We start from the raw sequence: 47190 nt of genomic DNA on the forward strand, positions 1-47190 counted from the left end.
CCGAATCGGACTACATCAACTACTCGAAAGTCAACTACACAGACTGGGCAAACTACTCGAACTGGGACAAACACAACTACTAAGCGAACCCCTGGTATTCAATACACCTCAGAAGGATTGCCAATTTTGCGTATAGGATTACGTGGTTCTGAAGTTGTTAAGTTGCAGCAACAACTGAAAAAGCTTGGTTTATTAAAAGGCGATGCCGATGGAGACTTTGGCGAGACAACCGAAGCAGCTGTAAAAACTGCACAAACGCGCTATGGTTTAGAAGCTGATGGTGTAGTTGGTGGCTCTACCTGGGAGGTTCTTTTGCGGCGTCAGCCCCAACAGCGTTAGGCTGATACTATTGCCATCCACTATAGTGCAAATTTGGCAGTTACCTTAATGATGGAACTTGCTAGTGTAGGACTTACGCACAGGTAACGGAAAATCGAACCTTATTAGGCACAGAGAACACGGAGAAATAAGAGTTTGAGAGGTATTTTGCGTAAGTCCTGTAGTGCTAAATATCCTCTTTTAGGTACAGGGGTTTCTCGACGGAGGAAACCTCTGTAAGAGTTTTGCTGCTCATTTCATTTTTGATGAATTTAATTCATGGTACATCCTGCAATACGATAAAGATATACCGATTAAAAGTACCTCTCTATGCCAGCACTGAAAGATTACATTGCTTTTAGGCTGACAAAAGATGATGGCAACTTTAGGAGTCAAGCACAAAAACACCTGATAGTGTTACAGATCACAACTGTACAATAGTGAAATTAATTAAACTTACTGCTAATTCCTCTAAAAAAACTTATGCAACACTTTTTATTAACTTGGCTCGGTACTGCGGTGGCGTTATTTTTGACTGCTAATATCGTTCCGGGATTCTTTATCAAGAATTTTTTGACTGCCTTGATAGCTGCCCTTGTTATTGGTTTGGTTAATGCATTTGTTAGACCAATTTTACAAATTTTGACCTTTCCAATTACTTTGCTCACCTTTGGTTTATTTACATTGGTAATCAACGCGTTAACCCTTTGGTTGGCAAGTGCCTTAACTCCTGGTTCTGGTTTTGAGATTCATGGCTTTTTACCTGCTTTGTTAGGTTCAATTGTGCTAGCTATTGTATCTAGCATAATTAACTATTTTTTGAGAGTTGTTGACTAGAAAAATTAGTTAAGTTTTATAATACTAATAATATTTGAAGCTTGGGCAACAGTTCAGGGCTATTTCGTTCTAGACAGAAACCGCCCAGAGCTAAAGTCCGTTTTAACGGACTAAGTAAGTGGGTCAAATTAAATATAAAACCTCACCCTGCCTCCGGCTTCCCTCTCCTTACTAAGGAGAGGGATTGAGGGTGAGGTTTTTTCTTAGCTGCCTTTAGACGACTTTCGCTATAAGAGAGGTGAATTCATTCTGAGGCTAGATGAGAATGAAATAGCCCTTGGCAACAGCTAATGTTACCGCTCCTGGTTGCCCTTGTCGCTGGAAAATTTGTTTAGGAACTAACAACTTCACCCGCAATTCTTCTATGTTTGTAAAGGGGAAAATAGTCAATAACGGGGTTTGAGTAGCTGCAAGAATAGCAGCGGCCTCTGCAACGCTAGGTGTACCTACTTCGTGGTCGGTAATTGTGGTAGGGTTGGGGACACAGACACAGCGAAGGATTTGGGCAGAAAAGGTTTTTAGGGGGAAATTGCGTAGGTTACAAAGTTCTACTAAACCAACTTCTGAGGCTTTAGTGTCAATAGTAGCAATCCCTGCGATCGCACTTTGAAAAAGTTGATTTTCTCGAAATATTTGCTCAATTGCCCCATCAATCAATTGCCATGAGGTTCCCCGTTTACAACCGATTCCTACCCATAAAACCTGTTGCACTTGCTATATTTCCTTATTCAATTCGTCAGGATTTGATTTACTCCAATAGCCAACCAAATAAATCTCCGACTGTCAGGCTCAACTCACTTGCAAAATCTGGCACAGGAAGTAAAGCTTCTAATTCATCCAACATGACTGGCTGTTGATTGCGGATGTAGACAAACACCGTTTGTTCTTCTGGATCGATCAGCCAACCCATTTGTGTTTCATAATTCAGGCAATGCAGAATATTTTTTGTAACTTTCGTTTGTCTTTGGTCAGGTGATAGAATCTCAATAGTCCAATCGGGAGATGCTGAAAATAAATTTGCAACCCTGCCATTTTCTTTGCGAGGTATTCTCTCCCAAGTAAATACCGCTACATCCGGGATAATTGATCTGCCACCAAAAGTACACCGCAGTTCTGGATATGCTCGTGCAACTCTTTGAGGTTTCAAGACACCATTAACAGTAATAATCAGTTCGCCTTGAATAGTGCTATGTTCACCCTGTGCCATTGGTTTTTGAATAATTTGACCATCGATATATTCACTAGCGGGCTTTGTTTCTGGTAACATGAGAAACTCTGCCAAAGTTATATTTTTTGATTCTGTCCGTACCATTTGCGATCGCCTCCAACAAAACGCTCTCTTCCAACTCTACCAATTACGAATTACGAATTACGAATTAGTCTTACATCCTTTCCAATACCTGAATTCCCAATAAAGACAATCCCAACTTCACAGTTCTAGCAGTCAAATCACATAAAACCAAGCGGGATGTCCTCTGCGGTTCCTCGGCTTGTAATATGGGACAGCGATCGTAAAATTGGTTAAACTTCTGGCTTAGTTCAAACAAATACTCACATAAACGATTAGGCAGCAAATCTTGCTCTACATTACTAATAACTTCATCCAGTTGAAGTAAATATTTTGCTAGCGCTAATTCTGTTTCATGCTGCAACAAAACGGCATTATTTCCCAACTCCTTAAAGTTAATATCACCCTTGCGGCTAATCCCCTGAATCCGCGCATAAACATACAACATATAGGGCGCAGTATTCCCTTTGAGATCCAGCATTTTGTCGTAGCTGAAAATGTAGTTACTGGTGCGGTTTTGGCTTAAGTCTGCATACTTAACTGCGCTGATTCCAACTACCCTAGCAACTTCATTAATAAATTCTTCAGTTTCTTGACGTTCTTCTTTTTGTAATCTGGTTTTTAGGTCAGTATAGGCACGAGAAACAGCTTCATCTAATAAATCCCGCAACCGCACAGTATCCCCAGAACGAGTTTTGAATTTCTTACCATCTTCTCCTAACACTAACCCAAAAGGCACATGCACTAATTCCACATCATCGGGAATCCATCCGGCTTTGCGTGCAACTTGGAAAAATTGGGCAAAGTGGTTTCCTTGTCCAGCATCTGTTACATAAATTATTCGCTTTGCTTCATCCTGCTGAATCCGATAGCGCAGGGATGCTAAATCAGTTGTGGCGTAGTTATAACCGCCATCTGATTTCTGCACAATTAGGGGTAAAGGTTCACCTTCTCTATTTGTAAATCCTTCCAGAAAAACGCATTTTGCGCCCTGGTTTTCTACCAGTAAGCCAGATTTTTCTAAATCTTCCACAACTTTTGATAGTAAGGCGTTGTAGAAAGATTCGCCCCGTTCAGTTAACTTGATATCCAACAACTCATATATTATTTGAAACTCCCGCCGCGATTGTTCGCACAGTAGTTTCCAAGCATGAAGTGTATCTTCTGCACCTGCTTGTAATCTGACAACTTCTTGACGTGCTGTTTCTTGAAAAGCTGCATCTGTATCAAACCGCAGTTTGGCTTTGCGATAAAAAGAGACTAAATCACCAATATCTAAAGCATTAGCTCTTGTTAGCGCGTCTGGGTAAACTTCCCGCAGATAGGCGATTAACATCCCAAACTGCGTACCCCAATCACCCACATGATTTAACCGCAGTACATCGTGTCCTTGGAATTCTAAAATTCTGGCGATCGCATCACCAATAATTGTAGAACGCAAGTGTCCAACGTGCATTTCTTTAGCAATATTCGGACTGGAAAAATCTACAATTTCCCGCTTCGGCGTTTTCGCGGCCCGAACTCCTAGTCTAGAATCAGCTTGAATCGCGTTCAGTTGTGCTTCTAAGTATGCCGTTTTCAGTTTCAGATTGATAAATCCTGGCCCAGCGATTTCTGGCGGTTCGCAGATTTCGGATACATCTAGTTTATCAACGATCGCACCTGCGATCGCTCTTGGTTGCAATCCTTTCTTTTTACTCAAGGATAAAGCCACATTCGCCTGATAATCACCAAATTTAGGATTGCTAGCAGAAACCAAAATTGGATCTACTCCAGCAAAATCAGCGCCAAAAGCCGCAACTATTGCCTGTTCAAGCTGAACTTTTAGTTTTTCTTGTGTAGCGTTCATATATAAATTTTATCTGGGGGAGAGAGAATGTAGCTCTGGAAAAGCTTGATTATTAACTTTAGCATTTCATTTTGAGCCACTTGATTCCTGAAGCGATTTTGACTATATTGAGTGATTGCTTTAATAATTGTCAATAAGACACTGTATCTGTAATATAAATTTCACCTATACAGATAAGCGCTAGCATGAAAGTACGCGAAGTTATCAAACGACTAGAAGCTGATGGTTGGTATCTTGCTAGAACTAAAGGTAGTCATCGACAGTTCAAACATCCAGAGAAATCCAGTACTGTAACAGTATCTGGTAAACCAAATGTGGATGTGCCAATTGGTACTCTTAAAAATATCTGGAGACAAGCTCAATTGGAGGAAGACTAATGCATTATACAGTTGTGATTGAAAAGGGAGAAACTAGTTACGGCGCTTATGTCCCTGATTTACCCGGTTGTATAGCTGTGGGTGAAACTTTAGAAGAAGTCAAGCAGATGATTGCAGAAGCTATTGAATTTCATCTAGAAGGAATGCTAGAAGATGGTTTACCTATTCCTAAACCTACAAGCATCGCTCATGAGGTTGAAGTTGCAAACTACAGTAAAACATAATTATAGGAAATCTTCTGTCTAATTTATTACTAGCCCTGGCGACTAGAAGTCGCGGCTACACAAACAAAACCCACCTCCGTGGGTTAAAAACCTTTAATTTTTATGATTTCCACGGAAGTGGACTAAGCTTTGTGTAGTAACGAATTCTATTCACCCAATATTTTTAAAATATCCTCTAAGGCAGAGGAGATGAAAGAATCGAGTTATATTGAAGCTTCTCTGCTTTTGCCCAATCAAGGCACAATTGACGGAAACGATCGCCCCGCACTTCAAAATTCGGGTATTGGTCAAAACTCGCGCAAGCCGGAGATAGCAATACCACAGATGCTTGATATTCTTTAGCTAATTGGGCCGATTTGGGGACTGCTCTTTCCATAGTTTCCACAATATTGTATGTGTGATATCCTACCTCTTGCAGACGTTTAGCAAATGCGGGTGCCGCAGAGCCAATCAATAACACAGCAGCAGCTTTGTTTTGAATTTGTCCTAGCCAGCCAGTATCATCACCTGCTTTAGCTTCTCCACCAGCAATTAAAATCGCTGGACTTTTCACAGATGCTAAACCAACTTCGGCAGCATCGTAGTTAGTGGCTTTGCTATCGTTAATAAAATCAATACCTTCCCAAGTGCAGATATGCTCCAAACGATGAGCAACACCGGGGAATTCAACAATAGCACGGGCGATCGCATCACGATTAATTCCCGCTAATCGTGCCGTTGCTACTGCCATCAAGAGATTTTGTTGGTTATGTTCTCCCACCATCCGCAAAGTAGATACTTTCACAATCTTTTCTGGTGCAGAGGTTGCAGTCAATTTTTCCACAACCCAGTCATCCTCAATGTAAAAGCCTTTTTCGCTAATCAGGAAATCTTTTCCTTTAACACTTGTCCAATAAGCATCAGGCCAAGCGCTTAAACCTAACTTGCTCAAGTAGGCATCATCGCCATTAAATACTTGCAACTTGGACTGACGTAATAACTTAGCTTTGATGTTGTAATAGTTCTCTAAAGTCTTATGGCGACTCAGATGATCTGGTGTGAAAGTCGTCCAAACACCGATACGTGGCGCAAGAGAACTCGAAGACTCTACTTGATAGCTGCTAATTTCCGCAATCACCCAGTCGAGGGAGGAGTTAGGAGTTTGGAGTGAGGAGTTAGGAGTTTGGAGTGAGGAGTTAGGAGTGAGGAGTGAGGAGTTAGGAGTTTGGAGTGAGGAGTTAGGAGTTAGGAGTGAGGAATTATCAAATGCTTCCCCTGCTCCCCCTGCTTCCCCTGCTTCCCCTGCTTCCCCTGCTCCCCCTGCTCCCTGCTCCCTGCTCCCTGCTCCTTTCCCCTGCCAAGATAGGGCAACTTCACAGGCGGCGTAGCCAATGTTACCGCAGGCGGGGGCATTTAAGCCTGCTGCTTGGAAAATGGCAGCAATTAAGGCTGTGGTAGTAGTTTTGCCGTTAGTGCCTGTAATTCCTACCCAAGGTAGCGATTGCAAATTTCGCCAAGCGAGTTCTATTTCCCCAATGGTTTCAATACCTAATTGGCGTGCCTTAATTAATACGGGAATATCCCAAGGTACGCCAGGGCTAACAACTATTAATTGGGGTAAATTAGCACCATTCAATTCTAGGGATTGGCCTAGTTTTACGGTTATTTGCTCGGCAGCGAGTTCTTGTTGTTGTTGTCGGAGGGTTTCGGAGGTGTTGCTATCACTTAGCTCTACCTCCCAACCTTCCCGTTTCAACAATCTCGCCGCAGCAACACCGGACTTTCCTAATCCAATTACAGTAGCTCTGGACATAGATTGCAGCAGAGTGTCCCTGGTTAAGCACTCCCTATATTAGCGTCTATTGGCAAAAATTACACAACTTTTTGTTGACCTACGCTACAGATTTTTGACGATCGCCCCAAAGTCAGCTAAAACACGGGCATGATTGCGAACTAATCCAAGTAAGTGTAATCGATTACGTTTAATTTCTGGATCGGAGTCCATAACTAATACGCTATCTGTCCCATCAAAGAAGTTACTAACTGTCGGAGCAATTTTTGCTAGTGCTGCTACTAACAGTTGATAATTTCGTGTCTGCTGTGCTGCTGAAGAAAGTGGGACTGATTCGATTAGGGCATTATACAAAGCGACTTCAGAGGGCTTTTGGAATAATTCTTGACGCACTACGGTTGTCGGTTCTAGCTGTTTTGTATCCAAATCACCTTGGGCGGCTAATCGTGTGGAACGGTTAACGGTTTCGTAGATGTTATCTAAGGTACTATCGTTACGGATTTGTTGTAAGTATAGGGCGCGATCGCGGACATCCAATAAATCTTTTAACGCCCGTTCTGTATATTCTGGATCATTTTCTCCCAAAACTGCATTTACTAAGTCATAATCAATCTGCTTTTCTTCTTGTAGTAAAGTGCGGATGCGTTGCAAGAAAAACTCTTGTAACGCTGCGGTTAATGATGCCTGTTCTTTGTGATATTTTGCTGCAAAGTCTGTGGCTATTTGCGCTAATAAATCATCTAAATTTATCGGCAAACTATAAAACCAAGTAATTTTAACTACAGCATTAGCCGCACGGCGCAAGGCGAAGGGATCAGAAGAACCGGAGGGAATTAAACCTAAACCAAAGATACTCACTAAGGTATCTAATCTATCTGCCAAAGCGACAATTTGTCCCGTGAGCGTTTCGGGGAAATTATCACTGGCTCCTGTGGGTAAATAATGTTGATAAATTGCCTTTGCGACTTCGGCATCTTCACCACTAGCTAAGGCATATTTTTCTCCCATAATGCCTTGTAATTCGGGGAATTCATACACCATTTGAGTAACCAAGTCTGCTTTACATAATAAAGCAGCCCGTTGGATTCTTTGGCTTTGATTTTGGGCTAATTCTAATTGGGTACTGATTCGCTCGGCAATCTTAACTACTCTATCTACCTTGGTACGCACCGAACCCAATTCTTCTTGGAACGTGACTTTTTCTAACTGCGGTAAAAAGCTTTCTAAGGGCTTAGTTAAATCAGCTTCGTAGAAAAATCTCCCATCAGCTAATCTGGCACGAATTACTCTTTCGTTCCCCACAGCAACGATATCTGATTTATTGGGATCAGCGTTAGAAATGGTGATAAAATTGGGTAATAATTCTTGCTCAGAACTATCTAGTTTGAAGACAGGGAAATAACGTTGATGAGTAACCATAACTTCAGTAATTACCTCAGTTGGTAATTTCAAGAATTCTGGTTCAAATTTACCGACAACTGTAGAAGGATATTCTACAAGGTTGGTTACTTCCTCTAACAAATCGGGGTAAATTACTGTATATCCGCCTAAATTTTCTGCTACTGCCTTTACTTGCCCTTTGATAATATTTGCCCGTTCTTCTGGGTCAACGGTGACATAAGCAGACTTGAGGGCGGTAACATAATCAGTAGCTTGGGCAATTGTCACAGGATCAGGATGTAAAACCCGATGACCTTGAGAAATGCGATCGCTCTGAATCGTTTTAGAACCATTCACTAATTCTAGAGGTAGCACCGTCTCATCTAACAAAGCTACCAGCCAACGAATTGGTCGGGAAAACCTCGCATCTCCATTTCCCCAACGCATTAACCGCTTACCTTCTAAACCCCAAATCCACTCTTGAACAAGTTCTGTCAAAATTTCCGCCACAGCACGGCCAGGAATTCTTTTTTGCACAAAGACAAATTCCCCTTTGTCTGTGGGGCGAAGAAACAGCGTATCCAGTTCCACGCCTTGCTTTTTGGCAAAGCCGATAGCAGCAGCAGTAGGCTGACCATCTTTAAAGGCGGCTTGGGCGGGGGGGCCTTTAATTTCTTCTTCTCGGTCTGGTTGCTGGGATGGTAGACCTTTAATCACTACCGCCAGCCGTCGGGGAGTACCGTACACTTGCACACTTTCGCCCTTGAGGCCGTTTGATTCCAAGCTTTGGGGAATGCGCTCCTGCCATTGCACTAAGGCATCACTGAGAAAGCTTGCAGGTAATTCTTCTGTACCAACTTCTAATAGAAACGCAGGCATATAACACTGTTTTCAACTTTGCGTAGCTCAACTTTATCAGTTATTCTCAAGCGATCGCTCGTGATTTTTAGGTAACTAGTACCACAAGGCAAAAGTCAAAAGTCATTTGTCAACTTAACTTAAAAGTCATGTCCTGCAAGGAACTAAAGTTCCAGGCGGGTGAGTCAAGCCAAAAGTTTTCCTATTTCTAGGCTTTTATTGGCATCAATGAGCAATGCCGATTTGGCTTTTCTTGTGAATGCGTAAGTCCTAACTTAGATAGACTTAGCATTTTCTGCATAACTTCACAAAAAAGTGTTTTTCTTCATTGATTCATTACATTTACTACTGTACTTTTATGCGGTATTTACGGATATAAATTTATATCGTAATGTTTAGTGATGTCTAATTCATTGATATATGCATTATTTAAATCAACTTTGGAATTATGTCTCCCCTCTCCCAGATGACGGGAGAGGGGCTGGGGGTGAGGGAAAAGATTTAAGCCAAAATTGGGATGCTCCCTTCAAGAGGGGTATCGCGGATAGGCGGCCGCCGATGTAGTAATTAGTCATTAGTGCCAATGACTAATTACTAATGACTTCGATTTCCCCACGGCTTAAAGTTGTGCGATAAGTTAACACTATGTGCCAGTTTAAAGGGCGGAATGCGGGTTATATGCACGACCTTGAATATGATGGTAGAATCCCCCAAGTTGTAAATTTAGGCATTAATTCAGAAACAAGCAGGACAAATATTGTCATAAATAGCCAGAAACTAAAAACTCTGTCTAAAAGAGGATGTTTTAAAAGGATATTTTACTCTTTTAGTGAACACAGCGAAGCATTTTAGTAAATAACTGAAAGCTAATCTTTTCGTTGTAGTTCATCCAAGTCAGAACCAGAAAACTATACCTTCTGGAACTTTTAAAACGACCTCTAAAAGCCCCAGGTATTTATACAAGGTGATATCTTAATTTTTAAGTGCTTTATGCAGTCTAAAAATTATTTGTTAAAAACCACTAAAAAATTCATCAACAATGTTAAACACACTGTTAATGAAGCAAATTTAAAAATTATTATAAGTAATAAAAGTAGCAGCACATACTGACTATTAAGGAATAAATACGATTATCTCCGACTGTCTTCACAAAATTAACAAATAGCTCATGCACATTCTGATTTATTCCTATAACTATCATCCAGAGCCGATTGGAATTGCTCCGTTAATGACTGAATTAGCAGAAGGACTAGTAAAGCGAGGTCACCAAGTGCGGGTGATTACGGGGATGCCCAACTATCCTCAGCGCGAAATTTATGATGAGTATCGGGGTAAATGGTACGTTACTGAACAAACAAATGGCGTCACCATTCAACGAAGTTATCTGCGAATTAAGTCTAAACCTAACCTTATAGATCGGCTATTATTAGAGTTGAGCTTTATTTTCACGAGCTTACCCCAAGCCTTTAAAGGTGAACACCCCGATGTGATTATCTTAACAGTTCCGCCTCTTTTCGGTACTTTACCAGTAACACTATTTGGTTGGTTATACAACTGCCCAGTAGTTCTGAATGTGCAAGATATTCTACCAGAAGCTGCGGTACGGATCGGGCTATTGAAGAATAAGTGGATGATCCGAACTCTTGCAGCCTTAGAGAAATTTGCATATCGGTCTGCACACACTATTAGTGTTATTGCCGATGGGTTTCGTGAGAATTTAGTGAATAAGGGAGTACCTGTTAATAAAATCGTTTGTATTCCCAATTGGGTGAATGTAAATTTCATCTGCCCCTTACCAAAACAAAATAACTCCTGGATATCTAGCCATCAACTTGAAGGGAAATTTGTAGTCCTTTATTCGGGCAACATTGCTCTAACACAAGGTTTAGAAACAGTAATAGAAGCAGCAATTTGCTTGCGTCATATCAAGGAAATTGTCTTTGTTATCGTTGGCGAATCAATAGCATTACAAAGGTTGCAGAAATATTGTCTTTTAAATGGAGCAGATAATGTTTTGCTGCTACCGTTGCAGCCGCGAGAAAAACTACCCGAAATGCTAGCAGCTTCTGATGTAGGGTTGATTGTGCAAAAACGCAATGTGATTTCGTTTAATATGCCTTCAAAAATACCCCTACTGTTGGCGAGTGGTCGCCCGATTGTGGGTTCAGTTCCCGCTACTGGTACTGCTGCAAAAGCAATCAAATTAAGTGGTGGTGGGATAATTGTTGAGCCAGAATCACCCGATGCAATGGCTGCTGCGGTGCATGATTTATATACTAATCCTACTCTAGGGACGAGTTTAGGTAAGGCAGGAAGACAGTTTGCTGAAGAAAACTATTCCTTGGAGCAAGCACTTAATCGATATGAAGGGCTGCTTTCTCATATTGTTGCTAACCGAAAATCAACTATAGGTATCTTGCTGAAATTAAATTCCAAAAAATCAGTTGTGGATGGTTGATATGGCTGGATACTGGAGATTTTTTCTAAAAATGGGATGCTTTGTTAATTAGCGAACATTAAGCGACTGGGAAGGCAAAACCGTAATTAGGAAAAATTAAATCACCCATTCGGGTGAGTTGAAAATCAACCGATCGGGTGACCTAAGTGTAGGAAGTTAAGACTGCTAAAAAATAGGAATCTAGAGAATACTGATTGATTGCGCGTCGTTCTTGGTGAGGATAACTCGATGAAACTTGCAACCTTGGTTAATAAAGCTGAGTTAACAGTGTAGGGGTACTACTAGTAATCCACCAGACCAACTTTGATGGATGAATAAGTTTGTAGTGAGTTAGTCGGTCAGAGGGGTTTCCCCCATGAGCGACTAACCAAAGCGTTGGGTAAGGACTTTAGTCCTTAATTTGAGCGTTTTAGCGCTCACTACAAACCTATCAAATTTGACTTGAGAGACTGCTAGATTTAAACAAGCTAGCAAGAGCGTGTCGCAGACAAGCCTCTCCATCAGCTGGCATCCCTTCATACTTTTCTCTTCCCTAAGATCAGTATTCACTACTACTTAAGAGCGATAAACTCATCTGTAACTTATACTAGTGTCGTGTTTTATGTAATTATAATGCAAGCAAGCACTTGCAAACGCTTATGGAAAACTTAGCATCTTAGTTTAATAACCAAACTATTAAATATCTGTACAAGCGTTATGTTGTGTAGTTTGGATAGTTACTGGACTCTAACATTGTCAAAGCTAAAATTACCCGAAAGGAGGCACTTAAATGTCCAAAATTATATTAATCGATACTAACAAAAAACCGCTAAACCCAATTCACCCAGCGCAAGCAAGGCAGTTATTAGGGAATAAGATTAGCACTTTGCCATTGCAGGAGGTAGGAGGTTCAGTTGATTAGTCTGCAACAAGATAAACCCTGTTTTTTCTTTCAGCTAAGGCACTGAGTTTATACTACCTAAAAAAAGTTTTATAAATTACACTTTAAAAATGATAGAACCTAAGTAATGTACAAAATAACCATAATGTGGTAAAGGAGATTTATTTTAGGTGATAGACAACGTGAGCGATCGCCCAAATACCCAAATATCGCAAATATATATTTGTCACCAACATCACAACAATGCTTTTTTAGCGAAAAGTAGATTGCCCAAGTCTAAATCCACAAGACGAGAAACCGAATATGTCGCATTCTGAGTTCCCTGATTCTACGCTGCCTGTTGAAAAAGAACAGCCTGCTAATGATTCTAGTCAAGAGTCGCAACCATTGCCAGAGCGATCGCCTAAGTCACCTCAAAAGCGGCGTTGGCCTCTGCTGTTGGGAATCGTCCTATTAATTGCAGGTGTTGGTATTGGTTGGCGCTGGTGGCACACTAGTAATACTAGCAATGCACCACCGGGCGGGCCTGGGGAAGGTCAACCTATGGCAATTCCTGTCAAGCTAGCAACTGTGCAAAGTGAAACTGTGCAGGAAAGCTCAGAGTTTATTGGCTCCTTAGAGGCTCCACTATCTGTACCAATTAAGCCACAGGTTGAAGGACGAATAACCCAGATTTTCATCAAAGAGGGCAACCGTGTTCAAAAAGGGCAAGTGATTATTAGCCTGCAAAGTGATGATGCCGAAGCCCAGTTACGACAAAAACAAGCAGCACTAGAACAAGCACAAGCAAGTCTTGCCGAACTCAAAGCAGGGACTCGAAGAGAAATAGTTTTCCAAGCCAAAGCCCAGCTAGATCAAGCCCAAGCAAAATATCAAGATGCTGTATCTGGATCGCTACCACAGCAAATTCAGCAGGCTGAAGCTCAAGTTAATTCCGCCAAATCCGATTTAGTACTAGCACAAGCACGAGCAACGCGATACGAACAATTAACAAAAGAAGGGGCAACTTCTCAAGATACCTTAGATGAATACCAGAAAAACAAAGCTAGTGCTGAAGCGGCGGTGGTTGCAGCTGAGAAAAACTTAGAGCAACTCCGCAAAAGCAGAACTGCTAATATCCAACAACTGGCTGCTGCCTTAGAACAGCAGAAACAGTACTATAGGCAGCAGGTAAACGGCAACCGCCCAGAAGATATTGCCCAGGGGCGATCGCAAGTAAGTCAAGCAGCGGCCCAAGTCCAAGCTGCCCAAGTCCAAGTACAATATACAAAAGTCCTTGCACCTTTCACTGGCATAGTTGGTAATATTCCAGCAAAGATAGGAGATTATGTACAAAAAGCAGATCAACTCACTACACTAACTAGAAACGACTCTTTAGAACTGAATTTTTCCGTTCCACAAGAAGATGCCAAAAAACTGCGTTTGGGATTAACAGTGCAAATGCTGAACGCCCAAGGCAAACCCATAGCAAGGGGTAAGGTAAGTTTCATCTCTCCAGATGTCAGTTCAGCGCTGGCAGTTTTAGTTAAAGCCAACTTTGGTAATTCTAGAAGTCAACTGATCAATGGCCAGTCAGTGCAAACCAAAGTGATTTGGAACCAACGTCTAGGAATTTTAATTCCAGTTACAGCAGTATCTCGCCTGGGTGGAGAGACTTTTGTGTTTGTAGCTCAAGCGCCAGCCCAAAACCCGAAACCTGGGGCACCTAACTTAGTAGCTCAACAAAAGCTCGTGAAATTGGGAGTTATTGAGGGGAATAATTATCAAGTTATCCAAGGACTAAAAGCTGGGGACAAAATTGTTGTTTCTGGCATTCTCAACCTAAGCAATGGCGTTCCCATCACTCCTGCACCGGAAGAAGTAGGTAGTCGGAATCCTTAGTTGAAGACGGGAGATGAGGGAGATGAGGGGGCAGGGGAGGCAGGGGAAGAAGAACTATTTATTGATCTATTGCCCAATGCCCCATGCCCAATTTTTTAATTCTTTATTAAGCGGCCAAGGTTTGCGTCAGTCTGTGCGTAAGTCATCCTTTTGAGATAGGACTTACGCACGAGTTACGGAATAACGAACCGCAGAGGCGCAGAGGACACAGAGAAAAGAGTGCTTTATTTCAGCAATCTTAGTCCACTGAGGGTAACTAAGACTGTAGAACCTTCATGTCCAATCACGCCGATGGGTAGGTTAATATTGCCTAGAAAGTTGCCGACCAAAAGCAACATAATAAAACCCAACCCTACGACTATATTCTGTTTTACTATGGCTTGCGATCGCCTGCCCAAATGCATCGCCACCGCAATTTTTTCTAACCTGTCTGCCATCAGTACTATATCTGCGGTTTCTAAAGCGACATCGCTACCAGATACTCCCATCGCTATACCTACAGATGCTTGCGCTAGGGCTGGTGCATCATTAATTCCATCGCCTACCATTGCAACTGTTTGATATTGTTGCTGTAGACGGCGAATAACATCAAGCTTATCTTCTGGTAGAAGTTGAGCATACACCCGATCAATTCCTACTGCTTTGGCGACACTGTGAGCAGTTTCTGCGTTATCACCGGTTAACATGACAATTTGTTCAACTCCCAATTTCTTTAATCGGGTAATGGTTGCGGCTGCTTGCGATCTTACTTCATCTGCGATCGCAATTATACCCATCACCTCTGCTTGTGGGGAGGGGGTGGGGTTCTTCGCTACCCAAACCACAGTTTTACCTTCTTGCTCTAAAGATTGAGCCATTGTTCGCAATTCTTCAGGTAAATTTGCCACATACTGCTGCACAAAAACGGCATTCCCTACAATTACCTGTTTTTCTTGGGCGATTCCCACAATTCCCTGTCCCGGTATGGCTTGTACTTGAACTGCACTAATCCAATCCAAATCACTAGCCGCCTGTACAATTGCCTTACCGATGGGATGTTCGGAAGATGATTCTACACTAGCAGCAGTTTTTAATACATCTTTTTGGGTGTATTTACTAAGTGAAATTACCTGGAATACTTGCACCTGTCCTGTTGTTAGAGTACCGGTTTTATCAAATGCGATCGCTCGGACTTTGCCAATTTTCTCTAACTGCGCCCCATTTTTAAACAAAATCCCCTGTCTTGCACCATTGGCGATTCCCGAAAGCAGGGTGGGCATAATTGCAGCCATCAACGCACAGGGAGAAGCCACTACCAGGAAAGTAAGGGCGCGATAAATCGTCGTTTCCCAATCCCAACCCCAGAGAAATGGCGGTAAAGTTGCTAGCAATATCCCGGCTACTACAATGACTTTTGCATATCCTTTCTCAAAGCGATCGATAAACTCTTGCGAAGGAGGTGCTTCTGTTTGCGCTTGTTCTACCAAACGAATCACACGCATAATCAAACTACTTTGGGCTGGTTTGTGTACCTTAATCTGCAATGCACCATAGCCGTTGAGTGTGCCGGCAAATACTTCTGCGCCCACGGTTTTCTCTACTGGTAAAGACTCGCCTGTAATTGCAGCTTGATTGAGGGTGCTGTAACCAGATAAAATTATCCCATCAGTAGGAATTAGCTCTCCGGGTTTGACGACAATCTCATCACCGACTTTTAGCTGACTAATAGGAATTTCTTCTTCCTTACCCTGAAGCAAAACCCTTGCTGTATCGGGTGTCAGGCTCATCAAACTCTTGATACTCCGCTCAGTTCGCGCCATTGCGTAGCCTTCTAGTGCGCCACTGATGGCAAAGATGAGTATCAAAATTGCCCCATCAATAATTAGATGATATTCTCTTCGCCATAAGCCAAGGCTAGCAGCACCAATCGCCGCCACAATCATCAGCAAATCTACATCGAGTTCTTTTTCTTTGAAAAGAGTAGTCAATCCTTCCCGCGCACTTTCGTAACCACCAATTACATAAGCAGCAGGTAGCAGCAGCAATGCTAATCCCAACCAACCGAGATGTAAGGCGAACCATCCGAGAAATAACAGTAAGCCACACACAAGGGCTGCTACAGTATCTGCGTGTTCTTTGGTGAATTGGCTAAAACGTTGGGGGTAGAGCATGAGATGTGAATTAACAGGGACTCTGTTAAGTTAAACCTTGACATTAATGTTAATGTCAAGGTTTATAATGATTTTGAAATGCAAAGGGGAGGCAGCGCGTTGCGGTGAATCCAGCGCTGTAGGCGGGTTTACCGCCGTAGGTGACTGGCTCTCCCGTTGTAGCGACTGCCGTCACGCTGAGGGAAGCGCAAAGGTACGCAGAGTTAAATTTTTATCTGGGTTCTGGGAGTGTTTTTCAAAAGCGGGATGTGGGTAAATGAGACGATTTAACTGTTAGCTTTAAAATTGCATTAATAGGTAGGAAAAAATCTATGCTAAAGCGAACAGGACTTACGCAAAAACTCTCTCAAACTCTTATTCCTCTGTGTCGCGCCAGTTGCTTCTCCCAAGGGGAGACGCTGCGCGAACAAGTCGGGGAACCCGCAAGGGCGCACTGGCTTCTCTGCGTCCTCTGCGGTTCGTTTTTTGGTCATTTTGCGTAAGTCCTAGCGAATATATATTGATAACTATTACAAAGAATTTTGCCGTTGTTGGAGTAAATCATGAACGCTGGTTGCTTAACTATTAAAGAACTTACCGATGCAGTAGGCGGCGGTTTAACTCCGCGGATGGTGCGACATTATCATCAATTAGGACTGTTACCGCAACCAGTGCGATCGCAGAGCAATTACCGTCTCTATACCAAAAAAGATGTTCTCCGGTTGCAACGGATTGTCGCACTCAAGCAGCAAGGGTTTCAGCTAAACCATATCCGCAATATTTTAGAGGTGGAACCAGAAGCCGACACAACTGTTAACCTCATGGGACAACTCCAGCTACAATATCGGGCGGTGATGCAACAAATTTCTCAACTGCGACAAACTGCATCAGCATTAGAAGGATTATTGGGGCGCGATCGCCATTGTCAAATTATGCAGGCGGAAGTTTTGGCACAACTCAAGTTACTTGATGTCGAAACTCAAGCTGGATTGGGGGGATTGGAAAATCTCTGGAGTGGTTTGGATGCCGAAATTCATACGCACTCGGAAGCTTTTTCAGAATCGCTACAAGGCTTATTACCTGATTTATCTAACCGTTCGGAAATTGAACAACATTTAATTTCTCAGTTGGTTTTGGCTTGTGGCGATGTCAGTTTAGTGTCCTTTGTTAAATTGAGTCGAGGTGCGATCGCAGCTAGTCGAGAAGCTTTATCTTCAAGCTGTCAAATTGTTGTCGATACCCAAACGGTTGCTGCTGCTTTAGATCAAACCCGATTACTTCACTTGGGATGCCACATTGAAACCTTGATTGATAATCCCCATATTACCACCGCCACAGAGGCAGAAGTTGCCTTTTGGCAGCATCGAGAATGGCGAGACAAAATGCTGCAAGTAAGTAATGGTTGTATCCTGGTAGTTGGTTATGCTCCCTCAGTACTTGTAGAAGTTTGTGAGGCGATTACCAACCAGAAAATTCAGCCTGCATTAATAATTGCAATGCCCATTGGCTTTAGCCATGCTCCCGCAGCCAAGCGACAACTGATGCAACAACAGATACCTTTTATTACAGTTGCAGGCACTTTGGGAGGTGGCGCTTTAGCTGCTACTGCCTTAAATGCCTTGGTGGAGTCATTGATTGATAAACCAGATTGTCATTGTTATCTCAATCAAAGTAATTCATAGTTACAAATTATCAATTTTTAGTAGCTCTAATCTTGCTGTTTTTTATAGAGAACATAAGATTTATTACGGTAAGCAACTGGCAGATATAGCTGATGTTGAATGCGAGTTACTAAATACGAAGCGTGATATTTTATTATTAATGCCTTAGCCTGGTCAGTTGTCAAATTATTGTAGCCGTCTGTAAGTAGTTTTTCATTAAATTGAGTTAATGGATCAACCCCATTAAAGTTACCACTTAAATCACGCATCCGTGAAAACCATTCTAATGTCCCAGTTTTAGTCTGAGCCATCAGCTTATATTTAGCAATAGTTGGACGCTCTGTCAGCCAGATAAAGTTAGCAAATTCAACCGGTGGAGATATGAATGTGGCATTTTTTGGAGTATTTTTTCGCACCCAAGCAGCCATATCTTTCCACTGCAAATCTACCTCCTGCACTTCGTCAGGAAAATTAAGTGTGGACTGAAAATATTTCTGAAAGTTATGGAATCCTTTGACAATGCTTATACTCAGGGCCAGACTACATAGAAATAACAACATTTTTTGTTGTTTTCTACTTGTGAAGATTTCATCCAAAGCACAGACAAACAAAAAGCAGGCGTTGAGGTGCAACATTACGTCACCTACGCGGAAAAGGTAATATTGTAGCAAGCTTCCTTGAGAGTCAAATGGAGCAATGACTACTCCTAGTAAATATGGGACTAGACTGATCAGCGTGAACTCAAATAATCCTATACGAGCTTCGTAATTTTCAAACTGTTCAGATAGCGCTTTAGTTGGACGCTTGAACCAAAGGACGCCAGCACTGCTTACAAGCATTACAAGGAAAAATATAGGAGTTATCCACCAATGTGCAGGCCATGATAAAGGATTCAAATGGTGGGGCATCCTGAGAAAGACATATATATAAGAAATCGATATAGGGCTTGTAGGGGTTGGATTGGACAACTCTTCGATTATCGCTTTTAAACCAAATACACTTGTTATCAGGTATAACGGAACAATAAACCCCAATTCTCGCATACTAGGAAAACGGGTTTTTCGTTTTAAAATCACCCATCCTAGTACAAATAAAGTTGCATAACCGCCTACCAAAACATGGAATGAAGTTCCTAGCCCTAACAAAAAAGCCGTCAGGCGATAACGTTTCCTTAGCATGAACGCTATGGCCAACAAAACCATAGCATAAGCAAATATCTTCGTTTCTAGCGCTCCTATAATCCTTTCTCCAGCAGCAACGCCTTGATTTCCTGAGAGAAACATTGCAACCGCCAACATCAGCAAAAGCAGATGCAATCCCAGTCTTCGACCTATGAGTACTAGTCCTGAAGCTATTAAGCTGTAGCAAAATAACCGTCCTATTATCGAACTAGCCAGAAACCCCCACTTTCCTATGCTCCAGCCAAATAAAGTTTGAAACAACACTCGATAAACAGGTGGTTGGTTAACAGACCAATCTCCTGGAACCCAGCTAGGATCAGCGAACTGTCTTGCTAAAGGTAAAGCGTCAATATCATTACTTGCCATGATATCAAACAACAATTCTTTGATACAGATTAATGCCAAGACTGCGATGATTTCTAATACTAGCCAACCCCTATCTGCTAAAGCTGATTTTTTGTCTAGATTTTGTTGATTTATGTCTGGCAATTTCAACATCTTAAAAAGACCTAAATTGTATAATAATTATTACACTATTTCAGTAAAACTTAAATTTGGCACTATACAATATACAGCACATTGCCAGGAGAATGAGGTACACAAGCTCAGTCTATTACCCAGGTATAAGGCTTGTTTTACTCCTGAATTATGCTGTATTTAATATGTTTATAGCGATTCTTATTTCAATGGTTACTGGTTAGGGACACGGCAATGTCGTGTCCCTATGAGTATGTGTATTTGTCTGTGGTAATTATTGTTTTTGTACCTTACTCATGCGGGAACCGCTATATACTATCTTTATTAGACTTCTTGCATGAATCAGAAGCCCTCACCCTAAATCCCTATCCCAAGCTTGGGAGAGGGACTTTGAAATTCTCTCCCCAAATCCCAAAATTGGGATTCGGGGTTGGGGGATGAGGGCTAGTTTTGCATTCGTGCAAGAGGTCTATTATTTAGCTAATTTTTCAAGCATGACTCTGATTCAGTAAACCGAAAGCTAGGTATATAAAATAACATGTCATCCTAAAGTTTAGTTCAATAAATTTTGTCCAGCAAAGTAGAAACAGTTTAAGTCAAACCAAGTAAATAGTGACACAAATATTTACAATAACTGATAAGAAATATAACAGGGATGTATAATTAGCGCGTCTCCTGCATAATCCATAAAAAGATAATGATTAAGGCTGGCAGGCTTTCTATTTTTTAGTTTAATAAAGGGCTTATGTGGCAACAAGAAAAAAAAGATATTTCGATAGTCAGACTGGTATTATGGCTTACCTTGGCTACAACCCCTGTGGCAGCAAGTTTACTGGTGTTAAAACCCATGCTGGCACAATCGAAACCTGAAGCTCCCTCTTTTACACAGCCGCGAACAGTGCAGAATGGGGCGACAGTAAGGATTGATGGTTCTAGTAGCTTGGGTGCAATCAACCAAAGCTTGAAAGAGAATTTTGAAAAACAGTATTCTGGTGCAAAGGTTGAAGTTGCTGCTAACGGCACTGATACGGCACTGAAAGAATTGCTAGATGGCAAAATCGACATAGCCGCAATGGGGCGTGGGTTGACGCCAGCAGAAAAAGCCCAAGGACTAGAGCAAGTTCGCTTACGCCGTGAGAAGATTGCGATCGTGGTTGGTGCAGATAATCCTTTCAAAGGAAGCTTGACTAGTAAGCAATTCGCCCGGATTTTCCGGGGACAAATTACAAATTGGTCACAACTAGGAGCGCCTTCAGGGAAGATTCGGTTAATCGATCGCCCGAAGACGAGTGAGACTCGCAATACTTTTCGGACTTATCCAGCCTTCAAGAGTGCTGAATTTGCTACAGGGGCTAATACTACCCAACTAACTGAGGATAATACCGCAGAAATCATCAAACAACTGGGCAAAGACGGCATCAGCTATGTATTAGCTAACCAGGTGTCAAAATTGAAAGGTGTACGAGTTCTGCAATTAGATAAAGCCTTACCAGACGATCAGAAATATTCTTTCTCGCAACCTTTCGTTTACGTTTACAAAAAAAATCCGAGTTTAGGCATAGTAGATTTTCTCGGCTTTACCCTTGCACCCGCAGGAAAGCAGGCTATAGAACAAGGTAGAACTACAGAAGCCTCTGCGATCGCCACTAACATATTACAACCTGTCACGGCTTCCCCAGGTGGGCAAACAACACCTGCTGCTACGCCTTCCCCCACTGCAACTACTTCTGCATTTGCCGAACAGCCATTTGTCGCTCCTGTTCCAGCACAAACTAGTCCAATTGTCAATAGAGAAACACCATTTTGGTTGCTTTTACCTTTGTTTTTTGCTCCTGTAGCTGGAGCGTTCCTATGGTGGATTCTGGGAAAACGCCCATTGTCTACTGAGAAAACAGACAACTTACCAGAATCAGATCCTCGTCCACCCAGCCCAGAAGATGGAGAAATGGCAGTCATCAACGCCAGCACATCTCCCTCGATTAACAAAGCGATGCTTGAAGACCAAGCAGTGCCGCACTTGCAACAAGAAACCCCTGAGCGCACTCCTTTTAACATCTATGCTCAAACAGAATCTGACCTAGCCGAAAATGTGACTTCAGGGACATCCAATTTAGTCCGAGAGGGAACTAATGGCAGTTCTAATTCCTATGAAGAGACAACATCAAAGGCAGCTAATGGCTCAGAAAATAACAACTTGGGAGCCGCAGCTTTAAGTAATGGTGCGGCTCTAGCAACAGGCATCGGGGCGGCTAGCTGGTCTTCCTTTAATAATAAAGAAACAGAAAATCCAATTTCTGATCCAGTTCATGAAAGTAATTATGATCAGGCAAACAATCTTGAGTCTGATTCTGAGCAAATTGCCTGGGATTCTGATGAAATTGAATGGGACATAGAAGCCCCAGCAGCTGTAGTAAATACTTCATATCCTCACCTGCCTAATATTCCAGAAGAGGTATCTGAGGAGACAGCCCCACTACTAGAATTAGCAGATGTGCCAGAAGTAACATCTGATTTTGGATATTGGGACACAGAAATTAATGAAGATCGGATAGATGAACAACTTCAGGCAGAATTAAACTGGTTAGAGAGTATTACCTCAACTGAAGATATAGGCTCAGTAGATGAATTTCCCTTACCATCTGAGGAAGTAGCAGCCGATGGGGAACTATCAACTGGACAAACATCCTCACTGCTCGATTTGCCAGAATTATCAGAAGAAGATTTATTCAATGTGGTAGCAGACGCAGCTGAACCCACTGTCAATTTGCCAGAGTCAGAATCTCAAGCAGAGCCTACTGTTGAAGGAGGTATTGCTGAAAACTCCACAGATTTAGCGGGTGCTGCGGTAGCAGCAGGCGTAGGAATTTTAGGGTGGACTACCATTTCTGGATTAGATACTGAAAGAGAAACTGATACTACGGTTGACAATGTGCCGATTGCGGCCGAAACAGCTGTTAATTTAGTAGATGCAGAAGATGAGAGCAGTATTTTGCTCACACCGCATACTTCTACCTCGGCTCATGTTTCCTGGGAGATATCCGAAACCAATAAAGCAGCACTGCGTCAACAGGGCGGTTCTCAATTGGTAGTGCGGCTGTATGATGCAACTGGAATTGACTTGAGTTATGAAAGTCCCCACCTGTTACAGGAGTATGAATGTGACGAGACAGCACACGATCGCTTTGTAGAAATTCCCGTCAGCGATCGCGATTACATAGCTGAAATTGGCTATGTCGCTTATGGCGAGTACTGGTTATTCATCGCCCGTTCAGCGATCGTTCGTGTCTTCAGTCCAGTCGCTACAGATCAATCAGTTGATCGGGTGGCGATTGCTGATCAAACAGATATTCACTTCCCAGATGCTCAAGAAGAGATCGCCCAAGAAGAAAGCAGTCTTGTCCTCACACCTCGCACTTCTACATCGGCTGATGTCTCTTGGGAGATTTCCGAAACCAAGAAAGCAGCGCTGCGCCAACAGGGCGGCTCTCAATTGGTAGTGCGGCTGTATGATGCAACTGGGATTGACTTGAGTTATGAAAGTCCCCACCTGTTACAGGAGTATGAATGTGACGAGACAGCACACGATCGCTCTGTAGAAATTCCCGTCAGCGATCGCGATTACATAGCTGAAATTGGCTATGTCGCTGATGGCAATCGCTGGTTATTCATCACCCATTCAGCGATCGTTCGTGTCTTCAGTCCAGTGGCTACAGATCCTACCGTTAAAGATGTAGCCTTAGCAAGCCAAACACCTATTGTTCATACAGATTCCACCGTTGAAGATGTAGCCTTAGCAAACGAAACACCTATTGGTTTAGTAGATGTAGAAGAAGAGAGCAGTATTTTGCTCACACCCCGCACTCCCAAATGGGCTTATGTCTCTTGGCACATTTCCAAGGCTCAGAACGAAGCACTGCGACAACAGGGCGGCTCTCAATTGGTAGTGCGGCTGTATGATGTAACTGAGATTGACTTGAGTTATCAAAATCCCCAGCTTGTCCAGCAGTATGAATGTGAAGAGGTAACATGCGATCGCTTTGTCGCTATTCCCGTCAGCGATCGTGACTACATGATTGAAATTGGCTATATCGCCGATAGCGATGCCTACGGCGGTAAACTACGTTGGTTACTCATAGCCCGTTCATCTAATGTTCGGGTTTTCAATCGTTCCCACCAAGATTTTTGGTTTGTAGCTGATGCTGAGTTGATTATTCACGGAGCAACCCAACCAAATACAAGCGTAAACATTGGTGGCCATTCCGTCAAAATCAAACCCGATGGCACTTTCCACCTACGTCTTCCCTTTTCAGATGGTTTAATGGACTATCTGATAACGGTAGCTGCTGATGGGGCCACTAAAACTATCCATAAAAAGTTCTCCCAGGAAACTTCCGAAAGCTAGTAATTTCTTAAATTATCCCCTCAAACCCTATTCTCCCCTTTTTGGGGGAAAGGGGGATAGGGTTATTGAACCGCAACGCGAGAGTCATTTGTCATTTGTCATCGGTTGTGGTTCAAAAAAAATAAAACTGCTCTAATAATTGCGTATGAGATGCCCAAATCATTTTTTACTAGCGCTGTTCACTGTATTTCTATGCATAACCTTATCTCCTGTTTTGGCAAAACCTCCTGCTGTCTACTCTGCCATGCAAAATTTGACCGAGCAAGGGGAGTTGGGAAAACAAGCAAGTAGTGAATCCCCTACCTTCTCCTCCCTACTCCCCCTGAAAAGCGACTCATCCCAAACGCAAAGCTTAGTAGAACAGGGCAAAAAATTATACGACAGGGGACAGTTTACTGAAGCGGTCAAACTTTTGCAACAGGCTGCTGCTGCGTTTAAAACCTCTAGGGATGGATTACAAGAAGCGATGACGTTGAGTAATCTTTCCTTGGCTGATCAGCAACTTGGCTTGTGGGCTGAAGCAGAAGAAGCGATCGCTCAATCTTTAAAATTATTAGAATCAGGAGAAAATACTGGCACTTCTGGCGAGCGTTCCCAAATTATTGCACAAGCCCTAGATGTGCAAGGGCAGTTACAACTGGCACAAGGACAAGCAGAAACGGCTTTAACTACCTGGCAAAAAGCTGCTGATATTTATCAGCAAATAGGCGACAAGGTTAGATTAACTCGCAACCGGATTAACTCTACACAAGCTTTTCAAGCTTTAGGGCTTTACCTTCAGGCTAACAAAATTTTAAACGAAGTACAGCAAACCCTTACCAGCCTTCCCGACTCACTTATTGTAGCCACAGGGTTAGGTAGTCTTGGCAACGTCCGCCGAGTTGTCGGTGATTTAAACGTATCACGGTTGATATTGCAGAAAAGTTTAGCAGTGGCAAAGCGAGTCCAATCTCCAAAAGCGATCGCAGAGGCTCAACTCAGTTTAGGCAACACAGCCCGCGCCCAGCAAGACACTCAAGCAGCTTTACAATACTACCAAGAGGCTGCTGCTGTATCTGTTTCCTCCATCACCCGCATTCCGGCTCACCTAAACTTACTTAGTCTACTTCTGGAGAAAAAGCAAGATCGAGATGCGTTGGCGTTATCGTCTCAAATCCAGTCGGAAATTAGCAACTTGCCACCCAGCCGAACCTCAGTATATACTCGGATTAAATTTGCCCAAAATCTCACCCAATTAAAAGAAAAAAGTAGCATAGATACCCCCTCATGGCTGAACATTGCCCAGCAATTGTCCACCGCCATCGAGCAAGCGCAAAGCTTGCAAGACCGACGAGCAGAATCTTATGCTATGGGTAGTCTTGGTGAGTTATATGAAAAGACCAAGCAGTTTTCTGATGCTCAACAGCTTACCGATAAAGCTTTATTCATAGCCCAAAGTATTAATGCATCAGATATTGCTTATCAATGGCAATGGCAACTAGGACGCATACTGAAAAAAGAGGGAGATATTAAAGGCGCGATCGCATCTTATAATGTCGCCTATAAAACCCTTCAATCTCTGCGTGGTGATTTAGTAGCCATCAATCCAGACGTTCAGTTTTCCTTCCGAGAAAATATCGAACCAGTGTATCGAGAGTTAGTTGAATTGCTGTTGCGTTCTCCCCAAGGTAGCAGCGCTTCTGTTCCTTTTGAGAAGCTAGACCAACAAGACGCTTCTCTACTAAAGGCTAACGCTTTGCGATCGCCAGAACAGGGTATTAATCAAGACAATCTCAAGCTGGCTCGTGATGTAATTGAATCTCTGCAATTAGCAGAACTGGATAACTTCTTTCGGTCAGCCTGTTTAAATCCTACACAAGCACTTGACCCAGTGGTTGACAAAAAAGACCAACGAGCAGCAGTGATCTATCCAATTATTTTACCAGACCGCCTAGATGTTATCCTCAAATTGCCTAATCAAGACTTGCGCCACTACAAAACTGTAATAGCTCAAAGTGATGTGGAAAACACAATAGCAAAACTGCGGAAAAACTTACTAAATGTCACCGCAACGGCTCGGGTTAAGCAGCAGTCCCAACAAATATATGATTGGTTAATTCGACCAGCACAAACAGAGTTAGTCAATAGTGGGATAAAAACCTTAGTGTTTGTCCTAGATGGTGAATTGCGAAATATCCCGATGGCGGTTCTTTATGACAAACAGCAAGAAAAATATCTGCTAGAGAAATATGCGATCGCCTTAACACCAGGTTTGCAACTCCTCGATCCCAAACCTTTGCGACAGATACAGCTAAATGCTTTAACTGCTGGAGTCAGCGAAAAACGCCCAGTTGAAGGCAAAGAATTTCCCCAATTAGAAAATGTACCACGGGAATTAAAAGAAATCAAATCTGAGGTATCTAAGAGTGAAGAACTTTTAAATCAACAGTTTACCCAAACAAACCTGCAAAATAAGTTACAAACAGTTCCCTTCTCCGTGGTTCACCTAGCAACTCACGGTGAATTTAGTTCTGATGCTGACAAAACCTTTATTCTCACCTGGGATAAACTGGTTAAGGTCAAAGAATTTGATAATCTACTGCGAGTTAGTGACAAAAACCGATTTAGTGGCATTGAATTACTCGTCCTCAGTGCTTGTCAAACTGCTGAGGGAGACAAACGAGCAGCTTTGGGACTCGCTGGAATAGCTATGCGGGCGGGGGTACGTAGTACACTAGCAACATTGTGGTCAATAGACGATCGCTCCACCGCCGATGTCATGAGTGAGTTCTACCGACAGCTAAAGGCTGGGGTGAATAAAGCCCAGGCACTCCAGCGGGCCCAATTAGGTGTTTTTGCTAAAGAAAAAGCTCCATATTTCTGGGCACCCTATGTTTTAGTAGGCAACTGGCTTTGAGTTTGTAGTGGGGACTTCAGTCCCCAAAGGGTCTATCTATATTAGATAGAACTCAAGCCAGAAGCGCTATATCCTTAACCCCCTTCCCGACGCTCTAAGCAACGTGGATTAAACCAATTCGCAATTCGCAATTCGCAATTCGCAATTACGTTTTGTGACTCTTATTTAGACCCCGACACAAAACGTGTTGCCCTTCAAAGGCTAGGACTTAAACCCCCAAAGTTCGTTAAATAAAATGCAAAACCTTCATCAATTTAAGACTTACGCAAAAAGCAGTGAAAGCCTTGATTTACCGTAGGGGCAATTCATGAATTGCCCCTACATTTCCTACTTGATGCGTAAGTCCTACAATTATCTAGCTTACCTCTCCAATATATCGGAGAGGGATTGAGGGTGAGGTAAGCTTGGGATATAAAATTGTATGTTATTTAATTCTTGTTCCTAATGGGGAAAATTCAAAATCTCTCTCCTAAAAGGAAGAGAGAAATAGAAGTGAGGTTTTCCAGATTACCTGAATTGTCAAATTATATAACCTGGTTGTTCACAAACAAGAAGCAGGAGTAAGCCAGGAACTATGAGGCAAAACTTTCGGCGCATCAGCCGTGAGTACAACTTCACCTTTAGCATTTATCACCCACCCTTGCGCTTCCACAATCGGCGCTGGATTGGAACTCTTGGCCTGATTTGAATTTGTACTAACACGGTTTTCACCCTTTGGGTTGAGAGTTACCCAATCTAGTTGAACTGCATCAGGAGTAAGGGGTTCAGTTCTGGGGTTGGGTGGTAAGCCGCCGCGTCCGGTGATCGTAAAACTGTTTTGATTTTCAGCAGTACGGACTTGACAGGATTGCGACACTTTGGTATCAACTGGTACAGATGGTAAGTTAATTAATCCTTGAAAAGGGTCAACATCGAGCGTGTTGATATTTACAATGCCGCTTAAATTAGGTCTTGTTTGGGAAACTGCCGTAATATCATTTGTCTGAAGTTGACGCGGATCTAAATCCGTAGGGCGCAACTTTTTAAGGTCTTCGCTACTTAGTGGTGCAATGCCAAAAATATTAGTAGCTTTAATTGTGACGCTCCCACCACTACCACTAAATGCATTAGCGGTGATGTCGCTGTTTTCATTTGGTGTGGTGACAATGAAACCCTTAGGGATATTGATGTTAATATTACCGCCATTTCCACCAGCCCCACTAGTACCTGCTGAGGTAGAAATCTGACTGTTACGACGCAGTAACAATAAGTCTTGCAAGTTCAGCGTAATATTGCCACCATCACCGGAGTTAGCTTGCCCAATCAGCTTACCTTGCTCATCCAATTTAATAGAACGAGCGGTGATTTCCAAATCCCCTGCCTTATTTGTGCCTTGACTACTCACAGTTATGTCAGCGTTATTTAAGACATTTAATTCTCCAGTGTTAACTATAATGCTTCCCCCCGCTCCTGTAGATTCAGCAGAAGTAGAAGCTGAAACCTGCGCTCCATCTTGAACAGTCAATTGCCCAGTTTCTATATTTAAGTTTCCGGCATTTCCAGTCGATTGAGTCCCAACAAATAAGCCGCTTCTACTCTCACCATTTCCTCCAATAAGTTGGATAGAGTCCCTGGCATTGACAGACACAGTTCCTCCCGCTCCTGTAGATTCAGGAGAAGTGGAAGCTGAAATTTTTGCTCCATCTTGAACAATCAATTGCCCAGTTTCAATCTTCAATTCTCCGGCATTTCCAGTACCTTGTGTTATGGTGAACAAGCCACTAGGTGTAGGTTTTTCACCTTCTATAATTGGGGAAGTTCCAATGAGTTGGATAGAGTCCCTGGCATTGACAAACAAAGTTCCTCCCCCTCCTGTAGATTGTAAAGAACTGGAAGCTGAAATCTGCGACCCATCTTGAACAATTAACCGCCCAGTTTCAATCCTTAAGTCTCCTGCATTTCCAGAGTTTGCTGTCTCAGTTAATAGACGGCTTCCTCCTGAAAGTTTTACTGACTCCGATGCGTTCACCCCTAATGTTCCTCCCGATTTTGAGACTAGGGCATCAACCGCAACATCTGAATTATCGAATGTAACGCGCCTGCCTTGTATTTGGACACCACCACCGCCTTCACCACTAGCACTTACTGTAGTTAGATTGGTAAGAGATACATCTGCTCGCGCTACACTCTCAGGAAAACTTAAGCGGAAATTGTTGTTATCAATGTTCAACCCTACTGTTCCCCCTGCTGCCAATCCTCCTAATTCGATTCGACCATCAGGAGCATACACGATCGCTCCTTCTAAATTCACATCGCCTCCCAATAGCACTAAATTCTGACTCTCAGGAACGAATAGAAATGCTTCATTGACTTGAATCGGGTTAACAGGCTGGGATGCAATTTGATTGAATAGAAATGCAGAAGGATTCACACTCAGCAAGGGGTTAAGCGGATTGACCGGTGAAGTCATGGAAAATTCTCCACCACCCGGAAACTGGATCGCACTAGCTGTTGTGCCGATAAATGAACCGTTAATATTTAATGTGGCATTTGCTCCAAATATGATGCCATTGGGATTCATTAAAAAGAAATTAGCTTTACCTTGAGTTTGAAGTGTTCCTTCGATGTCAGAGAGATTTCTCCCTGTAACTCGCACCAAAATATTGTTGATGGTAGGAGCGTTTTGGAAATTAACTACCTGGTCACTTGTAATACTAAAGTTGCTGAAACTATGGAATAAATTTGTATTGCCAACAGTTGTACCCCCTGTAATATCGAAGGTAGTGCCATCGATTCTTTGCTGCACTTGAGTTCCCACAGAGCGATCTGGAGTCACCTGAGCGGATGTGCGATCGCCTCCTTGTATTCCAATCGCACTCACTAGAATCACCAAGCAGGGCAACCCTAAGTGGCAACCGCGATCAAACCAACTTCTTAAATTCACAAAACTTATCTCCTAACCCTTGAAAGTTCATTCATTGCAAAACAGAACACCACTTTAGTAATGCTTGTGCGAACCTTTGTTTCTACTCCTCTCTAGGTAACTCTGCTAGAAGGTTAGGTTTTTGATTACTAATCTGCTGTGGTGACAGTAGTGACTGTATGAATTTTAAGACTTATGCACTTTACCAAAGAATCAGCCTGTATATCAACCTAAAACGTCTTTCAGCCTTTTGCAAATCGCCCTTTATTGCTTGTGTAGGCTAGCAATAAGGGACTGACAAATAAAAAAATAATTGTTTTGGTAAGCAGGGGGAACAGGGGGCTTAAACCCTTTTATTTACGGTAAATTGTTAGCAAAGGGAAGGTTAGGAGGTAGCCAAGCTAACTGCTGACTAAGATAAAATAGAGCACCAGTGTTTGCGTTATAGCTACAATAACTAGGAAGTCCCACACCCCCACCAATTACTGTTAGTTGTAGAGATTTTGTAGGATCAGAAAGTTTCATGCCCTGACTCGAAACTTTTGTTGATGGGAAAACATCAGTTGCAGAGTTAGTCAATTGAATATCATTCTCAAAAGCTTTAATAGAAGTCAAGGTGTCACCATCCTTACCACCAGTGAGAATATCATTACCAACTCCTCCTACTAAGGATAAGGAGTCATTACCCAGTCCACCTATTAGACTGTCATCGCCTTGAGAAGTTTTAGAGATGGCGTTAGTGCTGCTAATACTGCTAATAATAGGGGTATTAATTTTAAGAATATCGTCGTTAACTGAGAAATCTGTAATTGTATCAATACCCCCACCTGAGTAATACAAGACAAAGGTATCTCTACCACTACCACCAATGAGATAGTCATTACCACTTCCTCCCTCTAAGTAGTCATTACCTTGCCCACCTATTAGAGTGTCATTACCTCCATAGCCGTATATTTGATCGTTTCCTTGAGTCCCAACTAGATAATCGTTTGCAGCGGTGCCTTGAATAATTGCCACGTTCGTTACTCCGGGAGAAATTAGTGTTTATACTGATGATTTTAACTGGCAATTAGCATTACAGATTAGATTGGTAAAGAAACAAAATAAGGGAGCAACTAGAACAACAATTCCGTAATCAAAGCGCGAACCGTTCGTTTGTCTATACACAGTACAAGGGGAGTTTGGCTCCCCCAACTCTAGTAGGAAACTCTGCTGGGGAGTTAAATTTTTGATTCATGAAATATTACTATTAGCTATTGAAGGCACTATAGTAGTTGAATTCCAGTCAAGGTAACGAGGCAACCAGGCTATCTGCTGATTCAAATAAAATAGAGCACCACTACTTGCGTTATATGTAAAAATATTACCAGATTGGCTAGTGGTAATCGATCCGAGCGTTTGTGAACCACTTGTAAACTTAGTAGAGTTAATAGTACCATTTTCATCAACCACTTCATAATTGCTCAGAGATGATGGTGTACCGATAAGATACTGAGAGGAGCTAATCGTCGGGGTAGTAATTTTAAGAATATCGTCGTTAACAGAGAAGTCTGTAATTGTATCAATACCGCCACCTGAGTAATTCAGGACAAAGGTATCTCTACCACCACCACCAGTAAGATAGTCATTACCATTTCCTCCGTCTAAGTAGTCATTACCTAGCCCACCTATTAGAGTGTCATTACCTCCATAGCCGTATATTTGATCGTTTCCTTGAGTCCCAACTAGATAATCGTTTCCAGAGGTGCCCTGAATAAGTACCACGTTTCTCACTCCGATAATTTAGTGTTTCCACTGTTTATCTTAACTAGCAAATACCATGATTCATGATATTTTTAACAACTAAAAATACAGCTTGCTCTGATATACCTCATTTGATTAAAAAATGCTATAACTAGAACGCCCATTTTCTCCAACAAAACGTTCTATACCCATTAAAAACCCATCGGAGACAATGACAGGTTTATTGGTTGTAAGTAAGTAGGTCAAATTAAATATAAAACCTCACCCTCAATCCGGCTTTCCTCTCATTAATAAGCAGAGGGATTGAAGGTGAGATTTTATCTTATATTTAACTGCTGTCCGTGGGTTTAAGTCCCCCGCTTCTATCAAGCGGCAAGTTTTGTGGCGGGGTATCTCTTACAAAACAAAATTTACGTACAGCCCAAAGGGCCATGAAAACCGCGCAGCGTGCCGGAGGCTCTATTACGAATTACGAATTACGCTTACCTACTTATAATAAATTATTCCCGTGTTGATCCCAAAAAACCAATCATCACGGTTTTGCCAAATAGCAGCTAATATCGCTAACAATAAGTTGGGAATTAATATTTGCAGTTCTTATTCCACAAAAGTGTCATCAGAAGGCAATTCTGCTGATAAAAGTAGGCACTCTAATGGATTGTAGTTGAACAAAAGCAGTTCTCAACCCCAAATGATAAATATAAACCTGTTTTACCATAGCTTCAGGGTAGCTCAGGCTGCACATAATACTTAGTGAGTTCGTTGCCATTGTTTTAAGTAAATCCCTAACTAAATATTGGTGATGTCTTAGACAAATTACTACGTATCTAGGCTCTGAGTGCAGGAGTCACTGAAAATTCATTTCTTTAGTTTATCTAAAGTCGCATCTAAGTTATCAAATTACCTTTCTAAGATAGAAGCAGCAACCATAAGTTGCCATACACGACTAAAACCCAATTAACAGCTAGTGGCTGCGGAGAACATAAAAATGGCTAAAGCGCCAGATTCAATAGAATCGTCTATCAATGAAATTACAGACTTAGCTCTAGATCGTGATTGTACAACCTTATCGCGTCACGTCTTACAGCAACTTCAGAGTTTTTCGCCAGATGCACAGGATTTAAGTGCGCTGATGAATCGTATCGCCCTTGCAGGCAAACTGGTTGCTCGCCGCATGAGTCGCGCTGGTTTAATGGAAGGCGTTCTCGGATTTACTGGGGAAGTTAATGTCCAAGGAGAATCCGTCAAAAAGATGGATGTCTATGCCAATGATGTATTTATTTCAGTTTTTAAGCAAAGCGGCTTAGTCTGTCGCCTAGCTTCTGAGGAAATGGAAAAACCCTACTATATCCCGGAAAATTGCCCCATTGGTCGCTATACTCTGCTGTATGACCCAATTGACGGCTCATCCAACACTGATAATAATCTCAGCTTAGGTTCCATTTTCGCCATTCGCCAACAAGAAGGAACTGATAGCGATGGTAAGGCAACTGACCTCCTGACCAACGGACGTAAGCAGCTTGCTGCTGGATATATCTTGTATGGTCCCTGCACAATGTTGGTTTATACTATAGGTAGAGGCGTTCATTCCTTTGTCCTTGACCCTAGTTTAGGAGAGTTTATTCTCACAGAAGAAAATATCCGCATTCCTAAGCACGGTTCTGTTTACAGCGTGAATGAGGGTAACTTCTGGCAGTGGGAAGAATCGATTCGAGAATATATCCGCTACGTTCATCGCACAGAAGGCTACAGCGCTCGTTATAGCGGCGCAATGGTGAGCGACATTCATAGAATTTTAGTTCAAGGCGGCGTGTTTCTCTACCCAGGCACAATTCAAAACCCAGAAGGTAAATTGCGCTTGCTTTATGAAACTGCTCCTCTAGCCTTTTTGATTGAACAAGCAGGCGGTCGCGCCACTACAGGATTGATGGATATCTTGGATGTAGTACCGAAAAAATTGCATCAACGCACACCTTTAATTATTGGTAGCAAAGAGGATGTAGCAAAGGTGGAGTCTTTTATTCAAAACGGCCACTAGTACCGCTTGGCAAAATTCACGCATTCACGCATTCACGCATCAATACAGCGTAAGAGTTTCGTTGATTTGGAATCTATACTAGTGTAAAAAGGCACGATTTAGAAGAAAACAAAGCTTGTAAATAAAGCTTTTTAAACTTTTTCAACTGGATAGTTATTTTTGCCATACTGCCCTCGAAGACGGTAATAAAAGGATCAAGGATGCGTCTAGCATCTGGCATTAATAAAAAGTTAATCATGGTGATTTAAAATTGGCGATGCAGAATAACATTTGTTGAAGATGTATTAAAGATTATCTCAGGTGGCCGATGCGATAAGTGATTTGCAACGCCACAATTCAAAAGTAAGCATCAAATTTTGATGGTTTTTGCCAACTTACTTAGAAAGATCACTATACAGGAGTGAAAATTAGAGCTATGTCTACGAATCATCTACTAGAAATTAAACAATACGGTCAAAGTATCTGGATGGATAATTTGAGCCGTGACATTATTCAATCAGGCGAACTCAAAGACCTGGTTGAAAATCAAGGGATTTCTGGGATTACCTCTAACCCAGCTATCTTTGAGAAAGCGATCGCAGGTAACGTCATTTATGATGCCGATATAGAAGCCGGAGTTCGTGCTAACTTACCCATAGACAAAATTTACGAATCTCTCATTTTTGCCGATATCCGTTATGCATGTGATATTTTACGCCCTGTTTATGATGCCTCGGATAGACTAGATGGTTATGTGAGTATTGAAGTACCGCCAACCATCGCCCATGATACTGAAGCAACAATAAGCGAAGCCCGACGCTATTTCCAAGAAGTTGGTCGGGAAAATCTGATGATTAAAATTCCCGGTACAGAACCTGGTTTGCCAGCAGTGGAGCAGGTAATAGCCGAAGGGATGAATGTTAATATCACATTGCTGTTTTCTGTAGAAAGCTACGTAAACACAGCTTGGGCTTATATTCGTGGCTTAGAAAAACGGCTGGCTGAGGGCAAAGACATCAGTAGAATTGCTTCAGTCGCCAGCTTCTTCCTTAGCCGGATTGATAGCAACATTGACGCCAAAATAGATGCTAAGTTGAAAAAAGGCGTTGATGATATTTCTGTGGAAGCAAGGCTAAAAGCTGTTAAAGGAAAAGTAGCGATCGCTAATGCCAAGATTGCCTACCAGGAATACAAGAAAATTATCGAGAGCGATCGCTGGAAAGCCTTGGCAGCAAAAGGGGCCACAGTACAACGGCTACTTTGGGCTAGTACCAGCACCAAAGACCCCAACTACAACGACGTGATGTATATCGAAGAGTTGATTGGGCGAGATACCGTTAACACCGTACCACCAGCAACGATAAAAGCTTGTGCCGATCATTGTAACGTAAGCGATCGCTTAGAAACAGATGTAGATAATGCTTACACGCTGATCGAAAACCTCAAAGATGCTGATATCAACATCGATCTCGATGCCGTAATGGATGAACTCTTAGTTGAAGGTATTGACAAGTTCATTCAGCCCTTCCAGTCCTTGATGAACTCTTTAGAAGAGAAGATCAAGGTATTGTCACCAGTGTAGGGGCTGGGGAGTAAGAATTTTGGATTTTGGATTTGCGATTTTGGATTGAACTTCAATCTAAAATCCAAAATCTAAAATCTAAAATCTAAAATCTAAAATCGTTTCCAATCCCCAGTCCCCAATCTCAAAATCCAAAATCCAAAATCCAAAATTGTTATGGTTAGTCTGCTAGAAAATCCCTTGCGCGTTGGTCTGCAACAACAAGGGATGCCCGAACCCCAGATTATAGTTATCTTTGGCGCTTCTGGTGATCTCACCTGGCGCAAACTAGTGCCAGCACTTTACAAATTGCGGCGAGAACGACGGATACCGCCAGAAACTACTATTGTTGGTGTAGCGCGTCGAGAGTGGAGCCATGAATACTTCCGCGAACAAATGCAGAAGGGCATGGAAGAGGCACATCCTGATGTCGATTTAGGGGAACTTTGGCAAGATTTCTCTCAAGGTCTGTTCTACAGTCCTGGGGATATAGACAACCCCGAAGGCTATCAAAAACTAAAAACCTTATTGAGTGAATTAGACGAAAAACGGGGTACGCGAGGTAATCGCATGTTCTACCTCTCAGTTGCCCCCTCATTCTTTCCCGAAGCGATTAAGCAGCTAGGAAGCGGCGGGATGCTAGAAGATCCCTACAAACATCGTCTAGTAGTTGAAAAACCCTTTGGTCGGGACTTGGCTTCTGCCCAAAGTCTTAACCAAGTGGTACAGAAATATTGCAAAGAACATCAAGTATACCGCATTGACCACTACTTAGGTAAAGAAACAGTCCAAAATTTGCTGGTGTTTCGCTTTGCCAATGCGATTTTTGAACCCTTGTGGAATCGTCAATTTGTTGACCACGTACAAATTACCGTGGCAGAAACCGTGGGCGTAGAAGACCGGGCTGGTTATTATGAAAGCGCCGGCGCACTGCGGGATATGTTGCAAAATCACCTCATGCAACTTTACTGCCTAACCGCGATGGAAGCACCTAACGCAATGGATGCTGATAGCATCCGCACAGAAAAAGTGAAGGTACTCAAAGCTACTCGTTTAGCTGATGTTCACAATCTGTCGCGGTCAGCAGTCCGTGGTCAATACAGCGCTGGCTGGATGAAAGGTCAAGCAGTGCCAGGGTATCGGACAGAACCAGGCGTTAACCCCAATTCCACCACACCCACCTACGTCGCAATGAAGTTTTTGGTGGATAACTGGCGCTGGAAAGGTGTTCCTTTCTACTTGCGGACTGGAAAGCGGATGCCGAAAAAAGTCAGTGAGATTTCCATTCACTTCCGCGAAGTTCCATCTCGGATGTTCCAATCTGCCGCCCAACAAACAAACGCCAACATTTTGACGATGCGGATTCAGCCAAATGAAGGTATTTCTCTGCGTTTTGATGTCAAAATGCCTGGTGCAGAATTCCGCACCCGTTCCGTTGACATGGACTTTAGTTATGGTTCCTTTGGCATCCAAGCAACATCCGATGCCTACGATCGCCTATTCCTTGATTGTATGATGGGCGATCAAACATTGTTCACCCGCGCGGATGAAGTAGAAGCAGCTTGGCAAGTAGTAACACCTGCCCTTTCCGTTTGGGATGCACCCGCCGATCCTAATAATATTCCCCAGTACGAAGCCGGTACTTGGGAACCAGCAGAAGCAGAACTCTTAATTAACCAAGATGGCCGTCGCTGGCGCAGACTGTAGAAAGTTAGGAGTGATGAGTTAGGAGTGATGAGTTATGAGTTTTTAAGTTTTTGAGTTTTTGAGTTAAGAATTTCAGTTGTTATAACTCCTAACTCCTAACTCTTAACTCCTAACTCCTAACTCTTAACTCCTAACTCCTAACTCCTAACTCCTAACTCCTAACTCCTAAATTATTCAACAAACAAAGCTGACAACTCAAAACTCCTATGCCTACCCAAACTTCTACAATTTTCTCACTCCAGGCACCCAAAGATATTTCGCTTAACGAAATAGATGCCGAACTAAATCAAATTTGGCAAAGTTACGGTATTACTGGCGAAAACGGTGGACTTCCTAGTGCTACTAGGGCAACTACATTTACTTTAGTGGTCTACGAACCAGAAGAAACTCAGTATTTGTTGGCTGCTTTGGGATTTTACAACGGCCCAATTGATGGGATTTTAGGGCCACAAATGGCAGCAGCATTGCGGGAAGTCCAAAAGAAAAATAGTCTGCCAGAAACTGGAACAGCAACACAAGAAACTCTCTCCGTATTACGAGAAGAATTCGCTAAAGGTCAGCGAAACGGGTCTGGAGGTGAACATCCTGCTGCTGGGTTAAATAATAGCGGTAGCCCCAGAATTGCCGATGAAATCGCCCTCCGCAACCCCTGCCGCATCATTGCGCTATTTCCTCTTGCTGGCGAAGATGAAGGGGTTAAAGCTCAAGTTTCTGCTTATTGCCCCATCCAAAAGCAGTCGTCAAGCACACTTATCTGCTGTGAATACATCACTCTCAGTGGAACTGCTGCTGCTTTAGAACGTATCGGTGGTATGATTCCGGCTTTGTTAATTGGCGGGTTGCCAAAGTTTCTCTGGTGGAAGGCAACACCAGACCCTAACAATGGTCTATTCAAGCGTCTAGCAGCAGTCTGCAATAATGTGATTGTAGATTCTTGCAACTTTAACGAGCCAGAAAGAGAATTACTCCGCTTAGAAGAGTTGGTAGAAACGGGTATACCTTTAGCTGACTTAAACTGGCGTCGCCTCGCATCATGGCAGGAATTGACAGCTGAGGCTTACGACTCACCTAACCGTCGCGCCGCTCTCAAAGAAATTGACCGCGTTACGATTGATTACGAAAAAGGCAACCCTGCCCAAGCTTTGCTGTTTTTGGGTTGGCTGGCAAGTCGATTGCAATGGCAGCCAGTATCTTATGAAAAGGAAAGCGGTGATTATGACATTACTCGCATCCATTTTATTGCTCAAGAGCAGCGACAAGTAGAAGCCGAGTTAGCTGGAGTTCCGGTTGCTGATGTAGGCGATATTATCGGCGATTTGATTGCCTTGCGCCTCAGTTCGACAAATGCTCAAGCAGACTGTGGTACAGTTATCTGCTCGGAAACTGGCGGTTGTATGCGGATGGAAACCCACGGTGGCGCTCAATCTGCCGGTCTGTTTCAACAGGTGACTTCACTTTCGGAACAAAAGGCGGAAGCTTTGCTGAGTCAGCAGGTGCAACGCTGGGGCCGTGAGTCACTTTTTGAAGAAAGCCTGGGAGTGACAGCAAATATTTTCAAATTGGCGAATTAGTTTGGCTCTAACCCCGCTACCCCCCTTCCCGACGCGGGAAGGGGGGTATTTTTATAATTATTATTGAAAAGATACGTTGTATTTGCCTCCACGCTCAAGGGCGCGTTTGTAAGCAGGTCGGCCATGAATGCGATCGATAAATTCTTTGAGCTTTGGTCGGCTCTCCACCTCTTCGGGGAGCATAGCGACTAGTTCGAGGGGAAAACTCATTTGGATATCGGCGGCGGTAAATTCTTCACCGACAAACCACGTATTTTTACGGAGTTCGGCTTCTATGTAGTCAAAGTGAAGTTTGATCTGGGGCGCGACGAATCCGCTAACAACGCTGCTCTCCCCTGCCCCGAAATTGTTCAATACTACCCGCATCACCAGAGGTGGCATTGCAGAGCCTTCGGCGTAATGCAGCCAATATGTATAGCGCAGATGCTCCGGCGTACCGGATGCCGGAACTAGGCGACCATTCCCGTAGCGATTAACGAGGTATTCGATGATGGCGGCTGACTCAGCGATGGTGAGGTCTGCATCTGTGATCACTGGTGATTTGCCAAGCGGATGCACAAGGCGTAGCGACTCCGGTGCCAGCATCGTCTTTGCATCGCGTTCATAGAATTTGATCTCGTATTCGATACCTAATTCCTCAAGCAACCACAGCACACGCTGCGATCGCGAGTTGTTAAGATGATGCACAACTATCATAAAACGTTCCTCTTCTGGTAGCTTATTGCTATCTGAGTCTCGGCTAATTTCCAACTAAACCTTATCTAAGTTGAAAACCGTGGTTTATATTATTATTAGACAAATTTTTTCAGCCTAACTCCCCTAATTGGCTAGTTTTCTTGTTTCTAATTGGTATAAGTTTGAGTTAGTTGGTTTGAGAAACTGGTGCATCTGTTGCAAAAAGCGACGATAGACACACAGCCAATAGTCAAAATAGTTGCTGCATAATAATTTGTTTCATTTATGGCTTTAGTCATTGCTGGGGAACGTAGTGGGGTGGGTAAGACAACAGTCACGCTCACTCTTTTAGCATCTTTACGCCGTCGCGATCGCCTGGTGCAATCTTTCAAGGTAGGCCCAGACTACATTGATCCGATGTTTCATCAACATGTAACTGGTCGTCCTTGTCGCAATTTAGACCCAGTGTTGACTTCTGAGGACTACGTTCAGCAATGTTTTGTCCGTCATAGCCAACTGAGTGAATATGCCCTAGTCGAAGGGGTAATGGGGTTATTTGATGGAATTTCGTCATTAGTCATTAGTCCTACCCTGCGCGAAGGCGTTCGCGTAGCGTCTCGTAGAGAAGCGCCTATGTCATTTGCAAATGACCAAGGACAAAGGACTAATGACAAAGGACAAATTAGTGACTTTGCAAGTACGGCACACATTGCGCGGCTGTTAGATTTGCCGGTGGTGTTGGTGATTGATTGTAGTCGTTTGTCTGGTTCTGTAGCTGCGATCGCTCATGGCTATCGGTCTTTTGATCCCAGAATTAAAATAGCTGGGGTAGTATTAAATCGCGTCGGGAGCGATCGCCATCTCTCTCTACTGAAAGATTCTCTAGAACCCCTACAATTACCCATTCTCGGCGTGCTGCGCCGTCAAGATAACATCACAATTCCCGATCGCCATTTGGGTTTAGTACCCACAGCAGAACTTCCCGAACTCAACGCTTTAATTAATCGTCTTGCCGATTTAGGAGATACTTGCTTCGATTGGCAACATTTATTACCCCTATTAAAATCAAAACCTCTCCCTCATCCCCCTCATCCCCCCCATCCCCCGTCTTCTACCGTCAAAATTGCAGTAGCCCGCGATCGCGCTTTTAATTTCTACTATCAAGATAATCTCGATTTGCTGCAACAACTTGGTGCAGAACTGGTTTTCTGGAGTCCCCTAGAAGATGCTGCAATACCAAAAGATGTGCAGGGAATGTATTTTGGCGGAGGTTTCCCAGAAGTTTTTGCCCAGCAATTAGCAGAAAATACTAACGTTCGTGATGCCGTAAAAACAGCAATTCTTCAAGGAATGCCGACAATTGCCGAATGCGGAGGATTAATGTATTTATCTGAGCAGATTATCGATTTTGAGGGTAAATCTTGGTCAATGGCGGGAGTTTTACCAACATCTGCTGTAATGGGTGGGCGTTTAACTTTAGGCTATCGTCGGGCTGTAGCCTTGCAAAATAATCTGTTAGTCAAGGCAAATACAACTGTCTACGGACATGAGTTTCATCGTTCCCATTTAACCTTAACTCCCACTCAGCCCCTATTTGAAACTTCTCGCTACGATTGTGACGAAAATATGGGATGCGAAGGATGGGGTTTACCTGCAAATGTTCATGCTTCTTATGTGCATTTGCACTGGGGAGAAAGTAGAGAAATTCCTCAGCAGTTTCTTCAAGAATGCCGAAAACTAGCATCTATAGAAACGTAGATTTAAAAACTATCAGAGAATTAACTCCGCAAAGAGGTAACACTCAGATCGTCATTCAACTTGCGAATCAGACGGGATAACTCACGAATGATATTCACCGCAATTTCGGGAGTTTCTTCAATCGCATCATACAGCTGCTCTTGGGTCAGTTCCAAAAACTCGCAAGGTTCCAGAGTCGTTGCAGTGGCAGAACGAGGTTGAGTATCAAATACTGCCATCTCACCAAAGTATTTTCCCTGTTCTACCTCTGCCAACTGTTTATTGCCGATGTGTACTTTAACTCGGCCTGACACAACAATATAGAGCGATCGCCCTTCTTCTCCCTGCCGAAAAATCGTGTAATTAGCTGGAAATGACAATTCGTTCATTACTGAAGTCAGCCGCACAATAAAATCATCCCGCAATTCCTTAAAAATTGGGACTCGCCGGACAAATAATAAACGGTCAACACTGGTTAGCATAATTACAAGTTAAATACCAAACATTACTGTAAATTTTAAAACTGAAGCTAGGCGATTAGTCATATTAACCGATGTTGAACGCTAGCCGTCAAGAATATCTTAAACTTTACTGACAGAAAACCACTTAGGATTTCTTCAATAGGAGCGATCGCCAGATTAGATACTCAAACAATAGCTCAGTATTAGGTATTTTCTTCCCATGCTCTGTGGCTGATTAGGGGCTGTTGCTTCGGGTCAGAGTCTCAATGAATGCTTCCCATGCGAAGCATAGGAACGAGGAAAACATAAATGGTTAAGTTATTAATCACTTTTATTTATCGTTTTAAAAAACAAGAGTATTTGCTCTTATTTGCTTGTCAGCCCTAATATTTAGTTGATGAGTTCCCAAGATACCTTGCTGAGAAAAATCACCAATTTGATTGGAGGCAATCGCTTCTAAAAACTGGGGAACTGGCTAATGACTAACGAACCGCGATCGGTTGTCGTTAGGTAAAACAGTCAAAAAATATCCTGACCTGTCCTGACATCGGGGAGCAGAGAAGGATTAAGACAAACAGCATTGAATTATCGTGAGCAACAATTATGAGTTGGCTAATTAGTACATTAATTATTGGAATCTCTGCCGCTTTTGCAACCACCTTTGACGACAATTTATATTTGACAGCTTTCTTCGGAAAAGTTAATCGCAGCTTTCGTCCTAAGCATATTGTTCTCGGTGAATTTCTGGGATTCACAGCCTTAGTAGGCGCTAGTCTCCCTGGTTTCTTCGGCGGTATGATTGTTCCAACCACCTGGATTGGCTTGCTGGGTTTGCTTCCCGTCGCCATTGGTATCAGTAATCTTATCAGCCGAGAAGATGAAACAGAGACAGTGCAAGCTGTGTCAGTTGACTTAACCTCTCCTGTAAAATCTGGACGCCAGAAGAAATCACTATTAGAAACCATCCGCGATCCGCAAACCTACCGCGTTTCTGCTGTCACCATTGCCAATGGAGGAAACAACATTGGCATCTATGTACCGTTGTTTGCTAGTAGCAATCTTCCAAGTTTGGGTGTAATTCTGTGTGCTTGCTATTTCACTGTTGGGATGTGGTGCTTACTGTCTTACAACCTGACTCGTAATCCTCTCATGGCTCCGGTTTTAACTCGCTTCGGTCGGAAAATCTTCCCCTTTGTCTTAATTTACTTGGGACTCTCTATCTTAATTAAAAGTGAAACATATCGACTTTTACCTAGTATGGCAATGCTTTCTCATTAGGGATGAGGCGATGTCTACGACGGGCTATTCGAGGTCGCACCCGATCTAAAAACTCGAAATTATTGATGGGTGCTATCTCTGTGATGTTACCAAAAAAATCAGCGATCGCTTCCCATCCAAAAAATTTTTAATCACTTAAATTTATCAATTGCAATCAAAATAATATTTGATGTTATCAATCAAGTTATCTAAAGTGAGAATAAAGCAGATTATTGATGGCTCTTATAAAAGCAAACCCAGCACTACGAATCATCACAGGAAGGAACTAATGAATAAACCAAATCCAAAAAAATTAACTCAGTGGATCGTAACAGCAGTATTTCTGGTACTTGTAGTCGGATTTTCGCTGCTTGACCAGCAAGCAGTTAGAGCTTTAACACTAACACCATCCATACCTACCGTATCTGAACCAGCACCAGTAATATCTCCGCTTACATTGCCAATGGAGTCTGTAACTTCTCCAGTGATATCTCCGGTTGTATCGCCAATAGTGTCTGTAGCAGAAAACGTTAGACGTTTATTACAAACCAATGAATGTATCGGATGTAATCTTACTGGAGCAATGCTAAAGGACGCAAATCTGCAAGCGGCAAACTTGGAGGGTGCTAACTTACAAAATGCAGATTTAGAAAGGGCTAACTTACAGCAAACAAATTTACAAGGGGTAAACTTTCAAGGAGCAGATTTAGGTAAGGTAAACCTTTTGGGAGCAAACCTTGTGGGAGCAAACCTATTTGATGCAGACCTAGAAAAAGCTAACCTGTTGGGAGCAAACCTGCAAGCGGCTAACCTACAGGGCGCAGACTTGGAAAAGACAAATCTTACAAATGCAAACATCCAGGGGGTTAATCTGATGGGGGTTGATTTGGAAGATGCAATCAGACCAGAAGGATTCACTGTTCAGTAATTAAACTGAAGTTATCCGTGCAAATTTAATAAAAAATTTCAATTGCCTGATTCAGTAATGAATACAGGCTTTATTTTTTAAAACGTGAGTTCTACGGGCCAGATCGTGTCCGCTTGATTACTTATTAAACCCGAATTTTCTAGGTTGTTTGATTTGCTTCCAACCAGTTAAGTAAATCCTCAAGGGTTGTAAAATCCAATAAAGCCTCGCCAAGTGCTTCTAATTGCTCTAGGGAAAGAGTTTGAATGCGCCCCCGAACCTCTTGTGGTAACTCTCCTACCCGTTTTTGTAGTTGTCGTAGCACAAGTGTTTGTCCTTGCTCCTGTTTTCCCCGTTCGTAACCAATGCGTTCGCCTGTGGTAATGTAGCTCATAGTCCGCTCCTGCTCAAATTGCTTAAACTCTTGCCAAAATTCTGCTTCCAAGGCTTTTGGTAAAATCATAACCCAATCAATAAATCGGTAAAGGTTACGAATATCTTTTTCTTGCAATCCTAATTCATACAATCGGCGAATCAAGCTAAATTTCCAAGCTTTACGTTCTCCTGGCTTTTTATTTGTTTGCTGTGTCTTCAAATGCGCCATTACTACAGTTGCAAATGGATTGTCACTAGCTTCTAATTCTGTCCAACGATTTTGATAATCTAGTAGCTTGACGGTTCCAAATTCAAAGTTAAGTCTGGTATTGGGATAATTATAACTATATTGATTGGGTCGCCATGTCGGATCGGTATCGCACAAAATCGCCAAACTTATGGCAGGTTTGGCAAATCTGTCAAAAATTCGCAGGTTGTAGGAAAACATTCTTTCTGGAAAAATATCTTCTGATTTTGCTTGGATTTCTACATGGATTAATAGCCAAGTTTCTTGTCCTTGAATTTGCCAGACTTTAACTAATTTATCTGCATATCTCCTACCAAGTTCTCCTTCGCGGGCTATTTGTTGAAATTCCTTATCAAGAAATTCGTGGGGACGTTCCCAATTAATTAGTTATGCTGTTTGGGGAAAGAAAAATTGCATTGCTTGGGGAAATTTTGCTTCTAAAATTTCTTTCCACGGGCTATCATTATCTGCTCTTTCCAATTCCTCAGTCATTAGTTGATTGTTATACCATCTAGTAATCCTAAATCATTTGTGAACAACAAGATCCCTGACTTCTTAGACAAGTCGGGGATCTGATGCTGGCGATTTTCATCAATATAGAAGGGATTTGCACGAAAATAGTAGTCGAACTCACGTTTTAAAAGTTTCTACCCATGTAATTGTCGGAACTTGCGATCGCCACAATAGTAGATAAAGGAACTTCAGCAAAATACTGTCGCTGAAATTGTTCTTCTCTAACAGCAGCTAAAAATCGTTCCACTGCTGCGTCAGCCAAGTTTTCTGCACTATCGCTGGGATACCAGGTGATTTGCAAATAACGGTCTTGTAGTTTGACTGTGAACCCTAAAGATTTTAAAGCTTTGATTCCTACAAGTAAGGTTTGGTCGGTGATGCCGATTTTCTCTAAAAGTTGGACGCGGGTAACTAGTTGATTTGTGCGACTGAGATATTTGGCAATTCCGACAAGAGTCAGCCAAATTTGATTCGGTGGTTGCAGGTTGGGTTTAGACCAAGCGATCGCTAATTGTTGCGAACTACTTATCGTTAAACATCGCCGCAACCAAGCGCGTAAATCATCCCAATTTGTGGGACAATCTTCAAGCAATAGTGGGGGAGTCGAGGGTGGGCTTGCCGTGAGCGTAGCCGAACGGGAGTCGGGAGTAGGGAAGTTACGCCAGTCTAAGATGAGTGGGGAATTCCGAGTGTTAAGTGCTGAGTTAACACTGGGACGCACGGCAATTAATCTGATTTCATAACGTTTTTTGAAGGTATTATAGTCTAATTCGGCTATGCAATCACACCTTCCTATGGGCAATTCATCTTTGTAGTGTCCCCACCATATACCCGGAAAAGCACTTCTGCTGGAATCATCCCGAATATCAAACTCGGTTTTAATGTACTGTACCTTTTTCCCTTGCCAATCCTGCTGATTGCGATGCCAAGGATTTATAAAGCAGCAGTTTTGAATTAACAATTTCGGAACAGGATTACCCATTCCACAAGGTTCTAGCAGTTTCAGTTCTAAAAATAACTCTTTTCCCAAGTCTGCAACTGTTACCGTCAAGTCTGCTTGCACGGTTGGCGTTAAGGTTGTGCTACCTAAAGATTGCCGCAACTGCTGGTTAATCGCTGCTGAAAATAAAGGAATATTCTCTACTAACAAACTCAAACCTGCTGCAAAGGGATGTCCCCCAAAGCGATGTAACAAATGTGCTTGGTCTTTTACCAGTTGGTATAAATCGACAGAATTCACCGAACGGGCGGAACCACGAGCGAGGGGAGGGGATGAGGGAGAAATTCTTCCTTCCTCATCTTCCCCATCTCCCCCTGCTCCTTCCGTACTTAACAAAATAGTCGGGCGGCCTGTTTCTTGTGCTACTTGTCCGGCGACTAAGCCCAAGACACCCGCAGGCCATTGGGCATCTTCTAGGACGATGACGCTGGTGGTTGATAAGTCTAATTGAGTGAGTTTTTGTGCTACTTGCGCTTGCACATCTTTTTGTAAAGATTTGCGGCGGGTGTTTGCGAGTTCTGTAACTTCGGCTAGTTCGTTACAACGTTTGGCATCCCGACTAGTTAATAATTCAACGCAAAAACTAGCATCGCCTTGGATGCGGCTAACGGCGTTAATTCTTGGCCCCAAACCAAAGGAAATATCTGTGGGGCGATCGCCACTTTTTTGGCACAATTCTAATAATCGCCCCACCCCCGGACGGCGACGCGCTGCTGCTGGCTGTCGAAAATCTGCTTGCAGTCGTTGAATTCCCATCTGTGCTAAATAGCGACAATCTCCACTTAACTGCACTAAGTCGGCAATTAATCCTACTGCTACTAAATCTAATAAATCTTCTAACGGATCTCTTGCAATATTAGGCAGACTTTGATATAATGCTTCTACAAACTTATAAGCTACAGCCACCCCAGAAAGATTAAACAGTTGATGTTCTCTGGGCAAATAACGAGGATTAATAATTGCTGCGACGGGTGGACGTTTGGTGGGTAAGGTGTGATGGTCTGTAACTATTACATCTATGCCTAGTTGTTTGGCATAGATAATTTCCTCAATATTTGTGCTGCCTGTGTCGCAAGTAACAATTAATTTGCAACCTTGTTTTGCTAGGTTATCAATCCCTTGATTATTGAGTCCGTGAGATTCTTTCAGGCGATTGGGAATGTAATAAATTAACTGAGTATTTTGTTTAAAAAATTGCCCTAATCCATCCCAAAGTACAGATGTGGCGGTAATACCATCAGCATCAAAGTCTCCCCAAATTGCAATTTTTTCTTTGATATTATATGCTTGTTGCAACCGAGCGATCGCTAAGTGCATTTCTTGCCCAAACTCAAACGGACTCGCTGGTTGATAAGCTTTATAGTTGATAAAAGCTGTTAATTGTTGATGATCTTTAATTCCCCGTTGCCATAACAATTGTGCTGCATATATTCCACTTGATGCAGGTGTATGCTGTTTCACCGCTTGGATGAACCATTCCGGCGGTTGTTCGGTTGCTGCTATAGTCCACTGCTGTTCTTGCATACTAAAGTTAGGAGTTAGGAGTTAGGAGTTAGGAGTTAGGAGTTTGGAGTTTGGAGTTTGGAGTTTGGAGTTTGGAGTTTGGAGTTTGGAGTTTGGAGTTTGGAGTTTGGAGTTTGGAGTTTGGAG

31 protein-coding genes and 1 pseudogene (1 of these 32 cut by a window edge) are annotated in these 47190 nt (G+C 42.6%); 17 read left to right on the plus strand and 15 right to left on the minus strand.

Translation table 11 applies throughout. The features are described 5' to 3' along the window. A protein-coding gene (locus V7K73_RS23370) for a peptidoglycan-binding domain-containing protein (protein ID WP_334883490.1) crosses the window boundary here: on the plus strand, positions 1 to 339 show its 3' portion. Its footprint begins 681 nt before the window's first position; only the last 339 of its 1020 coding nucleotides appear in the window; its start codon lies beyond the left edge, outside the window; its stop codon occupies positions 337 to 339. Positions 340 to 801: 462 nt separating this feature from the next. Beyond that, positions 802 to 1155, plus strand: a complete 354-nt coding sequence (locus V7K73_RS23375; RefSeq protein WP_334883492.1) for a phage holin family protein — start codon at positions 802 to 804, stop codon at positions 1153 to 1155. A gap of 255 nt (positions 1156 to 1410) precedes the next feature. Here V7K73_RS23375 and V7K73_RS23380 read toward each other — a convergent pair whose 3' ends face one another. From V7K73_RS23380 to argS, 3 genes are all read right to left on the minus strand, one after another. After that, complete coding sequence (locus V7K73_RS23380) at positions 1411 to 1866, minus strand: cobalamin biosynthesis protein (protein ID WP_334883494.1); 456 nt, start codon at positions 1864 to 1866, stop codon at positions 1411 to 1413. A 37-nt stretch (positions 1867 to 1903) separates the two neighbouring features. Beyond that, positions 1904 to 2467 carry a Uma2 family endonuclease gene (locus tag V7K73_RS23385; protein ID WP_334883496.1) on the minus strand — a complete coding sequence of 188 codons (564 nt, stop codon included), beginning with the start codon at positions 2465 to 2467 and terminating at the stop codon, positions 1904 to 1906. Positions 2468 to 2537: 70 nt separating this feature from the next. Continuing rightward, the gene (gene argS, locus V7K73_RS23390; RefSeq protein ID WP_334883498.1) at positions 2538 to 4292 is read right to left on the minus strand and encodes an arginine--tRNA ligase; all 1755 of its coding nucleotides are present in this window, start codon (positions 4290 to 4292) and stop codon (positions 2538 to 2540) included. A 185-nt stretch (positions 4293 to 4477) separates the two neighbouring features. Between argS and V7K73_RS23395 the strand changes: the two genes are divergently transcribed. Beyond that, the gene (locus V7K73_RS23395; protein WP_334883500.1) at positions 4478 to 4669 is read left to right on the plus strand and encodes a type II toxin-antitoxin system HicA family toxin; all 192 of its coding nucleotides are present in this window, start codon (positions 4478 to 4480) and stop codon (positions 4667 to 4669) included. After that, positions 4669 to 4893, plus strand: coding sequence for a type II toxin-antitoxin system HicB family antitoxin (locus V7K73_RS23400; RefSeq protein WP_334883502.1), 225 nt, complete (start codon positions 4669 to 4671; stop codon positions 4891 to 4893). Before V7K73_RS23395 ends, V7K73_RS23400 begins: the two co-directional genes overlap by 1 nt. Before the next feature lie 175 nt (positions 4894 to 5068). On the opposite strand, the gene murD is transcribed toward V7K73_RS23400, so the two are convergent. Further along, positions 5069 to 6685, minus strand: coding sequence for a UDP-N-acetylmuramoyl-L-alanine--D-glutamate ligase (gene murD, locus V7K73_RS23405; protein WP_334883504.1), 1617 nt, complete (start codon positions 6683 to 6685; stop codon positions 5069 to 5071). An 84-nt stretch (positions 6686 to 6769) separates the two neighbouring features. Further along, entirely contained in the window at positions 6770 to 8923 is a 2154-nt protein-coding gene (gene glyS / locus V7K73_RS23410; protein ID WP_334883505.1) for a glycine--tRNA ligase subunit beta, read from the minus strand. 1147 nt (positions 8924 to 10070) lie between these two features. Between glyS and V7K73_RS23415 the strand changes: the two genes are divergently transcribed. The 3 genes from V7K73_RS23415 to V7K73_RS23425 all read left to right on the plus strand — a co-directional run bounded on the left by V7K73_RS23415 (position 10071) and on the right by V7K73_RS23425 (position 14121). Continuing rightward, positions 10071 to 11360 carry a glycosyltransferase family 4 protein gene (locus V7K73_RS23415; protein WP_334883507.1) on the plus strand — a complete coding sequence of 430 codons (1290 nt, stop codon included), beginning with the start codon at positions 10071 to 10073 and terminating at the stop codon, positions 11358 to 11360. Positions 11361 to 12129: 769 nt separating this feature from the next. After that, positions 12130 to 12261, plus strand: a complete 132-nt coding sequence (locus V7K73_RS23420; RefSeq protein ID WP_334883551.1) for a hypothetical protein — start codon at positions 12130 to 12132, stop codon at positions 12259 to 12261. A 282-nt stretch (positions 12262 to 12543) separates the two neighbouring features. Beyond that, the gene (locus V7K73_RS23425; RefSeq protein ID WP_334883508.1) at positions 12544 to 14121 is read left to right on the plus strand and encodes an efflux RND transporter periplasmic adaptor subunit; all 1578 of its coding nucleotides are present in this window, start codon (positions 12544 to 12546) and stop codon (positions 14119 to 14121) included. A 224-nt stretch (positions 14122 to 14345) separates the two neighbouring features. On the opposite strand, the gene V7K73_RS23430 is transcribed toward V7K73_RS23425, so the two are convergent. Next, positions 14346 to 16271, minus strand: a complete 1926-nt coding sequence (locus tag V7K73_RS23430) for a heavy metal translocating P-type ATPase (RefSeq protein WP_334883510.1) — start codon at positions 16269 to 16271, stop codon at positions 14346 to 14348. 542 nt (positions 16272 to 16813) lie between these two features. Between V7K73_RS23430 and V7K73_RS23435 the strand changes: the two genes are divergently transcribed. Continuing rightward, positions 16814 to 17932, plus strand: coding sequence for a precorrin-8X methylmutase (locus V7K73_RS23435; RefSeq protein WP_334883512.1), 1119 nt, complete (start codon positions 16814 to 16816; stop codon positions 17930 to 17932). Between the two features lie 26 nt (positions 17933 to 17958). Here the strand turns inward: V7K73_RS23435 and V7K73_RS23440 are convergent, their stop codons facing one another. Continuing rightward, a complete protein-coding gene (locus V7K73_RS23440; protein ID WP_334883514.1) occupies positions 17959 to 19590 on the minus strand; it encodes a DUF6798 domain-containing protein in 1632 nt (543 codons plus the stop codon). A gap of 724 nt (positions 19591 to 20314) precedes the next feature. Here V7K73_RS23440 and V7K73_RS23445 point away from each other — a divergent pair. Both V7K73_RS23445 and V7K73_RS23450 read left to right on the plus strand, forming a co-directional pair. Continuing rightward, the gene (locus tag V7K73_RS23445) at positions 20315 to 23971 is read left to right on the plus strand and encodes a DUF4912 domain-containing protein (protein WP_334883516.1); all 3657 of its coding nucleotides are present in this window, start codon (positions 20315 to 20317) and stop codon (positions 23969 to 23971) included. A gap of 214 nt (positions 23972 to 24185) precedes the next feature. Continuing rightward, entirely contained in the window at positions 24186 to 26867 is a 2682-nt protein-coding gene (locus V7K73_RS23450) for a CHAT domain-containing protein (protein ID WP_334883519.1), read from the plus strand. 541 nt (positions 26868 to 27408) lie between these two features. Here V7K73_RS23450 and V7K73_RS23455 read toward each other — a convergent pair. The 4 genes and pseudogenes from V7K73_RS23455 to V7K73_RS23470 form a co-directional block, all read right to left on the minus strand. Then, positions 27409 to 29790, minus strand: coding sequence for a two-partner secretion domain-containing protein (locus V7K73_RS23455; protein ID WP_334883520.1), 2382 nt, complete (start codon positions 29788 to 29790; stop codon positions 27409 to 27411). Positions 29791 to 30126: 336 nt separating this feature from the next. After that, complete coding sequence (locus V7K73_RS23460) at positions 30127 to 30786, minus strand: calcium-binding protein (protein ID WP_334883522.1); 660 nt, start codon at positions 30784 to 30786, stop codon at positions 30127 to 30129. Between the two features lie 216 nt (positions 30787 to 31002). Continuing rightward, a complete protein-coding gene (locus V7K73_RS23465) occupies positions 31003 to 31533 on the minus strand; it encodes a hypothetical protein (RefSeq protein ID WP_334883524.1) in 531 nt (176 codons plus the stop codon). Positions 31534 to 32007: 474 nt separating this feature from the next. Continuing rightward, positions 32008 to 32184 (minus strand): annotated as a pseudogene (locus tag V7K73_RS23470) (Uma2 family endonuclease); the annotation flags it as partial. 316 nt (positions 32185 to 32500) lie between these two features. On the opposite strand from V7K73_RS23470, the gene fbp reads away from it, so the two are divergent. From fbp to opcA, 4 genes are all read left to right on the plus strand, one after another. Then, the gene (gene fbp, locus V7K73_RS23475) at positions 32501 to 33550 is read left to right on the plus strand and encodes a class 1 fructose-bisphosphatase (RefSeq protein ID WP_334883526.1); all 1050 of its coding nucleotides are present in this window, start codon (positions 32501 to 32503) and stop codon (positions 33548 to 33550) included. A 415-nt stretch (positions 33551 to 33965) separates the two neighbouring features. Then, positions 33966 to 35111 (plus strand): transaldolase, encoded by a 1146-nt coding sequence (gene tal / locus V7K73_RS23480; protein WP_334883528.1) that lies wholly within the window; start codon positions 33966 to 33968, stop codon positions 35109 to 35111. 156 nt (positions 35112 to 35267) lie between these two features. Continuing rightward, positions 35268 to 36797, plus strand: a complete 1530-nt coding sequence (zwf, locus tag V7K73_RS23485) for a glucose-6-phosphate dehydrogenase (RefSeq protein ID WP_334883529.1) — start codon at positions 35268 to 35270, stop codon at positions 36795 to 36797. A 206-nt stretch (positions 36798 to 37003) separates the two neighbouring features. Continuing rightward, positions 37004 to 38368 (plus strand): glucose-6-phosphate dehydrogenase assembly protein OpcA, encoded by a 1365-nt coding sequence (gene opcA, locus V7K73_RS23490; RefSeq protein ID WP_334883530.1) that lies wholly within the window; start codon positions 37004 to 37006, stop codon positions 38366 to 38368. A gap of 60 nt (positions 38369 to 38428) precedes the next feature. On the opposite strand, the gene V7K73_RS23495 is transcribed toward opcA, so the two are convergent. Beyond that, positions 38429 to 39064 (minus strand): glutathione S-transferase family protein, encoded by a 636-nt coding sequence (locus tag V7K73_RS23495; protein WP_334883532.1) that lies wholly within the window; start codon positions 39062 to 39064, stop codon positions 38429 to 38431. Between the two features lie 264 nt (positions 39065 to 39328). Here V7K73_RS23495 and V7K73_RS23500 point away from each other — a divergent pair, with 264 nt between their 5' ends. Beyond that, entirely contained in the window at positions 39329 to 40801 is a 1473-nt protein-coding gene (locus V7K73_RS23500) for a cobyrinate a,c-diamide synthase (protein WP_334883534.1), read from the plus strand. 20 nt (positions 40802 to 40821) lie between these two features. Here V7K73_RS23500 and V7K73_RS23505 read toward each other — a convergent pair whose 3' ends face one another. After that, positions 40822 to 41262 carry a Crp/Fnr family transcriptional regulator gene (locus V7K73_RS23505; RefSeq protein ID WP_334883536.1) on the minus strand — a complete coding sequence of 147 codons (441 nt, stop codon included), beginning with the start codon at positions 41260 to 41262 and terminating at the stop codon, positions 40822 to 40824. Between the two features lie 582 nt (positions 41263 to 41844). On the opposite strand from V7K73_RS23505, the gene V7K73_RS23510 reads away from it, so the two are divergent. Both V7K73_RS23510 and V7K73_RS23515 read left to right on the plus strand, forming a co-directional pair. After that, positions 41845 to 42519: a cadmium resistance transporter gene (locus V7K73_RS23510; RefSeq protein WP_334883538.1), complete on the plus strand. Its 675-nt coding sequence runs from the start codon at positions 41845 to 41847 to the stop codon at positions 42517 to 42519. 268 nt (positions 42520 to 42787) lie between these two features. Further along, entirely contained in the window at positions 42788 to 43426 is a 639-nt protein-coding gene (locus V7K73_RS23515) for a pentapeptide repeat-containing protein (RefSeq protein WP_334883540.1), read from the plus strand. A gap of 139 nt (positions 43427 to 43565) precedes the next feature. On the opposite strand, the gene V7K73_RS23520 is transcribed toward V7K73_RS23515, so the two are convergent. Together V7K73_RS23520 and recJ are read right to left on the minus strand one after the other, a co-directional pair. Then, the gene (locus V7K73_RS23520) at positions 43566 to 44411 is read right to left on the minus strand and encodes a DUF4351 domain-containing protein (RefSeq protein WP_334883549.1); all 846 of its coding nucleotides are present in this window, start codon (positions 44409 to 44411) and stop codon (positions 43566 to 43568) included. A gap of 253 nt (positions 44412 to 44664) precedes the next feature. After that, positions 44665 to 47064 carry a single-stranded-DNA-specific exonuclease RecJ gene (gene recJ, locus V7K73_RS23525; protein ID WP_334883542.1) on the minus strand — a complete coding sequence of 800 codons (2400 nt, stop codon included), beginning with the start codon at positions 47062 to 47064 and terminating at the stop codon, positions 44665 to 44667. Positions 47065 to 47190 lie beyond the last annotated feature (126 nt).

Source organism: Nostoc sp., from assembly GCF_036916975.1.
In the GTDB taxonomy this organism is placed as follows: Bacteria; Cyanobacteriota; Cyanobacteriia; order Cyanobacteriales; family Nostocaceae; genus Nostoc.

What these genes read in the sequence shown, in the direction of transcription:
- opcA (WP_334883530.1), top strand. Translation starts at nt 37,004, where the DNA reads ATGCCTACCCAAACTTCTACAATTTTCTCACTCCAGGCACCCAAAGAT.
- V7K73_RS23515 (WP_334883540.1), top strand. Translation starts at nt 42,788, where the DNA reads ATGAATAAACCAAATCCAAAAAAATTAACTCAGTGGATCGTAACAGCA.
- V7K73_RS23500 (WP_334883534.1), top strand. Translation starts at nt 39,329, where the DNA reads ATGGCTTTAGTCATTGCTGGGGAACGTAGTGGGGTGGGTAAGACAACA.
- V7K73_RS23510 (WP_334883538.1), top strand. Translation starts at nt 41,845, where the DNA reads ATGAGTTGGCTAATTAGTACATTAATTATTGGAATCTCTGCCGCTTTT.
- V7K73_RS23495 (WP_334883532.1), bottom strand. Translation starts at nt 39,064, where the DNA reads ATGATAGTTGTGCATCATCTTAACAACTCGCGATCGCAGCGTGTGCTG.
- V7K73_RS23375 (WP_334883492.1), top strand. Translation starts at nt 802, where the DNA reads ATGCAACACTTTTTATTAACTTGGCTCGGTACTGCGGTGGCGTTATTT.
- V7K73_RS23385 (WP_334883496.1), bottom strand. Translation starts at nt 2,467, where the DNA reads ATGGTACGGACAGAATCAAAAAATATAACTTTGGCAGAGTTTCTCATG.
- glyS (WP_334883505.1), bottom strand. Translation starts at nt 8,923, where the DNA reads ATGCCTGCGTTTCTATTAGAAGTTGGTACAGAAGAATTACCTGCAAGC.
- argS (WP_334883498.1), bottom strand. Translation starts at nt 4,292, where the DNA reads ATGAACGCTACACAAGAAAAACTAAAAGTTCAGCTTGAACAGGCAATA.
- murD (WP_334883504.1), bottom strand. Translation starts at nt 6,685, where the DNA reads ATGTCCAGAGCTACTGTAATTGGATTAGGAAAGTCCGGTGTTGCTGCG.
- V7K73_RS23395 (WP_334883500.1), top strand. Translation starts at nt 4,478, where the DNA reads ATGAAAGTACGCGAAGTTATCAAACGACTAGAAGCTGATGGTTGGTAT.
- V7K73_RS23445 (WP_334883516.1), top strand. Translation starts at nt 20,315, where the DNA reads ATGTGGCAACAAGAAAAAAAAGATATTTCGATAGTCAGACTGGTATTA.
- tal (WP_334883528.1), top strand. Translation starts at nt 33,966, where the DNA reads ATGTCTACGAATCATCTACTAGAAATTAAACAATACGGTCAAAGTATC.
- V7K73_RS23430 (WP_334883510.1), bottom strand. Translation starts at nt 16,271, where the DNA reads ATGCTCTACCCCCAACGTTTTAGCCAATTCACCAAAGAACACGCAGAT.
- V7K73_RS23440 (WP_334883514.1), bottom strand. Translation starts at nt 19,590, where the DNA reads ATGTTGAAATTGCCAGACATAAATCAACAAAATCTAGACAAAAAATCA.
- V7K73_RS23415 (WP_334883507.1), top strand. Translation starts at nt 10,071, where the DNA reads ATGCACATTCTGATTTATTCCTATAACTATCATCCAGAGCCGATTGGA.
- V7K73_RS23400 (WP_334883502.1), top strand. Translation starts at nt 4,669, where the DNA reads ATGCATTATACAGTTGTGATTGAAAAGGGAGAAACTAGTTACGGCGCT.
- recJ (WP_334883542.1), bottom strand. Translation starts at nt 47,064, where the DNA reads ATGCAAGAACAGCAGTGGACTATAGCAGCAACCGAACAACCGCCGGAA.
- V7K73_RS23435 (WP_334883512.1), top strand. Translation starts at nt 16,814, where the DNA reads ATGAACGCTGGTTGCTTAACTATTAAAGAACTTACCGATGCAGTAGGC.
- V7K73_RS23425 (WP_334883508.1), top strand. Translation starts at nt 12,544, where the DNA reads ATGTCGCATTCTGAGTTCCCTGATTCTACGCTGCCTGTTGAAAAAGAA.
- V7K73_RS23420 (WP_334883551.1), top strand. Translation starts at nt 12,130, where the DNA reads ATGTCCAAAATTATATTAATCGATACTAACAAAAAACCGCTAAACCCA.
- fbp (WP_334883526.1), top strand. Translation starts at nt 32,501, where the DNA reads ATGGCTAAAGCGCCAGATTCAATAGAATCGTCTATCAATGAAATTACA.
- zwf (WP_334883529.1), top strand. Translation starts at nt 35,268, where the DNA reads ATGGTTAGTCTGCTAGAAAATCCCTTGCGCGTTGGTCTGCAACAACAA.
- V7K73_RS23505 (WP_334883536.1), bottom strand. Translation starts at nt 41,262, where the DNA reads ATGCTAACCAGTGTTGACCGTTTATTATTTGTCCGGCGAGTCCCAATT.